Raw genomic sequence first — 57,671 nt, forward strand, 5'->3', positions numbered from 1 at the left:
ACCGTATATTGGATCAATATGATTATCGTTGGCATAGTTCTTTTGATAAAGAAGAGAGTTTAAGTCGATTAAATGAATTACAGGAGGTGGGGACTATCGAGATAGACAAAGGTATAGGGATGGGGATATATGAAGAATAAGATTTTGCTGTTGATTTAAAATAAAGTTTGATAATTTGTAAAAAAATTCGATTAAAACCCAGTATTTGAAACATTTAACTTATAACTTAAATATTATTGTTGATTTTGAATTGGAGGTGGGATTGATGATAAAAGCTAATATTCTTATACTTGGAAGTATAATTTTGGCTACCATATTAGGAATATTTGGTCAGGGAATTTCTTATTTTATGAATGAAAATATTGCGAAAATATACCCTATATACTATTTAACTGGCTTAACAATGATAAGTGTTTTCTTGTATTTAGTAACTTATATATCTATTAAAAAGCAAAAAATTGTAAAAGATAAATTTGGTGTATATCCCCTTGCAATTTGTGCCATAGGTCTACCGACTTCTCTTTGGTCATTATTTGTTTTAGCTATGTGGTGGGGTTAATGAAGAATCAGCAGAAGTTTCCTCAAAACAAACAGATACATATAAACTTGTTACTAGAGAGGAACAAGATCGTAGAGAAGGTATGGTAGCTGAAGGAAAAGTGTTACCACAGTTATAACAGCAGAAGAGCAAAATATGGTAGAAAATAGTTCAGCTCGACAAGGGTTTGTTCCACAAGAAAATGGGACAGGTTTCTATTTCGTAAAAGAGAAAAAAATTAAGTTTAGTTGTTAAATTAACAGGTGCTTTACTTCAATAAGGAAGGTTGCTGAGGCAGCCTTTTTCTTATGGCACTAACGGGGCAGGTTAGTTAAAGAACAGTAACAGAAAAAGTAGGGTAAGTTGTAGGAGGTGCTAGTATTCGAGTTTTCTTATGTTTTTTTTATTTGTTTCTTTTAAGTGGCCTAGTAATGGGTTCAATGGAAAGTGTTTTTTTTACTGATATTTTTGGTAAGGCAGGTAAAGGTATTCCAACACTTTTTGCAATACCTTTACTTTATTTGATACGGGATTATTTTAAAGAGATAAAAGATCTGGATTTTGGAATGATGTTGTTTTTAAGTATTGCTTCATTAACAGGACTTGCAGTCATCTTTGTTGTTTAGAGATGTTAAAAGGTGATTTTAAAATTTTCTTCTTGAACTAACGGGTGCGTTAGTTCTATAAGGATCACTAAAAGGATCACTAAAAATAATCAAACTATTTAATAAAAACTGTATACTAAATCACGAGTTTTGGAACAAATAAAATGTGTGCTTTTTAATTTTGTTCAGCAATCGGACCAGATTGTACAATCAAACTAGATTTTTAGACGACGTATCCTTTATAAAAAAATTTAACAACTCATTTACACCCATCTAAAAAAGGACGGGGGTATGATGTTTGAAGTATTAAAATTAAATAACTTATTGTAATCTTGACATTTCCATATTGCGGGTACTACCAGCGAAGCTGTCACTACCCGCAATATAGGAAGTATGAATATGGGAGGGGAGTAATTTAGAAAATGTACCTCAACCGATAGATGAAGAATTCCCGATATAATTGAAACAGGGTCATAAATAATTCACAACATACCGCAAAGTGAATCCCCTGAATCTTTTAGGTTTTCCCTAAACATCCAGACAGATTATTTGATTTTATTTAAATATCTATAAATAGTGGCTTCGGATACGTCTAAATATTTGGCTACCTCGCTTACGCCGCCTTTAAGTAAAAAAGCTCCCCTTTCATTCAGTGTTTTGACCACTTCTATTTTTTCTTGCGGTGACATCCGTTCAGGTGGAATGTCATACTCTGCTAAAACCCCTTTAATAAGAGATAAAAGAAGTTCCTCAATATTTTCTTCAAAATTCTCAAAATGATGTGTATCAAAGGTAGGCTTTGATGACTCGACAGGATCATTTTGGGGTTTGTCAATCATGATGAATTGATCCAAAATGTTGCGAGCGTTTATAACATCGGAAATATCCATGTTAACACAAATCATGCCAATGATTTTGTTCGTTTCATCTTTAATAAAATAGCTCGAAGAACGAAGCGTCTTATTCTTTTTTGATCTACTTTTATAATTGCAGATATAATCTCGATCTTTATAACTTTCATCTTTTAATATTTTCAAAGCAAGATCCGTAATGGGACCATTAATCTTTCTTTCATTAACATGTCCATTCACTATTTCAATAATGGAATGATCAGGGTTGGTTACATCGTGTAAAACAACCTCACAATTTTCCCCCATTATGTTAGCAATAAAGTGCACCATAGGAATATACTGTTTCAGCTTTTCGACATTTGTCACTACCATCACTCATCGCACCTTCAATTTCCATTTGTCAATTTTAGTTTAACAAATATTATTTAAATTTCAACTTTTCTGATTTTTTTGTTGTTGTAATAATAATTATACATTATAATAAAAAAAAATCATCATGATAATTTTTTATTATAGGAGGCAATTACGATGAAAAACGCTATTTCAACGAACAATGCACCAGGTGCCATTGGACCTTATTCTCAAGCCGTAAAAATGGGAGACTTTCTTTTTGTTTCTGGACAACTTCCGATTAACCCAAGTACAAATGAAATGCCGGAATCCGTTGCAGAACAAACGAAGCAATCATTAGAAAATGTAAAAGCCATTCTAGAAGCTGCTGGAAGCGATTTACAACATGTCGTAAAAACAACTGTATTTTTAAAAGATATGAATACGTTTACGAAAATGAATGAAGTATATCAATCGTACTTTACTGAAAATTATCCGGCTAGAAGTGCAGTGGAGGTTGCTCGCTTACCAAAAGAGGCTTTAGTGGAAATCGAAGTCATTGCATGTGTACCAAATAATAAGTAGTACATTTAAATAATCCTATTAAAATATGATCGCGCAAGGGGGTGAAAAACCGTTCAATTTAACCGTTTATGTAAGCCTTTTCATTCTATTTTTCTTCTTAAAGGGGTCTCGCCAAGATTTCGGAAATTTTGTACGCTAAGCGAATTTCAGCAATGATTTTGCTATTTTTATGTACGTTAAGCCCTTCCCAAAAACGGTATCAGTCCAGATTATTGAAACTTTGTTTTGGTATTGAGTTTTGGGTCTGAAAACCAGCTATTTTCAAAGAAAAAGTAGCTTTGCTAGATCCAGCATCAAAATGAACGTTAGGGTGCTTCACTTTTATATCAAGGTTTGTAGCCTTAACGTACATTTTTTCCGAAATGTTGTCTGTACCTCTTAAAGCATCTATATTTAGGAGGGACATGCTATTGACTAATCAAAATAACAACAAAAAAAAATGGTTTACGCTTGCCGTATTAATTCTGGGTGGAGGAACGGTCTTTAAACTCCCTTGGTTAAAAGATGCTTTTTATATCCCTATGATGGATTATTTCCATTTGACACACACACAAATTGGTTTTACCCTGTCTGTTTACGCTTTTATCCAGACCTTTGGTTACCTCATATCTATGTATGTAGCAGATCGATTTTCCAAGAAAAAGTTGATGCCGGTTGCTTTAATTGGGATTGGAGGAACGGGATTTTACTTGACATCATTTCCAAGTTATTACGAAATATTAGTCATTTGGGGACTTTTCGCTTTATTTGCAGAAATTGCTTTTTGGCCCGTCTTGATCAAATCTGTAAGATTACTAGGGGATTCAAATGAACAGGGGAGAATGTTTGGATACCTAGAAGCAGGAAGAGGAATCGTAGATACTGTTATAGCGTTTGCTGCCCTTGGAATCTTTAAATGGTTAGGAGAAGGGGCGGCAGGTTTCAGAGGTGCCATCCTCTTCTTTTCGATCACCATGATTGTGATTGCTATTATTTTGTATTTCCTCCTTGAAGAGGATGAAATTAAAGAGGTAGATGAGCAAGGCGAAAAAGTTAACAAAAATAAGGTAGCATTAAAAGGTGCTTTAAAAGCGTTAAAAATGCCAGAAATATGGGTAGTTGCATTCACTATATTTTCAGTATATTCCGTTTATATTGGTTTGACGTACTTTGTTCCATTCTTAAAAGACATCTATGGAGTACCTGTTGCTTTAATAGGGGTATATGGGATCATTAACGCATACGGTTTAAAAATGTTAGGCGGACCTATAGGGGGATTCCTGGCTGACAAAAAGTTTAAATCTCCATCAAAATATTTGCGGGTGGCTTTTGCAGCATCTATCATTGGAATGATTATCTTTATTCTGTTGCCACATCAACATCTGAATGTTTATGTTGGCGTAACCTTTACACTCGCTTACGGTGCCATTATCTTTTCGCAAAGAGCGGTATTCTTTGCTCCTATTGAAGAAGTAGGAATCCCAAGAGAAATAAGTGGTGCCGCAGTTTCTATTGCCTGCTTAGTAGGATATGCTCCTTCCATGTTTGCCTTTACTCTATATGGAAGCATGTTAGATCGATCACCAGGAATGGAAGGATATCGACATGTCTTTTTGACCATGATTGCATTTGCAGTTATCGGTTTGCTTATTAGTAGCTATTTAGTAAAAATCGTAAACAAGAAAAAAGAACTCCAACAAAATCTGGAGGGCAACCAAATCAATGCTTAATTTTATATCAAAAGATAAATTGACATAAGGGAGTGTAAGACATGAAAATTGGATTAGAGACAGAAAGCTTTCACTTGCAGTTTATTACAGGTCGAATGGATATTTTCGGTTTTATCAGAAAAACAGCCGAATTGGGATTAGATGGAGTCATGATCAATATTGTTCCATGGCCAGAGTTACGAGGAATTGGTACATTAGAATCATTTGAACCGGAATACTTAGACAAGGTGAATAAAGAAATTCAAAAGTATGGATTTTTCGCTGAAATCGATACAAATGGAACCGATCCGAAACATCTAACTGAGGTCATTGAGGCCGCGCATAGAATTGGAGCGGATGTCATTCGTACGTATACCTGCATGGGAGAATATGATCCAGACAGATTGAGAAGAGCTCCTGAAGATATTAAACAAATTGTACCATTATTAAAGAAATATAGAATCAAGCTTGCAGTTGAAAATCACGAGGAAGAGTTAACGGATGAAGTGATTCAAATCATTAAGGAAGTCAACAGCCCTTGGGTTGGTGCTCATTGTGATTTCGGGAATGCAATGATGGCATGGGAGGACCCGGTTGAAGCTGTAAGAAAATTAGCACCATATGCCTTTACAACTCATTTTAAGGATCATATTATCGTCCATGATGGCGAAGATTACAGGGTATGTGGCGTACCTGCTGGGACTGGTAATATCGATTTGGAAGAATCTTTTAAAATATTGATTGAGAATTCAATGTTGACTAGAATCAACGTTGAAATGTGCTTCCCATATGCCATCCATTTTAAGAGAGAGCCTGGTACAGGCGGAGTCTTTGCAGTAGGCGAAGGAGCATTTAAGGTGGAACAACCTCCTTATGATTTAAATGTAATTAAACCATTGGATTACTATTATCCGCCAGCAGAACTTCTAGAACAAATGATTGAGGATCAAGAAAAAGGTGCAGAGCAATCGGTTAGATATGCACTTGCATTAAGGGATAAATACTGCCGTTAAATAAAAAATGGGGAGAGGTTCTTTCGGGAATAATCTCCCTATTTATTTTGCAGAAGGGTGCTTGAGTTTAACAATAGGTTTGCTACGCAACACTTTCTTATGGAACTAAAGGGGCAGGATAGTTTAAGAAGGATAAAATAATTTTCTAAAAGCCGTCTTAAAAAAAATAAGAACACGAATGTGTCCTTTTTACGGTTCTTTGTGTTCATATTTCACCAATTTGATTGGAGGGTAATCTTTCGGTAAGTCTTTCATCAATTGGCGACTAGGTTCAACTGCAAAATAAAGAGTATCTGTACCTAACACTTTTTCATCTGTTGTAGGTGACAATGACACTTTTAGCATATATGTGAATTTCTCACTAAAATCATTACCAAAATAGATAGATACCATTCCATAATCTGGGTCTTCACTTGACGGATTGAAGCCAGTTGGTTTTAATCCCTTGCTCTTATAATAACTTTGAAAAGCTTCCATTATTTCCTCTCGGTATAAATCAGTTATAAAATAGCTGAAGTATCTGTTATTTAAGCTATTTGCTTCGGGAAAATTAGGTATTTTATTTTCCTTATTATTGTTTGATGCAGCAACGTTAGTACTTATTGTGAAACTAGAAACTAAAAGCATAATCATAATAAATCGTTTTATTTTCATATAGGACCTCCCATTTTAAAGTTAATATGCCCTATGTAATTTATTTCAATTATAAGGCTTTTTTCTGTTAGCCGAAAATTGCCAACTGATGTGTTTTTTCTTAGTTAAGTAACAGTGGGAGCTTAGCAAGATTGTGAAGGTTTGTACTTAAACTAACGGGTGCTTTACTTCATTAGGGAGGGTTGCTGCGGCAATCCTTTTTCTTATGGAACTAACGGGGCAGTATAGTTCTATAAAAAGAGATGAATAAGCTATGATTTTTCCATAAAATTGAAAATAAATCAAGCTAATTACGTCATTAATATTAATCCTAAATTTGAAAGGAGTAATAATGAAAATACACTATGTTGTTTTAATATTATCCTTGGTTTTATTAATAGTGTGTTCTTCGAAGCAAAAGAATGACCATGTTGCGAAAGCAGAAGTATAAGATGTCATAAAGGAACAAAGTATTAAACCAAATTCTAGTTCTGAAATTATTTCATCTAACAACAATTCAAAACAAACACCAACATTCAAAGTATATGAAATAAGGGGGGGAAATCGAAAATTTGGTTTTTTCGATAAACCTTTGATAATGGATAAAGAAATTAAGTTGGAATGGCTTTTTTGGACAATTAATGACAAGCTTCCTTTAGGTGAGTTAGAGCTAAAAGCCGTTCAAGATGAAAGTGAAAAGAGTATAACAGCAAAAGGAGAGATAGTTAAGAAAGGGACACCTATAAAAGAATTGCCTAAAGATTATAACCCAAAGCCAGTTAGTATTAATAAAAGTATAGAAGAAGATACAGAAGAAGATATAAAAATTAATTTTTATTTCCCTGTATCTATAGCATCCACTTCAATTAAATTCAAAGAATCTGGTATTGCAGTTTGTTTAGAGCAACTTATGAAACAAGATTTATGACCTTGAAATACTACCCAAGTAAACTATAAAATCGTATTTATTCTTATATTTTGATAGTTTTATTAAGAAAAGAATCCTTTAAGCGCAAACACTACATTTTGTGGTCTCTCTGCCAATTGACGCATAAAATACCCAAACCAATCATTGCCGAAAGGAATATAAACACGCATTTTGTACCCTTCTTGAACCAAACTTAGTTGCATATCTGTTCTAAATCCATATAACTTTTGAAATTCAAATTGGTCACGTGGAAAATGATGATTTTGGGCAAAGTCTTTTACTCTAGCAATATATAATGCTCATGAGATGCAATGGCCGTATAACTTCCACTCAACAAATGTTCTTCAATGATCTTCATATAATTTTTATCTACCTCTTTTTTCTCTTAATAAGCAACTTCAGGAGATTCTTTATAAGCTCCTTTAACTAAACGAAGAGAAATTCCTTTTAAATCTTTCACGTCCTGCTCAGCACGGTATAAGTAGGCTTGAATCACTGTTCCTACATTATCATAGGTTTGGCGCAGTTCTCTCAGGATATCTAACGTGATTTGACAATGCGCATGATCTTTCATATCAATTCGGACAAAATTGTTGTGTTTGATGGCTGTCTCAAGAATTCGACGCATATTTCCAACGCAAAAATTCCGGTCAATATCCAACCCCAATTGGGTCATTTTAACAGATAAATTACTGATTACTCAGGCTTTGGCGATGGCTTCTAACGTTTTTACGTTATGTTCTGTTGCTTCTAGTGCTTCTTCTCTACTTGAAACGAATTCTCCTAAATGATCCATTGTACAAACTAAGCCTTTTTTATTTAATTCTTGAGCTTTTTTAACGGCACTCTCGGCCTTCCTGCCTTCGAGTCTGTTTCTGACAAGTTAAACCCACCAAACGGATGGTATCCAACGATTGCTCCTGTACAACAGCGATTGAGATAAAGATTCCCTACATTAAATTCTTCCTTTTTAGGATAATTAAATTTTTATGACTTAAAAGTTAATACTAGTTCCTACTTTATTTTTAATAGCTTTTTCGTAAAAATACTTCGCAACTATAATATCTACAACTGCTAGCCCTACAGATTTAAATAGAGTAATTTCATCGTTACTTTCTCTTCCATTTCGTTCTCCATTTACAATTTGCCCGAGCTCTCCATAGATATCACTTGCTTTAAAAACACCTTCTTTTATTGGAACTTGCAAATCACCAGTTTCTTCTAGAGCTGCTTCACTTGATTCAACTACTACTTTGTGAGCTGAAGAAACGGTATGAGACGGCAACTCTTGCATCGTAGGTCTGAATGAACCAACTGCATTCACATGAGCACCAGGTTTTAACGATTCAGAAAATACCGGTGTTGAAGAGTTTGTTGTCGTTACAATAATGTCAGCTTCACGTACTGCTTCATTTGAATCTGAATATACTTGTACACGTTTATCAAATTTATTTCTAATATACTCAGCAAATTCATGTGCCTTCTGTTCTGTTCTGTTATAAAGAAGAACCTCTTCAATGTCTCGAACAGCTAGTATAGCTTCAACTAGACCTTTTGCTTGTTCTCCTGTACCGATAATACATAACTTTTTTGAATCTTGACGGGATAAATATTTCGTTGCTACACCTGATAAAGCCCCCGTTCTAATCAATGTTAAAAAAGAGCCTTCCAAAAGAGCTAGTGGTTCTCCTGTTTCGAAGTCCGAAAGCATTACAACTCCAGTTATCGTTTTTTTACCTAATTTATGATTATTCGAAGCGACATTTACTATCTTTACCCCGACACTATCAAGCTCTTCAGCTACAGATGGCATGATTAAAGAAGTATTTTGTTCATTATTAAAAGGAAGAGCAGCACGGATAGGTGTGATAGTTCTTTCTGCTGAGAATTCCTTCAAGGCAACAGCAACGCATTCAATAACTTCATTCATGTTTACTAAACTTCTTTGTTCATCAGTATTAATAATTAACATATTCACTCATCCTAATCTATCTTAAAGTATGATATTGATCCCCGTCCCTTGCTTTGAGGTTAGCAGAATCACCTAATGCATGAATTTATTGAGGATTCCTTGATCAATCGAAAACAGTAATTGGTACTAAAACAATTCTTTGTTCATCAGGATATTTCTTCATCTCTTTCGGCTAATGTCATAGTCTCATATTCACCAGCTGATAAACTGGAATTTCTTTGATGAACGATCTGTGTTCCTGCTAAATCACCTGTAATATTGACAACTGTATTACCCATATCAACTAGTGGAGACACAGCAGCAATGATTGGTATTAATGTAAGAGGAAGACCTAATGTAGAAATTAATAGGGACGCAGCTACAACATCTGCTCCTTTTACTCCTGCGCAACCTATTGCAAGAACAACACCTAAAAAAGCAACTTGTAAAATCATATTTAACGTAATAGGAATACCATATAGGTTTGCTGCAAATACAGCTATAACGCCTAGAGTTGATGCTAATCCATTCATATTTATAGTAGCTCCGAGAGGAAGCGTGAAACCATAAATGGTCTCCGGTATTTTTAGCCCCTTTTTTGAAACCTCCATCGAAGCAGGAAGTGTCGCACTGCTTGATGTTGTACTACAGGCAACTAGCATAGCAGGGCTTATTTGCTTGTAAAAGAAGAGTGGGTTTGTTTTCCCTAGCCCTTTTAATAAAATTGGATAGATAAATAGAAGAATAATGATAAACCCTATAAAAGTTGATAAAACATATCTACCGACTTCGATAAGCATTTCCACTCCAAGAGTTCCGACAATGTTTGCGATTAAAGCCATAATTCCATAAGGAGCAAAGCCAATAATGATTTCAGCAAGTTTAATCATTAAATCTGCTCCTTCATGGACTAATTCTCGTATCTTTTTGACTTTGTCTCCAAGAAGAACCATTGTAACTCCAATAAATACAGCAAAGATAATAATTTGAAGCATATTTGTTTCTGACATAGACTGAAAAACATTTGACGGGAACCACTGAACGATATTATCTATAAAACTAAATTTTTCTTGCTCTACTGCCTCCCCATTATCAAGGAGGCCTTTCTCCCCTTTACCCGGATTAATCAGGAGTGCGGTAACAACGCCAGTAATTGTTGCAAGTAATGTGGAAAATACATAGAAAAGCAATATTTTTCCGCCAATGGACCCTAACATTTTAATATCTTTAAGCTTGGCAATACCCGAAGCAATACTTAAAAATGTCAGTGGAACGATGAGCATCTGTAACAAACGGATAAAAATATCACCAATTGGCTTTAAAAAGGCGACTTTGGGTCCAAAAGCAAAACCTAGAATAACTCCAACAATTACACCAATGAAAATCTTTAAGTATAGCTTTTGATTCTTCCACCATTTCATGCAAATCCCCCCGCCTTATACTCATTCCCCTTTATAAAAAAGTACCAATTACATATTTAAAATATCCTTTTAACGGAACATTACTTCAATAAAAATCCTTTATTTAAAGGATCCTTTGAATCAACAACAAATTGATGAAAGCCTGTGATATATGCATCTCCTGTAACTTTTGGAATAACGGCTTTATATTCTCCGACTTTTGTTAAAGAAAAAACTTGACCAATAAATTGCCCATCAGTTATACTCTCATGAACAAAATTTTCACCTTCCTTTAGTACGCCACGTTCATAAAGAGTAGCTACCCTTGCGGCAGTACCTGAACCGCACGGTGAACGATCAACCTGTTTATCAGCAAAAATTGTTACATTTCGTAAGGCAGCACTAGTGTTATTTGGTTCGTCAGAAAAAATGACCCCATAGATCCCTGAAATATCCTCGGACGGGTGCTTTACTTCCATCAGACTTTCAATGTAATGTTTAATTTTGTCACCGCATACTTGCAATTTCCAAAGATCTTCGGTGTTTACTTTTAGACCAACCTCCTTACTGTTAACAACAGCATAAAAAGCACCACCATATGAAATATCAACACTAAATTCATAACCATCAATTTTAACTGGAATATCTTTTCTGTATACAAAAGAAGGTACATTTTCAAAGGAGACCGATTCCACCTCATCTCCATTACATTTCGCATATGCTATTACTGGGCCACATGGACAATCTATTATAAATTTAGGATTTTCATCGTTAATCTCAATCATTCCTGTCTCAATTGCCATTGTGACTACCGCAATAACACCATGACCGCACATCGTACTCCAACCTTCATTATGCATAAACAAGACACCAAGATCTGCATTGGGACTTGCAGGTGGAGTAATAATGCAACCGTACATACCATCATGGCCCCTTGGCTCGTACATTAACACTTCTCGTACATGATCCAAATTTTCCATACAATATGCGCGTCTTTCTAGTTGTGTTTCTCCTTTAATTTCTGGTAGGCCTCCAGTAATAATACGCAACGGTTCTCCTGCCACATGAATATCAATGGTAGTAAATAGTTTGTTGAATTTCATAATTTCCCCTCCAAAATTCGTTTTAACTTTAATAATTAAGATTAAATATTAATTTTAAATTAATGAATTTTCCGGCAAAAAGATTTATTACTTTCACATAAGCACACCTCTTTCTCAGATGACTGGATGTTTCACTTTTATATAATGCAAATTCTATGCCAACTATAGAAAAGTTAATTTTATTACTATTCTCTTAAAACATTTACAATATTTGATACTTAGTGTATTTTTTATTAACAAAAATGTTTACATTATGTATATATATTAAACACTTTTGATTTATTAAATTTGCGAGGTGATTTTATGAATATTCCTGATGCTTTTGCTGTGCATACCTTAAACACATTGCTAGCAAATTTAGAAGAATCAATTTCTATTGTGAATAAAAGAGGAGAAATGGTTTATTGGAATGAAGTCGCAGAGGATACTTTTCATATTAAAAAAGAAGAGATTATTGGAAAACATGTAACGGATTTTTTTCGGGAAGAAGATGTTATGAACTTGAAAGTACTTAAGTCTAAACAACCCGTCAGAGAAATCTATCATCAACCCCTTCCGAATCACCATGTATTAATTAGCTCCATCCCTATCTTTGATGAACATAATCAACTTATTGGTTCGATGTCAGTGGAAAAAGATATCACAACTACCATTAGATTAAATGAAAAGTTATCAGCCACATCACAAGAGTTGCAACAATTAAAACAAAAAATCTCTGGCAATGATTTTAATGATCCATTTAACAAAATAAAGGGGACAAGCAAATCGCTTCATTTGATCATAAATGATGCGAAAAAAGCAGCAAGGTCAGATGCAACAGTGCTGATTACTGGTGAAAGTGGTGCTGGAAAAGAACTTTTTGCACAAGCGATCCACCAAGAAAGCTCGCGAAGCAAGAAAGCATTTATTCCTATTAATTGTGGTGCTATCCCGGAATCTTTGTTTGAAAGTGAACTATTTGGATATGAAGCAGGAGCGTATACTGGAGCCTCGACTAAAGGAAAACTCGGAAAAATGGAACTAGCTGAAGGAGGTACCTTATTTTTAGATGAGGTGGGAGAACTTCCATTGGATATGCAAGTTAAATTATTAAGAGCCTTACAAGAAAAAGAAATTTATCGAATAGGTGGACAAGCTCCAGTAAAAGTTAATGTAAGAATTATCGCAGCGACAAATCGTATTTTGGAGAATATGGTAGACGAGGGAACATTCAGATCCGATTTATTTTATCGCCTAAATGTATTCTCTGCTCGAGTTCCTCCTCTCCGAGAACGTATGGAGGATATTCCTATTCTATTTTATGATTTCTTGAAAGAATTTTCTTCCATATACAAAAAATCAATTCCTACCATTCATCAGGAAGCATTTAATCGGTTATATGAATACCATTGGCCAGGTAATATAAGAGAATTACGTAATCTCATTGAAAGAATGATCGTTCTTCACGAGGGTAGTGAAATTTTCGAACGAGACATTAATCAGCTATTGCCAAACGAAAAAATATTCTCAAAACCTTTTAATCCAATTACTCGTTCACTTATTGATGAAAAAGAAAACTTAGAAAGAGAACGTATTCTCCAAACTCTTGAAAAAACATATAGAAACAAAAGTATCACTGCAAAGGAATTAGGAATGTCTCGAGCTACTCTTTATAAAAAAATGAAGAAATATGGGATTAGTTATAGGAAATAAGGGGTTTTGGTGCAAAGAAACCTTGTTAAAGCTATCCTTTAAGTACCAATAAGAGTGATTATGTAAAAGAGATAGACAAAATAATGTGCTTTTCCTCTTGAACTACCATGAAAATAAGTTTCTTTAAGAATGAAAAATGACAATACTTAAGAAGACCCTGCCCAATCGTTTTAAAAAAAGAGGAGAGCGTTAATTAATTAGTCTATGGATTAGGGTTGACTGGATTAAGGTCAGTATCAGTATTGACACTTCCTAACCATTTTCATTCTTTGTGGTGAATCGCCGATTTTTGCGATTCATGGATGGCTAACGGGTGCGTTAGTTCTATAAGGGTCACTAAAAATAATCAAACTATTTTATAAAAACCGTATACTAAATCACTAGAAAAGAATCCATTTTGATCATTTTTTCCAAAAAGGATTCTTTTCATTTACGCTAATATGGGGGTTCAGGAGGACCTTTTGATCAACCCCTACAGTTGATTCTTTTACGTGCAAATTATCACCTAAAGTGACAACTGACCTTACTCCTCTTTCAATTTCTCCCAGCGCCCATCACTAGAGCTACAGCCGGAAACAATAGTTGCAGATGAGGGCGCAGGGGACAGAAGCGAGCTTAGGCTTATTTGGAGTATTTACGTGAAGAGATTCTCGAATTTACTGAGAAAAACTCCAATGATTCTTCTTTTAGATCCCAATTTTCACTAGAATTATTTAACCGGAATAGCTATTCCTAATTTTTCTATCTTTCGATATAAGGTTCTAACACTAAGCCCTAAATCTTTAGCTGCTTGCATCTTCCCTACATAATCATAACCATATTGAGCTAGCTTTTGCTTAATAACATCTTTTTCTGATTCCTTTAAAACAGCTTGTTCTCTTTGAATAGGTTGAATATTTGCATTTAAATCACATAAAAAATCAGGCAATGATGATGCAGTCAGTTCCATGCTCCTCTCCATATTCATGCTATATTCAATAACGTTTTCTAACTCGCGTATATTTCCAGGCCAATGATATTGTTTTAGTCTCTTCAAAAAGTCCTTATTGTACGTTTGAATGAATTTCCCGGTTCGCATTTGTAATTTGTCCATTAAGATTTCAAGTAAATCCTCTAAATCCTCTTTTCGTTCCCGTAATGGTGGTAAATGGAATGGAATAACATTGAGCCTATAATAAAGATCTGAACGGAACTGTTTAGAATCTATTAATTTATCTAACGGCTGATTCGTTGCTGCAATGATTCGTACATTGACTTTCTTCGAATGAGTTCCACCAATTCTGCGTACCATTCCATCTTGCAGCACTTTTAAAAGCTTTGGTTGCAGATGAATTGGAAGGTCTCCCATTTCGTCTAAAAAAAGAGTGCCTCTATCAGCCAACTCAAAAAATCCTGGCTTGCCTTTTTTTCTTGCCCCTGTAAACGCTCCTTCTTCATAACCAAACAATTCACTTTCAAATAATGTTTCAGGAATGCTAGAACAATTTATTTCAACAAAATCACCTTTTCGAAACATACTCTGCTCATGAATAAGCTTTGCTAATAAGCTTTTTCCTGTTCCCGTTTCCCCTGTTATAAAAATGGAAGAAGAACTATTTTTGATATTTTTAATATTTTCCTTTAATTTTTCCAACTTATAGCTACTACCAAGTATGTACTCTGTTTTTTCTTTTTTTGGCGGGAATATGCTCTCGAAATTATCTATGACTTGTAGAATCCCCACAATAATATCGCTTAATTGTGACATCCAATAGCTATACTCCTTTTGTCGATCTATCAGTTTCTCTTGACCATCTTGAGAAAAACTCACAAAAGATAGATAGCCGTAATGCTTGCCATGCCGCACTATGCTAAGCACAATTTCAGCTGTTGAAGGGCACTTTTTCTGAAAATGACAACCAAGACAAATACTCATATGGCCTGGTTTTTTTACAAAGTTATCGGGATACTCAAATTGTTTTTGAAAAAAAGGTAAATGAACACGATTTCCTTTTTTAAGCTTATACTCTTCTGTTGATACCGTTAATACACCATTCGGATCAAAGTAAGCGATTTCAATTTGTAAAAGGTCTGCAAAAGTTTGTATCGTTTTACTGACCACAGTGATTGAAGACAATAGAAAATCCTCCCTTTTATCAAAAATATAGTAGTTTACTAAAGTTCAAGTTATAAAAAGAGAAGTCGCCTGATAGCTACTTGTATTTTTACAAGTATAAGTAAATAAAATTTATAAGTAAATAAAATACTTTTTGTCAATTTTTTTATATTTTTGACAAAAATGTCAAATTTAATCACTTTAATTACTAAAGTTTGTTGATTTATCAATTCTATTAAGTTGGCATATTAATTGCATTATAAAATATCAACACACCTTAAGGAGGTTATTATATGGAAAAAGACTATATTCAATTAAAAGATAAAGTCTCAATAGTTACTGGGGCAGCATCTGGGATAGGCTATGCCACAGCAGAGCTTTTAGCCGAAGTAGGATCTAACGTTATTCTTTTAGATATTGATAAAGAGAAGGGGAACCTAGCTTCACAAAATCTGAGAGACAAAGGCTTTAACGTAAACTTTTTAAAATGTGATGTAACAAACGCTTTAGATTGTCAGCATGTAAGTGAACAAATTAATCGTGAATACGGGAACGTTAACGTACTTTTTAATAATGCTGGCATCATAAAACGCAAAACCGTAGTTGATTTAGAAGAAAATGAATGGGATGCAGTTCTAAATGTTTCATTAAAAGGTGTGTATCTCTTATCTAAATATATTATTCCTATTATGGCTTGTCATGATGGTGGAAGTATTATCAATACAGGTTCAGGTTGGGGATTAAAAGGTGGAGATAAAGCCGCAGCATATTGTGCTGCAAAAGCTGGTGTAGTTAATCTGACAAAAGCAATGGCAATCGATCATGGTCCACAAAATATTCGTGTCAATTGTATATGCCCAGGAGATACAGATACACCGTTATTACGAGATGAGGCAAAACAATTACAAGTAGAGGAAAGCGTATTTCTTAAAGGTTCGGCAATAGATCGCCCACTTGCAAGACTAGGAACTCCTCGTGATATTGCAAAAGGCGTCTTGTTCTTGGCAAGCGATTTATCCAGTTGGATGACAGGTACAGAGCTAGTTATTGATGGTGGCGGTTTAGCTTAATTATTTAAATTTACTAGGAGGTATTACTATGGCAAAGAAAGTACATCCTTACATACCTAATATGGTGCCAGAGGTAAAAGAGGAAATGTTAAAAGAGATTGGCGTTGAGTCAACAATGGAGTTGTATTCATGTATTCCTGAAGAACTTCTCTTCCAAGGAGAAATGAATATACCGAAAGCCTTAACAGAACATGAACTTCGCCGACATATTGATCGGTTATTAAATAAAAATGTCAGTGCTAATGAGTATTTAAACTTCTTAGGAGCTGGCTGCTGGCAGCATTTTGTACCTGCTGTATGTGATGAAATCAATCAAAGATCAGAATTTTTAACGGCATATGCTGGAGAACCGTATGAAGACCATGGTCGATATCAAGCATTATTTGAATATCAAAGTTTATTAGCAGAACTTGTAGATATGGATGTTGTAAATGTTCCTACATTTGACTGGGGGCAAGCTGCAGCTACCTCTCTAAGAATGGCGGGGCGTATAACAGGCAGAAAGAAAGTTCTTTTAGCAAAAACAGTCTCTCCTGAAAGAGAGAAAATTATCATCAATTATGGTACGCCTGAACTTGAATTTGGTGTGATTGGTAATGACAAAGATACAGGTCTTCTAAATCTAGACGATTTAAAGAACCAAATTTCCGATGACATAGCAGCCATCTATTTTGAGAACCCTTCCTATTTAGGCTTTATTGAATCGCAAGGGACTGAAATTTCCGAGATTGCTAGAGAACATGGCGTACTTATAGTAGTTGGCGTTGATCCCATTTCTCTAGGGGTGCTCACTCCTCCAAGTCGTTATGGAGCAGATATCGTTTGTGGTGATCTTCAGCCACTTGGCATGCACATGAACTACAGTGGTGGTCAGGCTGGATTCATCGCAACGAGAAACGAAGAAAAATTCGTTAATGAATTTCCTTCACGTCTATTTGGTATCGTACCTACAGTGAAAAAAGGGGAATATGGATTCGGTGATGTAGCATATGACCGAACATCTTTCGCTTTAAGGGAAAAAGGCAAGGAATCGGTTGGTACGCAAACAGCTTTATGGGGTATTACAGCAGGTGTTTATTTATCTTTATTAGGCCCAAATGGAATGTATGACCTAGGGCAAACCATTATGCAAAATAGCCAATATGCCGTCAAAAAGCTGAATAAAATTCCTGGCGTAAAAGGGTCAAGATTAAATTCACCTTTCTTTAAAGAATTTATCGTTGATTTTAATGAGACGAATCTTTCTGTGGAAACCATTAATGAAAGATTGCAAGAGAGAAAGATTTTCGGAGGCAAGGATCTTTCTACAGAATTTCCTGAGTACGGTCAAGCCGCACTCTACTGTGTGACAGAAATTCATAGTCAAGAAGACATTGATCAACTAATTACTGCTCTAGAGGAAATAGTGAAAAACTAAAACGCATATTGAGGAGAGGAGATTCTAACGCATGAAAATAATACAGAGAAACAATAAAGTTCGTGACTTTCATCAAGCGAAATGGAATGAACCAATTATTTTCGAACTTCATCAACCAGGAGAAGTAGGTGTTGAAGTTCCATCAGCTAACCAAACGATTGTTTCAGAAGTTGGAAATGGTGTTTCGTCCATTCCAGCCACAATGTATAGAACAGAAAAGCCTAATCTTCCTGAAATAAGCCAAGCACGTGTATTGAGACATTATGTGCGACTTTCGCAAGAAACATTAGGTTCGGATTTCAATGTAGAAATCGGTCAAGGTACTTGTACGATGAAATATATCCCGAAAATTAACGAGCTTTTAATACGGAATCCTAAAATGATGGCATTGCATCCTCTGCAAAATGAAAGCACGGTTCAAGGTATGCTAGAAATCATTTATAAGCTGGATGTATGTATGAGAGAAATATCTGGAATGGACAATTTCTCTTTTCAGCCAAGTTCTGGAACCCAAGCCTTGTTCGCAATGGCGTCCATTGTTCGAAAATATCATGAATCTAGAGGAGAAGATCAGCAACGTGATGAAATCATCACAACGATTTTCTCCCATCCTTCACAAGCTGCCACAGCAGCCGTAAAAGGATATAAGATCATTACACTCCATCCCGATGAAGATGGATTCCCTGATATTGAAAAATTAAAAGCTGTTGTGTCCGAGAGAACAGCTGGTTTTGTTGTTGCGAATCCAGAAGACACAGGCATCTTCAATCCTAAAATTAAAGAATTCACCAAAATTGTTCGTGAAGCAGGTGGCATTTGTTATTACGATCAAGCGAATGCCAATGGTCTCCTAGGTATTACTCGAGCTAAAGAAGCCGGATTTGATATGTGCTTCTTTAATCTTCACAAAACCTTCGCTGCTCCACATATGTGCGGTGGGCCTGCAACTGGGGCACTTGGAGTAGTTGGTAGGCTCAAAGAATTCTTGCCTGGACCAATTGTTGAGTTTGATGGAGAGCAATATCATTTGAATGAAAATCTTACACATTCCATTGGAAAAGTACGTGCATTTCACGGTGTAGCTCAAACGATTCTACGTTCCTATGCTTGGATTCGAGCATTAGGATCAGAAGGTTTAAAAGAAGTGGCTCAAACGGCGGTTCTTAATAATAACTATCTATACCACAAGATTCAAAAGGTTCGTGGCGCCAGTGCACCATACGTAAAGGGTCAGCGTCTTGAACAGGTTCGCTATAGTTGGGAACAGATGACACAGGAAACAGGAGTCACAACAGAAGATGTCCAAAGACGAATGACAGACTTCGGTCTTCATTATTGGACCAGCCATCACCCGTACATTGTACCTCAGCCGTTTACTCTTGAACCAACGGAATCCTATTCAAAGGCAGATTTAGACGAATATATTGCAGCACTTGAACAAATATCAAATGAAGCCTATGAAAATCCTGAAATCGTTCAAAATGCTCCATATAACAGCACCATTCACAAATTAGATGAACATGATTATCTAGATAATCCAGAAAAATGGTGTATTACGTGGCGATCTTATCTAAAAAAATCGATGGTATCTGAATTGATTTAGAAAGTGAGTAAGGCAAGCAAACTTCGGTTTACTTGCCTCCTTCTCTTACTTTCTAATGAGAGATTCATTCTACGTTTTGATTTCAAAATGAAATAGATAAGGGGGTTAATGAGTTGAATAATGGGAGATATTCAGACAGTCTACGCGAAAAACGAGTAGTCATTACTGGCGGAGCAAGTGGCATTGGATTAGCTACTGCCATGCGATTTGTTCAAGAGGGCTCAATCGTTACCATTTTAGACCGTAATGAAGAACAACTTTCTAACACGCTTCGGGAATATCCATCGATTGCACATGGTGTCATCGCTGATGTAAGTAACCCGATTGAAGTTAAACAAGCATTTGAAGAGATAGATTCATTGACCAACGGAGTAGATATTTTGATTGCTAACGCTGGTATCAGTGTCAGAGCTAATTTTATCGATATTACACCAGAGCAATGGAGAAAAGTACTTGGTATTAATCTAGATGGTATTTTTTATACGGCTCAAGAAGCTGCGAAACGAATGCTAGCTCAAGGAGAAGGCGTCATTCTTATGACAGCTTCAACAAATGGGCTGGTAGGTCATCCCTATTACGCTGACTACAATGCCTCTAAAGCAGGCGTTAATCTATTGGCTCGAACAATGGCACTGGAACTTGCTCCAACGATTCGTGTGAACACTATTTGCCCAGGTTATGTACTTACACCTATGCAAATGGCGGAATATACACCTGAAATGCTGAAACAAACAGATGAAAAAATACCATTAAAACGGCATGCACAGCCTGAAGAAATAGCTAACTTATATGTCTTTCTCGCATCTCAAGAAGCAGCCTACATAACGGGTCAGCATATTCCAATTGATGGCGGAGAACTAGCTTAATAGCTTGGAATTTAATAAAAGAAAAAACCTTTACAAAGATGAATTTTTTTAAAGGGGTGCTGGGAAATGATTTCGTCATTTGCATGTCGTGAAGAAGTATTAAAGTTTACAAATGAATTAGTAGCCGTTGAAAGTATTGTTAACACTACTGGGGAAATTGCCATTTCAAACTTTTTATATAACAAAATTGCTTCTTTTCCTTATTTCAAACAAAATCCTTCTTATCTACTGCTTTCTCAAACAGAAAATGATGAGATAGAACGTTATAATGTGTTGGCATTTGTAAAAGGAACAAAAACGAAAAACGATAAAACAGTCATTCTCATGGGTCATACAGATACGGTTGGTATCGATGACTTCAGTCATTTAAAAGATAAGGCTTGTTTCCCTGAAGAATTAATGAAAGCCTTACACGATGAACCTTTACCAGACTTGGTAAGGAATCAACTAGAATCGGGTGACTGGCATTTTGGTCGTGGTACCGTCGATATGAAAGCTGGTGTAGCAAGCCATCTTTATTTACTAAAATACTACTCTGAACATCCAGAAGAACTATCTGGAAATCTATTATTATTTGCTGAATGTGACGAAGAAGATAGCTCGCACGGCGTTTTATCAGGATTAAAAGATTTAAAGAAGTTACGTGAAGAACATCAATTTGATTACGTTGCACTTATTAATTCCGATTTTGTTGCTCCTCGCTATGAAGGAGATGAAAATCGTTATATTTATAAAGGTTCCATCGGAAAACTCCTCCCTGCTTTTTTCATTACAGGCGCAGAAACACACGCTGGTTCTTCCTTTGAAGGGCTCGATCCGAACTATATTGCGGCTGAGTTAACCCGACAAATCAGCTATAATCCCGATTTAGTGGATGACTCACTAGGTGAATTTCCGGCACCACCCGTCTCATTAAAGCAAATGGATTTGAAACCGACCTATACTATCCAAACGGCTCTTTCAGCGTATGCTTATTATAATTTCTTCATTCAATCATGGTCTCCAAAAGATGTCATGATTAAACTGAAAGAACAAGCAGAAATCGCTTTTGATAGAGCATTACAAACGCTAACAGAAAGGTACCAAACGTTTAGTACCCGAAGTGGTGAAACGTATAACGAATTACCATGGAAGACAAGAGTAATTGTATACGAAGAAATGAAGCAATTACTTGAAAAAGAGCATGGCGACCGATTTATCCAACATATGAAAGCTTTTAAAGAACAACTAATGCTAGATAAGAGCTTAGACACTCGAATGTTTGCAGCACGTGTAGTTGAAGAAGAGTGGAACTGGATGACAGACAAAAGCCCAGCTATTATTATTTTCTATTCGTCGCTTTATTCTCCACGCGTAGATGTTACAGGGAAAAATGAAAAAGAACAGCACCTACTTGATGCATTACAGCAAGCCATTGAGCAAGTCCAACCAACCTATTCTCATCCGATTGCAACGAGAAACTTCTTCCCTTATGTCTGTGATATGAGCTGTGTCGCACTAAGTGATGATGAAGAAGGGATACAGGCGGTTTGTGATAACAATCCAGGTTGGGGTACGAAACATTTTGTTAATTATCAAGATATCCGAGATATTAACGTCCCTGCTATTAACATTGGACCATACGGATATGATGCACATAAGAAATATGAAAGAATGGAGCTTACTTTCTCTACAGAGGTTGTTCCGAAAATAACAAACGAAGTGATTCTCCGTTTATTAAAATAGAAGATTACAAGCAATAAAGTCATGTGAGGGTGGCTGAAATAGACTTTCAGCCACCCTGTAAAAAAACTGAATATTGAATCATTTATATCCGAAAGAAGGGAACGACCAATGAAGTACTTATTAAATAAAAGAGTAAGACAAATACAATTTTCTGGGATAAGGAAAATTGCAAATTTAGTAGCTCAATACCCAGACGTTATCAACCTTACAATTGGTCAACCGGATTTTTCAACTCCTAAACATATAAAAACTGTTGGAAAAACAGCGATTGAAGAGAATCGAACAACGTATACTCATAACGCCGGATTAATGGAACTTCGAGAAGCTGCATGTGATTATATGTTCCAAAAGTATAAGCTACTTTATCAGCCCGTTGACGAAGTCATCGTTACGGTGGGTGCAAGTGAAGCACTTGACATCACTTTCAGAACTATTCTAGAAGAAGGAGATGAAGTGATCCTACCCTCACCTATTTACCCTGGTTATGCACCGATTATAGAATTATGTGGCGCTATTCCAGTGTATGTAGATACATCAACAAATAATTTTAAGTTAAGCGCTGAATTGCTTCATAAAAAGTTGTCTGACAAAACAAAGTGTATCATTCTACCATATCCATCCAATCCAATAGGAAGTACGTTAGATCAAAAAGAACTAGATGAAATTTCTAAATTACTGTTAGATAAAGAAATTTTTATCGTTTCTGATGAAATTTACAGTGAATTAACCTATGAAAAAAAACATACGTCTATGGCCTCTATTCCCGAAATGAGAAACAAAACTATTGTTATAAATGGGCTTTCTAAATCCCATTCGATGACAGGTTGGAGAATCGGTTTCGTCTTTGCACCCTCATATATTGTCGAAGAAATGCTAAAAATTCACCTTTATAATGCAACATGTGCAAGCTCCATTAGCCAATATGCAGCGATTGAGGCGCTTATCCATGGAAAAGATGATCCGATATCCATGAAAGATGAATACCTAAAAAGAAGAGATTTCATCTATAAACGTTTACTTTCTATAGGTATGGAAGTTAGCAAACCACAAGGAGCATTTTATATATTTCCATCAATAAAACACACGAATAAAATGTCAGCTGAATTTGCCTTAGAACTACTTGAAAGTGCTGGAGTAGCAGTCGTGCCGGGAGACGTTTTCTCAAAAGCTGGTGAAGGATATATACGAATCTCCTATGCAAATGATATGAAATTATTAGAAGAAGGGATGAACCGGATTGAACAGTATGTTAATTCCATAAATCCCAAAGGGGAGAAGTAGTATGCAAATTATAAAGACAATAGAAAAAGTACCAGGTGGCATGATGCTCGTACCTCTTTTGTTAGGAGTCACTCTTCATACCTTTCTACCTTCAATGGGAGATTTCTTTGGTTCTTATACAGGTGCACTCTTTAATGGAGTACTACCAATGCTTGCTATCTTTTTCGTCTGTGTGGGATCAACAATTGATGTAAAAGCAACTCCTACAATCTTAAAAAGAGGAGGATCCCTTCTTATCGGAAAAGTTGGAGCTTCAGTTATTGTTGCGTGGATCGCTTTCCAAATTATTGGTGAAGGATCCGTTCTTGGAGGACTTTCTGTTTTAGCGATTGTCGCTTCTATGAATGATACCAATGGAGGATTATTCTTAGCCTTAATGCATCAGTATGGAAAAAAAGAAGAAATTGCTGCCTATCCTATTATGACAATAGAAGGAGGACCATTCATAACGATGGTAACGCTTGGCATCGTAGGTCTTTCTGCAATCCCATGGCAAACACTAATTGGTGCGATTTTACCTCTAGTGATTGGCATGATTCTTGGAAATCTAGATAAAGACTTACGTGCATTATTAAGCAAAGCTGTACCTGCCTTAGTTCCTTTCTTTGCATTTGCACTAGGGTCTGGTCTTAATTTTAAAGATGTGATTGATGCAGGATGGATTGGATTAATAGTTGGACTATCTGTCATTCTTTTTACAGGAACTATTCTGTTTATTATGGACCGATTAGCTGGAGGAAATGGGGTAGCAGGATTAGCTGCTGCATCAACTGCAGGAAGCGCAGCCAGTGTTCCAACTATTGTGGCTGCAGCCAATCCAGTCTATGCACCAGTTGCTGCTTCCGCGACAATTATCATTGCAGCAAGTGCTATCATTACGGCTATCTTAGTACCAATTATTACGGCATGGTGGGCGAAGCGTGTCAATTCAAAAATAGATCAAACGTTAAGTGTGTAAGAAACCTACTGAAGATTGTTGCATCACATACACATTTAAACTTGGAAAATGATTAAGAGGTTCTTCAAGCTGTGCATAATTGTTATCACACTTGAAATGGAGGTAAAGAGATGAGCAAGATGGAGTTAAATTCGCAGGTCATAACAGACGCTGCCAAGAGTGGTAAGTTAAATCGCGGGTTGCGGTCTCGTCATATAACGATGATTGCAGTTGGAGGCGCAATTGGTACAGGGTTATTTGTTGCGAGTGGAGCAACCGTAAGTCAAGCCGGACCAGGAGGAGCACTTGTAGCCTATCTTGCTATTGGCTGTATGGTGTATTTCCTCATGACAAGCCTTGGGGAGATGGCAACCTTGCTTCCAACGTCAGGTTCTTTTGAAACATATGGAACACGCTTTGTCGACCCTGCCTTCGGTTTTACGCTTGGATGGAATTATTGGCTAAGCTGGTCTACAACTATTCCAGCAGAATTAGCTGCCGGAGCATTGGTCATGAAATACTGGTTTCCTTATTCTTCAGATATTTTATGGGGTGCTATCTTCTTAGCTCTCATGCTTATTTTAAATGTACTTTCTGTAAAAAGCTTTGGTGAAGCAGAATTTTGGTTTGCAGGAATTAAAGTCATTACAATTATCATCTTTTTAGTGATCGGATTGTTAATGATTTTGGGGATATTTTTTACTCCTGCAGCAGGATTTCATAACTTTACAACTGGTGAAGCTCCGTTTAAAGGAGGGTTCTTTGCCATATTAGGCATTTTCATGATAGCTGGTTTCTCATTTCAAGGAACGGAAATGGTGGGGATTGCTGCTGGTGAAAGTGAAAATCCTGAAAAACATGTGCCAAGAGCCATCCGTAGTGTATTCTGGCGCATACTGATTTTCTATGTACTAGCAATTGCAGTTATAGGACTCATTATTCCCTACACAGATCCAAGTCTTCTCAAATCAGATGTAGATAATATATCAGTCAGTCCCTTTACATTAGTGTTCCAAAAAGCAGGTCTTGCTTTTGCAGCTTCACTGATGAATGCCGTTATTTTAACTTCCGTACTCTCTGCTGGTAACTCGGCAACATATGCTTCAACTCGAATGCTTTGGTCTCTTGCAAAAAGTGGAAAAGCTCCAAAATTGTTTGCGAATGTAAATGCAAAAGGAGTTCCTGCTATAGCTCTTTATACAAATATCATTTTTGGCTTTCTTGTTTTCCTCTCTTCTTTTGTTGGAAATGGAGTGGTCTATATTTGGCTTCTTAATATGACGGGTTTAACTGGATTTTTGACATGGGTTGGTATTGCAATCTGTCATTACAGATTTCGCAAGGCTTATGTTAGACAAGGAAGAGATTTAAATCAATTACCGTATAAAGCAAAATGGTATCCATTTGGTCCTTTATTTGCTTTAGCGTTATGTATTGTTGTAATCATAGGTCAGGGTAGCCAAGCCGTTTCTGAAGGGTCCATCAACTGGTATGGTATGCTCGTTTCTTATATTAGTTTACCTATATTTATTATTTTATGGCTTGGTTATAAGTTCATAAAAAAGACGAAGGTAGTGCCTCTTGAGGAATGCAACTTTAATAGGGATGATTTGTAGGCGATTACATTTCTATTACCCTATCAACCATCCGATTCAAAGAAAAATTATATTAATGAGAGGTGTATTTTATGATGAGAAAAGTAGCATCTTTAACTGTCGTTTTAGGTTTATTCTTACTTCTTGTATTAAGTGGTTGCAGTTCTAATGATTCAAAAGCGTCTGGGAAACAAAAGGGCAATGGAGAAAAAATGGAGCTAGTAATCGAAGGTAAATTAACGTTTGCGATGAGTGGTTTACTTAAACCTCTCAATTATAAAGAGAAAAATAAACTAGTAGGTTTTGATGTTGAAATTGGTGAAGAAATATCTAAGCGTATTGGCTTAGAATCCAATCCTGTAACGAACCCATGGGAAACGATTATACAAGGGTTAAAAGGTAAAAAATATGATGCCATCATTGGAAGTATGACGGCTACAGAAGAGCGTTCAAAACAAGTAGATTTTTCCGATCCTTACTATATTTCTGGTGCGCAAGTCTTTGTAGCAGCATCCAACAATACTATAACAAAGAAAGAAGATTTAACGGATAAAAGAATAGGCGTTATGCAAGCAAGTACGTATCAACAAGATGCTGAAAAATATACAAAAGATATTAAAAACTATCCAAGCGATATTTATGCACTTCAAGATCTTGAGCCAGGACGTGTTGATGCTGTCATTACTGATAAAATTGTTGGTATATCAGCTATGAAAGAAGCTAATTTGAAAATCAAGGACGTAGACAATGTACTCAAAAATGAAAACATAGCCATCGCCGTTAATAAAGATAATCCTGCACTCTTGAAAGCAATAAATAAAGCCATTAAATCCATGGTTGAAGATGGTACTTACGAAAAAATCAGTAAGAAATGGTTTGGAGTAAATCTACTAGAAAAATAAAGACCTAGCCTTTTTATTGAACTGAGGAGCTGAAGTGTTTATGGATTTTATAAATAGCATATATTCTATTTTCCAAACACATGGTATTGAATTCCTAAAAGCAACCTTAATTACGATACAATTAACCGTTGTTTCTTTATTGATTGCTGTAGTAATTGGCTTGATTTTTGCTTTTTTTAAAGTCTCTAACATTACCATTTTACAAAAAATTGCAGATCTCTATATTTTCCTAGTACGTGGCATGCCTTTGATTGTACAGCTTATGTTTTTGTATTATGGTATATCAAGTGTATTGGTATTATCGGATTTCACAGCCGGTGCACTTGCCTTAGGAATTCACTCTGGTGCTTATATAGCAGAAATTTTTCGAGGGTCCATTCAATCCATTGACCGTGGACAAATGGAGGCAGCTCGCTCCTTAGGAATGCCATATGCCCTTTCGATGCGCCGTATTATTCTACCTCAAGCTTTCAAAAGAGCCATTCCATCGTTAAGTAATCAGTTTATTATTGGATTAAAAGATTCTTCCCTTGTCGCATACATTGCTGTTACAGAGCTATTCAACCACGCGCTTTCTGCACAAGCTGAGAATTATATGCCATTCGAGACGTATTTTGTTGTTGGAATGTATTATTTAATCCTTGTTCTGATTTTCACTCTAATCTTTAACAAGTTGGAAAAGAAATTAGATGTTAGTAAGAGTAGAGGAGGTAACGGATTTGATCAAGGTAAAAAACTTATGCAAAACGTTTGATAAATTAGAAGTGTTACGAGATATTTCTATTAAAATTAAGAAATCAGAAGTTGTAGTGCTAATCGGAGCGAGTGGTTCGGGAAAAAGTACTTTGCTGAGATGTTTAAATTTCTTAGAAATTAAAGATAGTGGAGAAATTGAAATTAATCAAAAAGTAATAGACATTACTAAATCCGATTTAAACAAGGTAAGAGAAGATATGGGGATGGTATTTCAGCACTTTAATCTTTTTCCACATATGACGGTACTGGCTAACGTGATTGAAGCACCCGTTCATATAAAAAAGAAAAGTAAACAAGAAGCAAGCGAGAAGGCGATGGAGCTATTGAATAAAGTTGGTTTAGCTGACAAAGCCCATCATTATCCTGAACAACTTTCTGGGGGACAAAAGCAACGGGTTGCGATTGCTAGAGCACTAGCCATGGAGCCAAGCGTCATGCTATTTGATGAACCTACATCTGCGTTAGATCCGGAGCTTGTAGGTGAAGTGCTTGAAACAATGAAGAATCTTGCAAAAGATGGTATGACAATGGTGATTGTCACACATGAAATGGGCTTTGCAAGGGAAGTAGCAGACCGTGTAATTATGCTGGCAGATGGAAAAATTATCGAAGAAGGTCCCCCAACAATATTCTTTACAGAACCTAAGGAAGAAAGAACACGTCGATTTTTACAACAAGTCTTGTAATTACTTTTGGTTTTATATAAAAATAGTCCCAATTAAAACGGTGGCCACTGCAAAGGTCCGCAGCTTAACTAACAGGAGTCCTTAATCTTATATATTGTAGTTTAATAGGTTCATGTATTCGTTATTAATGTATTTTAAATCGATTTTAGAGCGTTAACCAAAAGAGTTAACGCTCTTTTTGTTTACAAAATTAGCTGGATAGTGAAGTAAGTGGATTTTTCCTTCTTTTTTAACTAACGGATGCGTTAGTTGAAGATCGGAGCTGTCTTTAAGGCAGCTTTATCTTTATGCAACTATCGGGGCAGTTTAGTAATACTACGTGCTAAAATATGGATATAGCCAATGGGTGGGAAGAAATAAATTGTAGAGGTGGTCTTTAGCATTGAATGATTTTTTTCAGAAAGATATTTATTTAGAGAACAAAAAAATATCACTGGTTCCTTTTACTTTAGAATACAAAGATTCTCTAAAAGATATTATTTATGATGATTCTATTTGGATTTATATGGGGGTAACTATTCGTACTAAAGACGAGTTAGATGAATATATACATTCAACTTTAAATGAAAGAACAGAAGGTAAGTCTTACCCATTTATTATTATTGATAAAGAAAGTGAAAGTGTTGTAGGTAGTACAAGACTTGGAAATATAAATTTCCATAATAAGAGGTTGGAAATAGGCTGGACTTGGTATGGAACTAGCTTTCAAGGAGTTGGCTTAAATAAAGCTTGTAAATATGAATTGTTAAACTATGTTTTCGAGAATATGAAATTTAACAGAATTCAGTTAAGTGCAGATATAGATAATATTAGATCTCAGAAAGCTATTTTAAAACTTGGTGCTAAACAGGAGGGAATCTTCCGTAGTAATTATATAGATCAATATGGAAATAAAAGAGACGATGTTTATTTTAGTATTATTTCGGATGAATGGCTTGATATTAAAAAGAAATTTTTTAGTGAATATCTATTTGTGTAAAATACAAAAATTAAAAATGGAATATTCTTATGCAACAAACAGGTGCGTTAGTACGGCCGTATAAACCGGGAGACTGTAATACTCACATCCATACAGTCATATTTTCAAGAAAACAGGGCAGGTTAGCATTCATGTAATGAATGAAAATGGGTTTTGCGCATCTTTCTTATTAAACAAAACCAGCTAAGTTTGTGATTTAATACACTTAAACTAACGGGTACGTTAGCTGAAGTTCAGAGCTGTCTTTAAGGCAGCTCACTTTTCTTATGGCACTGAAGTGGCAGGATAGTTGCATAAGAACTGGTACAATTTAGAGAAAAGTAGAGTATAGAGGTGAATTATGGCTTTCCTTATATTAGCAATCTTATTAATATTTTTATTTGACTTCACAAAAATGAGAAATCAAAATCAAACAATAATTAAGCAGAATGAAAGGGTTATCTCTCTGTTGGAAGAGATTAAAAATAAAAAAGCATAGTTCTTAACCTAACAGGTGCGATTCTTATTTAAGAAGGATCGCTTTTTCTTATTGCCGTCAATCTTAGTTGGCGTACGTTATGCATTAGGTATCATGTGGATGTCATTAATTGTGGCTGAAACAATTGCATCAGATACAGGAATTGGTTATATGGCAACATCGGCACGTGAGTTTATGCAGATGGATATCGTTATTTTAAGTATCATTTTATATGCGTTATTAGGAAAGTTATCAGATGTGCTAGCGTTAATTTTAGAAAAAAAATGGCTTCAGTGGCATCCGAATTTTTATAAGAAAAAAGCATAATGTGGGGGTTTCACATGTCAGGAATCAAAATTCAACTAAACAATGTAGACAAAAAATTTGGAGATTTGAAGGTATTAAAGGACATTAAATTAACCATTAAGCCTGGTCAATTTGTAGCGATTGTTGGAAAAAGTGGTTGTGGGAAAAGTACACTGCTTCGTCTTATTGCTGGATTAGAAACACCATCAAATGGAACGATCTTATTTAACGAAAAGCAAGTGAAAGGGTTACATTCAGATACAAGAATTATGTTTCAAGATTCGCGTTTGCTTCCGTGGAAAAGCGTTTTAGAAAATGTTGAAATTGGTGTCACCGATAAAAATAAAAAAAATGCAGAAACATCTTTATCACTTGTTGGGTTAGTAGATAAACAAAAAGAATGGCCAGCAGTATTGTCTGGAGGACAAAAGCAACGTGTATCTTTAGCAAGAGCTCTTGCTGGAAAACCTAAATTGTTACTTTTTGATGAGCCACTAGGTGCGTTAGATGCACTTACTCGTTTAGAGATGCAAGGTTTAATTGAAAAGCTATGGAATGAAGAAAAATTCACAGCCATTCTCGTGACACATGACGTTAGTGAAGCGATACGCTTAGCTGATCGAGTCATTGTCATTAAAGATGGGGGAATTGAATCAGACATATCGGTTCCGTTAGCAAGACCAAGACATGTGGATAATGAATTTATACATTATCAAAATATTATATTGAATCAATTAATGCATGAACAAAGATAACTAGGAGGATATTACATGAGAATAAAAGCAAAGTGGATATATGGATTGATTACGGTTTTATTAGTAGGATTGCTGGCTGCGTGTGGGGCAGAGGAAAGTAGTTCTAAGTCAAGCGATGCTAAGGAAACAGTAGTTAAAATTGGTTATCAAAAAGGAAATACGTTAAATATTTTAAAAGCACGAGGTACGTTGGAAAAGCGGTTAGAGAAAGAAAATATAAAAGTCGAATGGTCTGAGTTTCCGATTGGGACAGCTTTATTAGAAGGATTAAATACTGGAGCTATCGATTTTGGACATGCATCAGATGCCAACGGTGTTTTTTCACAAGCAAGTGGTAAAACCAGTGTATATGTAGCATCTGATACACCTTACCCAAAAGGAGTTGCTTTAGTAGTTAAAGATAATTCTCCAATTAAAACCGTAAAAGATTTTAAAGGTAAGAAAATTGGGGTAACTAAGGGCGGTAATATGCATTACCTTCTTGTTAAAGCCCTAGAAAAAGAAGGGCTAAGTATTGATGATGTAAAACCTATTTACTATAAAGATGCAGCAGAAGGGCGCGTTGCATTTGAATCTGGGGAAATTGATGTAATCGGTACCTGGGATCCATTTTTGGCTGTATTAGAAAGTAGTACAAGCACAAGAACGATTGTAAATGGTGAAAACTTAACACAAAACCGTACTTTTTATTTTGTTTCTGAAAAGTTCGTAAATAACAATCCTAATACAATTAAAATTATCTTAGATGAATTACAAAAGTCAGATGAATGGGCGAATACGCACACTAAAGAAGTAGCTACAATTTTATCAAAAGAACTTAAACTTGACGCTAAGCCTCTTGAAGTTGCGAATGGTAGACGAGAATTTGGTGTACTATCTATTGATGAGGAAGCTGTAAAAGCTCAACAAAATTTAGCTGATACGTTTTACGATTTAAAATTATTTCCAGATCCAATAGATATTAAAAAAGTGACAAAGAAAAATCCAGACTGGTATCCAGAATCGGTAGTAATAAAGTAATAATGTTCAAGCCACATCTTTTAATTATGTTGTGAAGGTCACTCCCCCGTTCGTAAAAGTACACTTTTACGAACTTTTTTGATTGTTACTTCTTTAAAATAGACTCTGTTAAACAATGCTTTTGATTTTTCTTCTTCAACTTGTAGCTTTGAAATAAAGTTTTTTACGTTAAATAAAAAGAATCCATTTTGAAAAAAGATTGATCAAAATGAAAGCTAGAAGAGAGGACTATTGGATTGATCATATGCGTTCCTACTAATATCGTAGGTGTTCCATAAATGAAATAAAAGAGCTCTTTCAACAAAGAATGTACTTCTACAGCAAGACAAGTACTCAGTCATCCCAACGCTTGTTACATAAAATAGAGAGAATAATATTATCTTTTCTAAATATTCCCGGTGTAATGTAAAAGTCGATATAGATTAATCGTCCGTCGTTTTGGGGGTTAAAACTATCTGATCATTTTGACTTTATTAAGTATTTTATATTACTAAGGGAATTGATAGTTTCCATACCAAACTATCATTATCTCAAATATTCTAAATTAGAAATAAAGATTGTTGAAAATACAGTTTTAAAAAAATAATAAAAGGAGGTTTTAAGATTGGCTTGTCCATCTTTTCAATCTGCGATCAATTTTGCGGTAGGGGATGCTCCCATAGGGGTCACCCAGGCTGACTTTAATGGGGATGGGATTTTAGATCTGGCAGTTTCAAATAATGGGGATGATAATGTCTCAATCCTGTTAGGTAACGGAGACGGCACTTTCCAGGCACAGGTGACCTTTGCGGTAGGAGATGCTCCGACAGGGATTACCCAAGCTGACTTTAATGGAGATGGGATTTTAGATCTGGCAGTTTCAAATAATGGGGATGATAATGTCTCGATCCTGTTAGGTAACGGAGACGGCACTTTTCAGGCACAGGTGACCTTTGCGGTAGGAGATGCTCCTGAGACAATTATTGCAGCTGATTTTAACAACGATGGGATTTTAGATCTGGCAGTTTCAAATAATGGGGATGATAATGTCTCAATCCTGTTAGGTAACGGAGACGGCACTTTCCAGGCACAGGTGACCTTTGCGGTAGGAGATGCTCCGACAGGGATCACCCAAGCTGACTTTAATGGAGATGGGATTTTAGATCTGGCAGTTTCAAATAATGGGGATGATAATGTCTCGATCCTGTTAGGTAACGGAGACGGCACTTTTCAGGCACAGGTGACCTTTGCGGTAGGAGATGCTCCTGAGACAATTATTGCAGCTGATTTTAACAACGATGGGATTTTAGATCTGGCAGTTTCAAATAATGGGACTGATAATGTCTCGATCCTGCTAGGTAACGGAGACGGCACTTTTCAGGCACAGGTGACCTTTGCGGTAGGAGATGCTCCGACAGGGATCACCCAGGCTGACTTTAATGGGGATGGGATTTTAGATCTGGCAGTTTCAAATAATGGGGATGATAATGTCTCGATCCTGTTAGGTAACGGAGACGGCACTTTTCAGGCACAGGTGACCTTTGCGGTAGGAGATGCTCCTGAGACAATTGTTGCAGCTGATTTTAACAACGATGGGAGAATTGATCTGGCAGTTTCAAATAACGGGACTGATAATGTCTCGATCTTACTAAATAGCTGTGTATCCTCAATAAATTCTGTTACCATAGAGCGGACGATTCCATTGCTTTTAAGCTCCATTGCCCTAGAAGAATTAGCTTTGGCTCACATTATCAATGCTGAGGCAGAGAAGATTCAATTTGTTTTAGGAACATTAGAGGGAGGAAGAACGCTTTCTCCTCCGGAGGTTACGATATCTAATCTTCTTGCTATCGACTCTAGTGTTCAAAGAACTCTTCGTGATGTGATCAAGAAGGAAATGCTGCTTGAATTCAAATTTGAAAATGTTCTCGATCTATTAACAACATTAGAGTAGAGATACGCTTTCAGCATTTGAACCTCCTATAAAGGAATAAATTTCTTAAAAAAGACAGCATTTTTTGCTGTCTTTTCTTGTCTTACTAAAGGTTATTTAATCTATTTTTTTCGTGTAATACCCTTTTCAGAATTATGCACAAATAATAGTAATAATTGTCCAGGTTGATGATACGCTAGTACCTATCTAGTACTGTACCTGTAATTGTAATTGTCCAGGTCCATCGATTGGTATCCTTGTCTATGGTTAAATGCATATTTTAATTACAAAATTAGAGCATCTATCTTGAACTAACCTGCCAGTTACTTTAAGTGCATTTCTTCACAATCTCTTATCTATCTTAACATAAATATCCAATTGATTTTCTGAAAAAATAAGCACCAAAAACGGACGTTTACGGTACTAATCATCACTTTACCAGAAAACAACCTGTAACGAGGGCGGTATAGCATTGTTGCTATCGTTCGTAAAAGTAGACTTTCTCGAACGGTGGAATTCCTCCCCAAAACAACCCTTATTCACGTTCATCAAAGTACAAAAACAATTTACGAACGCCCTTAAACTCACATAGACTTTTACGAACGTCCCGAACGATTTACCCTTTGTTAAAAATCTATATAAATCTTAACTATGTAAAGGGATTACTGAAAACCCCATTCCTATAGATCGTGACAATGAAAGTGCGCGAAAACGTAAGTTGTGCGTCATATATGGTATAGGGCGCGTCCGGAAATGGTAACTCGCGCGAAAGTTGAAAGGGGTGAAGGCGAAAGGATAGTTACAACTATCCTTTTATTATAGATCTTTTGCCCTGAGGTTCAAGGGTGATGAAATCCTGCGATTAAACGAGTATTTGTACCGCTACTACTTCTGTATTCATTTATAAGGACCTCTTTCGGTTTTCACGTAGTGAATAGGGTGCAATTGAATTTGAACATCGAAAGGATATAAGTTTTGATTGGGATATTTTTGAATCATTACATGAGCGGACTCTAAACGGTTTTGCTCGTTTTGTGTGATTGAAATAATGTTGTCTGCTGTCTGTACGGGATGTCTTAATGCTAGTTAGCGATGTGCTACATCCAGGTGAGGCGTATAAAATTTGGAGGCAAGAGTAAGCTAACATACGTATATAAGCTGCCACGGGAGGTGAATAAATATGAGTAATGATGCAAGAGGTTCTAAAAAAAATAAACCAAATGATGCAAACCATGTGAATGCTGAGACGAAAGCCAATCAAAGACGAATTTCAGAAAAGAATAACCAAGAGAATAATGATAAGAAAGAATAATGGGAAGGTTCAGTAGGGACTGATTTTTTTTGATTCCACTATAAATTTCTTCTCATATAACAAATAAAGAATATAGAATTTTTTTTTTACTAGAGAACTGATATATCGACATCAGTTCTCTTTATTGATTTATTACTCGAAAAAGAAGGTCATATTCAAGACCATGCGCCTCGTTAGAATATATAATATTAAAAGTGATCTCTATAAATATAAGATCGTTTCCTTTTGTCCTAGAGTTACTGCCTAATTAAAACCATCTTTTACATAAGCTCTAGTTTATGATGAGGAGGAGAGTGTGGCAAATTATATTATTAATCTTTGCGTAAAATATCTATTTTACGAATAAATAGACATAGGAATGAATGTTTGGTATACTATTCGTATTATCATGAGGGAGCGTGTCTTATGAAAACAGGAATGTTTCAAAGTATCCAAGAGTTCCTAATAGGCAAAATTGATCCTTCCTTTATCATCGTGTTTGGTTCTTACGCGAAGAACACTACACATAAGGATAGTGACATTGATGTGGCGTTCTACAGTCAAGATTCTTCACATTTTACATATGAGTTATTTTTATTGGCCCAGGAACTGGCCGATATCCTTAAAATAGATGTGGACCTGATTAATCTAAGATCAGCATCAACCGTTTTTCAGGCACAGATTTATACGACCGGAACTGTGATTTATTCAAAAGATGACAAACTACTTAAAAACCAACAAATGACTGCTCTTAGCATGTACGCTAAATTGAATGAGGAACGCGAAAATATCTTAAAAAAAATAGAAGAAAGTGGGACCATTTATAAAGAATGATGTCATTTTGAACAAAATTAGGTTTATGCCAACGATGCTGGAAGTCTAAAAGACAAGACTCGATCATACCTCAATATTCAAAGGGCATGTGAAGCGTCAATTGACTTGGCTATGCATATTGTAGCTGAACAGAAATTGGGATTGCCTCAAACCAGCAGAGATGTGTTTGATATGCTTCTTAATTATTGACGAAAATACGGTCAAACGATTAAAGGCTATGGTGGGTTTCAGGAACATGGCTGTTCATGATTCAGACGGTGAATATAGACATTTTACAGCAAATTGTTGAAAACCATCTAGGAGATTTTATCGACTATACATAACAAATCCTTAAATTATGATAAAGGGGTTTTATGATGAAATACATAATACGAGTTTTTGATCTCCATACAAAAAAAGAAACAATCAAGTTAGATGAAGTTTTTGAAACGAAAGATGCTGCTGAAGCTGCTATCGAAAAGCTTAAACTTCAATATCCAGAAAAATATGAATATGTGAAAGTTCCTGTAAAATGTTAATTCAATTCAGTCATATCCCTACATGGACTTTTACGTTAGGTATTTAACAACACATAATATTATTATGTAAACAACTATGCGTAAAAATTGAATTTTACGCAAAAATCAACTTAAAAGGAGTCGACCAATGGCTAACACCAGACAACATCAAGTTCATGAGCAGAAGTTGGAACAGCTGGTTAAGTCCATGCCTTTCTATATCGTTGAATATGTTGACAATAAATTGGATACCCGGTCCCCTTCCACCCTCTTGAATTACGTTCTTGATTATAAATTATTTTTGGAGTGGCTGATATCTGAAGGCATTGCTGAGCAGGAGCATATTAAGGATATCCCTCTGACAGTGCTGGAAAAGTTGAAGTTGATTGAAGCCCAATCCTTTATAAAATTTTTGGAACGGAGAAATATCCCTATCAATAAGAAGGAAACAAAAAAAGCGGAAAAAGTATCCGTCAATCGGAAAATTTCAGCATTACGTTCCCTTTTCAAGTATTTAACGACACAGACAGAAAATGACGACGGCGAACCTTACTTCTACCGAAATGTCATGTTGAAAATTGAAGTGAATAAAGTGAAAGAGACTTTGGGGGCGCGGGCTTCCAGAATATCGACAAAGATTTTCCACAATGATGAGGATGCTCGGTTTCTTGAATTCGTGAAGCATAACTATGAAAAGGAACTACCTGAAAAGTCCAGGAAACTCATTTATTTTAAAAGGGACAAGGAACGTGATTTTGCGATCTTATCCCTCTTCTTAGGAAGCGGAATTCGGGTGAACGAGTTATCCAACTTAAGGCTACGAGACTTGGATTTCGAGGAAAAACAAATACATGTTTTACGTAAGGGTGGAAAAAAGGATGTTGTGGCAGTCTCTCCTCCGTCTATGCAGGACATAAAAGACTACCTAGCTATACGAACGGAGCGTTATAGCGGATCAAACGATGATACTGCTTATGTATTCTTGACTAGGGTGAATGATGGAGCGACCCCTCTCTCCAACCGTGCCATCGAGGCCCTAGTTAAGAAATATACGAAGGCATTTAAGACCAATAAATCGATGTCCCCACACAAACTTAGACATACTTATGGGACGAACTTAATGGAGCAGTCAGGAGACATCCATTTACTGATGACTCAACTTGGTCATACTTCAACCACCACGGCTGCCCTATACACAAACCCTGAGCAGGAGAAGGCTAAAAAGGCTGCAAAACAGCTGGGAGAGCGAAGAACCAATTATCGTGAAAAGGATTAAATGAAAAAGGAGAAGATTTCTTTATTATTTTAATTAGAATGTATAGCCAATAAGGTTAGACCTATAATTCAGGACGACTTGCTTTATAAAAATGCCCCTCTCGATTATGAGAAGGGCATTCTTTACGAAGTTTGACCATGACAATAAAAAATTCACCCAAAATCAATCAAGGACCAACTGAACGAAAGCAAGGAGTAAATTGGGAGATACAACATACAACTCGTGAAAGCAAAAAATAAAAACGTGCCTATTTAGACACGTTTTTCATATGTTAGGGCCATCCTGTATTTTAATTCGCATACAAGCGATATTGGTCGCTTAATGTATCTCCATTACCGTAAATATAGGCTTTAGAGCCGGATGTATAGGAAGAATTGTCGTACTTCCATTTGATTCTGAGACCCATGTTTCCGCCTGCTCCATATGTTTCATTGCCAGTCTTCTTAATGTATTGTGAGAAGCTATCCCACGTCCGAGGGCCAACCACACCATCCACTTTCAGGTTGTTTTCTTTTTGATATTTCTTTACACCCGCTTCGGTTTTCGGCCCAAAAATCCCATCAACATCAACCACTGCTGAATCCGTATAAAAACCCATGACATTCAGGATATACTGCATATTTCTGACCTCTACCCCATGAGTGTCCTTCCGCAAAATAGAGTTTTTATCCCAGCTTTCTGGGTGGTGAAAACCTCCAGCAGATGCTGAAGCGGTGGAAAAAGATATCCCTAGGGCCATTACTAATACTACCAAACTAGTTAGTAATTTCTTCATACCGCCATCTCCCTCTTTTTTTGTGATCCACACTACCTTACTATTTCCCCTCCTATTTTATATTCCCCTTCCTACCAATGTCCTGTTTTGAACTAAACAAACAGTGTCACCTGAAGGACCACAGAAATAGGTTCAATTATAGATTTGTAGTTATTTAAAAATTACACCTAATAAAAAACCCATTCAGTTTCTTTACTGAATGGGTTTCATATTCACAATAATCAAGGATAGGTAGTCCTTATTAGGGGTTAGTTATTGCCTATCCCGTTATTAAATGGCGAATTTTTTTTCAGTACTAACTCTGCAGTAATTGGTAAATGATCAGATGCATTAGTGTATATAACTTCCCCAGTCCTAATCTTGACATCTTCAGAAGTAAAAATATAGTCGATGCGACGATCTGGTTTATCTACTGGTATGGTAAAGTCTTCATTTTGACCGAGTTCAGCAAATACGTCTTTATATTGTGCAGACATCTTTAGAATTTCTGAGCTTTCAGGTGTAGCATTGAAGTCTCCTACAAAGATACTTGTTCCTTCTTTTTGTTTTGCAATGTCAAGTATCTCCCTGATTTGTAAATCCCTCTGTTGGGCTCTTTTATTGTCAAGATGCGTATTGTAAAAGTGAATATGATTTCCTCTCACGTTAATCACAGTATCCAATAGACCGCGCTGCTCAGTAGGGTTTACTGGATATGGAATATTGGTGAGCATATGATTTTCGGCAGAAAGGATAGGATATTTACTTAACACGGCCGTTCCGTATTGGCGACGGTGTTCTCCTTCTTGTAAAGGTTCATAGTCAAGATTTGCACCATATGCATAATGCATTCCTAAGTAAGTTGCCAACCATTTCGCTTGATCTTCGAAATTACTTCGCTCGGAAAAATGATTATCTACTTCTTGCAAACCAATGATATCAGCACCCGATGTTTTAATAATGTCTGCAATTCTTTTCAAATCCAAAATGGCATCTGTTCCCTCTCCATGATGAATATTATAAGCCATAACTTTAATGTCAGTCTCATTACCCCTTTCAAACATTGGTAGTTCTGTGGCATGAGTTTCACTACTGTACGAGAACATTGGAATCATGGACAGCAATAAAATAAATAATTTTTTAAACAAGGCTAACACCTCTCAAAGTTTTCTATTAACTATTTTTAGAGTATAAAATTTTTATTGTCGAAATATTAAAACTTGGTGGCTTACTTTATTAAATAAATAGATTTTCTCTAAAACTGATTTCATTGAATTATTTAATCTTTAATATTTAATAACTTTTCGGTGCCTTATACCCCTTAGGCAGTTCGAATCCACGCTCTTCCATGACCTCACGCAGACGGTCTGGGTAGTCGGTGATGATTCCGTCGACTCCGTCGTCAATAAGCTTATTCATCGTTGGCATATCGTTGATTGACCACGGGATGACCTTCATGCCAGACTTGTGCGCAGCCTCCACCATGCCCTTTGTTACATAAGGTACGTAGTTCTCGTCAGTAATTTTTCCGTTTTGTGGGAATCCGTGAACAGGAGAGATTGCATCCGCGCCAAACGATTTGGCTGCCGCCACAAGGTCTCCACCGAAGTCATCGATGTCGATTCCACCCAGCCACGGAGAAGCCCCCGGTTGGCCTGGCTGTAAGAATTGCGGACCATTGGTCAGTGCAACGACAGGTAAGCTTGGCTCTACCTCTTTCATACGCATAAGCGCGCCCCAGTCAAAGCTTTGAATTGAAACGCGGTCAAGCAATCCTGCCTCGCGAACGTGTTGAGCGACGATTTGTACGAACTCTTCACGTGGAGCTGTCTCCCAAGATGCACCAGCCTCTACCTTTGTCTCAATGTTCATCCACACCTTCTTGGCTTTGTAGTGCTTCACAAGGTCGATAACCTCGCTTAGCAACGGCATTTTAGCGCCTGGGCTCGGTTGTTGATCTGGGTATTCAGGCTTGGTATTTGTACCACAGTCCATCGTACGGATCTGAGCAAGAGTTAGGTCCTTTATATACTTGCCTACGTATGGGAACTCTTGGTCACCAGCGAAAGCGGGGGTTGTATCCTTACAATTTCTTCCTGATATTTTGCGATCATGCGTGACAACAGCCTGGTGGTCCTCTGTGATTTGCACGTCAAGCTCAAGTGTATTCACACCCATTTCTAGTGCATGGGAGAACGATGCAATAGTCGACTCGACAGTAAGCCCCATTCCCCCGCGGTGTGCCTGAAGGTCAAAGGTCTTTGGACCGAAGCTCCTACTATCAGAACGGTCTGACTCAATATCAGCCAAAGCAGGCTGTGCTGAAAACATCATAAGTGCAGCAATCACTGCGGCTAAGGTCTTTTTTTTTCCCATTTACTCCACTCCTTATTTATCCGGTACATTTTTAAGAATAGATGGAAAGTGTAAATCCTCATATACGTAGATGTTAAGATAGAATAAAGAAAGGTAAAATTAAAGAGAATAATAGGAATCCGTTTATAGGTAGAGGTTTTATTGTAAGCTTTGAACAAATAATTTAATCGTCATAATTAATAGAAACGTAAAATAATAGTAGTAAATACATTTTTTTCGGGAGATTTCCTAAACTAACTTCCCCGTTTGTTCTATAGAAAAAGCGATTCTTACTAAAAAATCGCGCCCAATTGTTGAAGATCTTCCCAGAACATCAGTAAATCCGTTTCTCTCTCGTAGTAATGAGCATTTTCAGCATTCTGATCTATTTTGAAAAATAAATTAATGTTGGTGTTTAAGAGAGGATAAAGAAAAAAACGGGGTTGAATAATCATTACATTTTCAAACAATTCCTATAATGATTTTTTGAGGTTCATATGCTATTAACACCGAAGATCTGTCTTATGAGTACTGCTGGATTACAAAAAAGTGCTTATGACACTTCAAAGTGCGTACTTCTCAAGTGTGGTTCCTTGATGCAAAATAATAGTGAACTAAGCACAGTATAGAAGGAGCTGGAACACTATGAATAATGCACCTCAAACACGCACACGCAAAGTCGCCTTGGTCGTAGGCGCAAATGGTGTCATCGGTCGTAACCTCATTAATCACCTAATTACCCTCCCTGATTGGGACGTGATTGGCGTATCACGTCGAGGCGGAGATTCTGACGCCCGTGTACGGTATGTGGCTGCGGATTTACTCAATATTGACGACACCCGCGAGAAGCTAGGGTGTTTAACTGAGGTAACACATATCTTCTATGCCGCCTATCAGGACCGTCCAACTTGGGCCGAACTTGTTCCTCCCAACCTCGCCATGCTAGTGAACACCGTAGAGGCGATCGAACCAATCGCCTCTGGATTAAAACATGTCAGTTTGATGCAGGGTTACAAGGTATACGGAGCACATCTCGGCCCATTCAAGACGCCTGCCCGTGAGACAGATGCTAAACATATGCCGCCCGAGTTCAATGTTGATCAGCAAGATTTCTTAGAACAAAGGCAAAAAGGTAAGGCTTGGACTTGGACGGCGCTCCGTCCTTCTGTAGTCTGTGGCTTTTCGCTTGGAAATCCGATGAACCTCGCCATGGTTATTGCGATCTACGCCTCAATTTCGAAGGAGCTTGGACTTCCGCTGCGGTTTCCCGGCAAGCCTGGTGCTTACGACAGTCTCTTGGAGATGACGGATGCGGGGCTTCTCGCGAAGGCAACAGTATGGGCGGCGACTGAAGAACGTTGTGCCAATCAGGCATTCAACATCACGAACGGTGATCTGTTCCGGTGGAATGAATTATGGCCGAAGATAGCGCACTATTTCGGCTTGGAGACGGCGCCTCCGCTGCAGATGTCACTGGACGTTGTCATGGCGGACAAGGAGCCACTTTGGAACAAAATGGTCGATAATCATGGGCTTGCTGGTCATTCCTATAAAGACCTATCATCCTGGAAATTCGGTGATTTTGTGTTCTCTTGGGATTACGATTTTTTCGCCGACGGAACTAAGGCCCGTCGCTTTGGTTTTCACGAATACGTCGATACCGAAGCGATGTTTATGAACATCTTCGACGACTTTCGGAAACGCAAAGTCATCCCATAAACGCAAAGCGGGCCTTGTATACAAGGCCCGCTTCTTATATGTTCTGTACGTCTTCAAGCTGTGGATTGGCCAGAAGGGTAGCCCTTCCCCTGTACTTTCTCTCTATATGCGAATCCCCCCACCTACACATCAGATGCAGGATCTCCTTTAGACTCCAGCCGTAGTCTGTCAACTCGTACTCGACTTTTGGTGGAACCTGATTATAAGAAATGCGTAAGACGACACCTTCCTCTTTTAGCTCCCGAAGTTGCTGCGTTAACATTTTTTGAGTAATTTCGGGTATCAAGCTTTTCAATTCATTGTTACGTTTCTTGCCAAATGTTAGATGAAAGAGAATCACAGGTTTCCACTTTCCTCCAATTACCTCTAAAGTTGCCTCTACGGCAGTGTTGTAAATCTTATCAGGGTTCTTCATTACACACCTTGGCTCCCTTCTCCTAATATTTTGACACAGGTCACTGGTAAACATCCGATGAATTGGAGACATTAAATGTCCGTCTTTGAACATTATACAAAATATTGCGCTATCCAGACCACGTTAATTGTATAACTAATAGTTCGGTTACTTACGAATAATCCCTTCTCTTATTCAAGAATATCGCCCTTGAACAAAGATCAAACCGCACTCTTCAGTTAACCTGCCCCGTTAGCTAATTAGGGGTACTTTTTCCCTTGAATTTGAATGTATGTTAATGGGAATAATCGCACATTTTAGAGATTTAAGCCTCAGGCCTTACTTTCAGTTAAACCCCAGGTCTGTTTTCTTAAGATGGCATCGCCAGTACACTTAATCATACAAATAAAATTCACTTAAAGGGAGAAAGAATATTGTGGTTTTTGGAAAGAAACTGCCTGAGTTGTGGACGAATTTATTGATGGCTGCGTTTGCAGCCATGTGCGTTTTTGTGTTTTTACCATCGCAGCTGATAATTTATAAAGTTATATTTACAGTCATCTTAACAGGCATTCTGTCTATTAATCTTGTCTTGATAAAAATGAAAAAAGTAAACTATTTAAAACTTACAAGTCTCTCCTTAGTTTACTTGAGCATTTTTTTGATTATTGTCTGTATGATTTTTTATTCTACAAAGTTTTTGGTTCTGGCAGATGCGAACGGTATTGAGAGCATTTTGGGAGAAAATACCCTCTTAGGCAAACTCCTTTTCCTCCTTATTTGTTTCCTCCAGCCAATCATATTACCCTTGCCCGAAGCAGTAACTATTCCTGCAGGCAGTGCAGTTTTCGGCTCATTTACCGCAACTTATCTAGGTTTTTCCGGAACTATTTCCGGCATAGCAGTCATGTTCCTTATAGCTAGGGTTGGCGGACAAAAGCTTGCATTAAAATTAGTAAAAGAAAAGCACTTGCAAAGCTACCAAAAGTATGTAGAAAAAAATGAAACGACCATTCTTTTCCTTCTGCTTATTATCCCGATTCTCCCAGATGAAATCATTTGCCTTGGATCGGGGATAGGCGGAGTTTCTTTTTGCAGATTTATTCTGATCGCCTCACTCTCAAAACTAATGACAGCCTTATCCCTATCATATTCAGTCGAATTGGCAAAAGCCCTCACCCTGACAGGACAGGAAGTAATCTCGGCTGTGTCACTTGCTGCTGGTGTATTGTTTATTTTATCGATAGGAGTAAAACGGGTTTTAAACAAAAGAAAAATACAATAGCAGCATGTATTATGAGAAAAACGCTGGAAAGTATAGCATTTTTTGTGACCGAAAAAATTCTAGATATCAAATCCATTCATTCTTAACACTGTTGCTTACGTTTATGGAACTAACCTGCCCCGTTAGCCATCCATGAATCGCAAAGAATGAAAATGGTTAGGAAGTGTCAATACTGATACTGACCTTAATCCAGTCAACCCTAATCTATAGACTAATTAATTAACGCTCTCCTCTTTTTTTTAAAACGATTGAGCAGGGTCTTCTTAAGTATTGTCATTTTTCATTTTTAAAGAAACTTATTTTCATGGTAGTTCCATTAGGGGTACCGCCAGTAAAACGCGGATTTACAACGTAAAGGATATTCCAGTATTAAAAATCCCAATCTCTCATTTATATCACTGAGAGATTGGGAGGTTAGGTTAGCGCAGTACTTAGGCAAAAGTTCGATTGAATTTTGCCGTCAAGTACTACGTTCCTTCTATTTTTTCATAGCCTTATCGACTTTTTGATTGACCGATTCTTGATAGAGATCAGCGTAAGTTTTTGAATCTTCAATCAGTGCATCGCAGAAAGCAGCAACGTCTGTTCCTGTGACTTCAAGCACACCTTTCCCAGCAGCTGCGCCTTCTTCAAAGAAGCTGAGAATTTCCGAGAGCAGTCCGATACCTTCGTTTAGCTCAACAGGACCGACTTTGAAGAGATATTTTTGGATCTCTTTATAGACAATTTGGTAATCTTGTGGAAGCGCTTTAACACGCGAAACATGTGCTCTCCATTCTTTTTTGCCTTCGATGATTTTTTTGATACTCATTTCAGTCCTCCTAATTTTCTTGCTACGTTCTTGTTGAGTTGGTCACGCCATTTATCTCTATAAGTTTTTGCGCCTTCGTCACCAACAAGCGCTGTGCAGAAGCCTTTGATATCATCTCCTAGTACTTCTTCGACGCTCTGGCCGTCTGCTGATGTAACTTCAAGCAGTTCAAGAGCACTGTCAAGAATCGGCATCAGATTACGACCGGTGAAATCTCCGTGAATCCAGAGATTACTTATAATTTCTTTCCAAGCAGTTTGATATTCAGCTGGCAAGACTTTTGCTCGTGCTTCAAAACCTTTCATTTCTTTAGTCATATCGCTGCCGGTTATTTTTTCTAAAAAGTTCATTGTAGTCTCCTTTAAGATACTAAGCTGTTCAGCAAAGTTCTATTATTTAATCGTATCGTTCAGTTTATGACGTTGCTTATTAACCCACGAGTTTGCATCAATGACGAGAGCATCACAGAAGGCTGCTACGTCGTTGCCAGTAACTTTTAACGCGCTTGCCATCGGCTGCGGCTTCTTCAAGAAGGTCGATGATGTGATTAAAGACGAATATCGTTTCTTGCCAATCCATCACGCCGCCAGAGTTCCAAAGATATTTTTGCATCGCGTTGTAGGCGTTGTAGTAGTCTTCAGGTAAGGCTTTTGCATGGTTTTCCATTTCACTCCCTGCTTGCTAAAATCCCCAAGGATTTTAGCGAAAATACTCATGTTTATTCTCCTTTATTTTGCTTTTAATTCGTTTAGTTTGATTGAGATAAAGTTCCATTTGACCCAGTAATTTTCCAGTTCTTGCTGGCCAGCTTCATTGAGCCGATAAAATTTGCGCGGTGGGCCCATCGTGGATGACTTTTTCTCAATATCCACGAGTTTATTTTTTTCGAGCCGCATTGTGATGGTGTAAACTGTTCCCTACACAATGTCACTAAAGCCCAGTGCTCGCAGCTGCTGCGTGATTTCATAGCCGTAGGTTTCGCCACGGCTGATAATTTCTAGCACGCAGCCCTCAAGCACACCTTTAAGCATTTCTGTGATTTTATTCATATTTTTTACTTCTTTCTTATTAGTACTTTGTGATGACAATAATCTGTATTACAGAATAGTGAGTTAAAATTTTTGAATTACTCTTTTGTGAATCAGCTATTTTGTGTAACAGATATTCAGTATTACTTACTACCACTATATAATAACAAAGAGTACTATCTTTGTCAATTTTTCTATCCCCCTCCCTAAAATGTTTACTCCCTTACAAATTTTGAGGTGCTTATACTCTCCTATAAGCTTTCATTCCATATAAATATGAAATCATAATGATTAGCCAATAGACACCCACAAATCGTTTCCAACAGCATGTGAATTAAATAGATTTCTGATTGTTTGAATAATTGGTGTCATAGGTTGATTTTCTGCGAATAGGCGTACTACCTTGGGCATTCCATCTACAGGAACAAATGCGGAACTGACAAAAAGCATCATCAACAAGATGTAAGAGAAGGAACTGGCTCACTTAGTAATTTCATAACCATAGGTTTCTCCTGTTTGAATCTTTTGGAGCACCACACCTTCAAGAACTCCCTTAAGCATTTCCGTTAAATGTTTCATATATCCTCCTTACAAACTAATCAGTATTACTTAGTAATAGTATATAGTATTACTAAGTATAAGGAAATGTGTCAATTAATTTTTTCATATCATTTATTTGGGCAGCTTTAAACTTGCTAAGTCTAAGCATTTAAGGCAGTTTTTATGTAAAATAAAAAACCGATTTCTCAATACGGGAGAAATCAGTTTTGATACAAATTTTCAGACGCATTATCTAGTTGCATTAGTCAAGATGTTTAAAGCACTTGCACGAAGGAAAATAATTTTACAGGGGATGTGCTTTATACTGAATTTTGTGTATGGAATACAGTTTATCTAGGCAAAGCTACCGAATTACTTCAAAGTAAAGGAATGTTACGGGAGGATTTATTAAAGCAAATATCTCCATTAGGATGGGAACATATCAACTTCCTTGGAGAGTATCGCTTCAATCCAAAAGGAATTACCAACTTAGAATCATTGCAGTCCTTAAATCAAGAATAGTCCTAAAGCCGTTTACATCCTTAACGTGGTGAAAATCGGCTATTTTTGTATCCAGATCCCCTTAACGTTGTAAATTCGCGTTTTGTTGACGGTACCCCATTGTATAAAAATGTCCATTATCAGCTGAAAACCATAATGTGTTTTTTGCCAAAAATCTGTTTGCTTGTCAGTTTTAATAATTAAATTCTAGCCTTTGTAATTAAGTTTCCACTCTTTAGGTGGGGATAAGCATCCTGAATTTTTGGCACTGTTGAACTCGTCTATCAGTATATGCAATCACTTTACTTGTAATTAATTCTTTCTGCTTGAAAATCATTGTGCAATTTTATCCTTCAATTTGTTTAAGTATTTTCGCAGGGTTACCCCCAACTACAACGTTGTCTGTTACATCTTTAGTTACTACTGCACCTGACGCAATAACAACATTGTCTCCTATCGTTACTCCTGGGTTTATTACTGCACTACCACCAATCCAAACATTATTGCCGATGGTAACTGGCTTGCCATATTCCAACCCTGTTATTCTTGTTTCTGCATCTAAAGGGTGGGTTGCAGTATATATGGATACTCTTGGTCCGATCATACAATTCTCTCCGATAGTAACTTTGCAAACATCTAATATGATACAATCGTAATTTGCAAAAAAATTCTCTCCAACATAGATGTTGTAACCATAGTCACAACGGAAAGTTGGTTTTACACAAAAATTTTCTCCAGTTTTTCCAAATGAATTTTTTAAAAGGTCGCTTTTGTTTTCCACTAAGGATACATTAAATTCTGCAAGTATTTCCTGTGCTTTTATATGATCCTTACTAAGCTCTTCATCCATTGCTGTATATAATTCTCCAGCTAACATTTTCTCTTTTTCAGTTTTCATACTAAATCACTCCTAATACTTTTTTTCCTTGATATAAAATAAGCAACTTTGTTATCTATTGAATTCCTACCTGATTAAAATGCTTTTGAGCTTTTATCTTTCCTCTTTAATAAATCCTTCTTTGTCAGTAAGGTATTTAATTTTTCTGAACTTAGGAGCATTGCTGCAACAAAAACAGCAATACAAAATGGGAAGATTCCTATTGTTGAATGAGATGCAATGAAACCAAGAAGAGGTGGAATGAAAGTACTACCTGTATAGGCAACAGCCATTTGATAGCCCATAATTGTCTGGGAATGCTTCTTCCCAAAACGTGTTGGAGTTTCATGCAACATACACGGAAATATCGGTGCTAATCCTAGTCCAACCATAATAAAACCTACAAGCGAAAAAGTGGAAGGCAATGGTAGGAATAGAAGTATGGCACCAGATAATGCTAATATTTGCCCCATCCGAATGAGAGTGCGGTTACTCATTTTAAAGGTAATAAAGCCTGTAATAAATCTACCCACTGTTATTCCTGCGTAATATAAGGAAACCCATTGTGCAGCGACCGCTACCGGTAACTCCTTGACATTTACCAAAAAGCTACTTCCCCAAAGACCTACTGTTGATTCAACCCCACAATAAAACAAGAAGGAGATCAGAGCCAGTTTAACTCCTTTAATTTGTAAAGGTTTTACATGTTTACCATCTACATTGTAAAATACACCTTTTGAATCTTCCGGCTCTTCATTTAAGGTGATGTTGCTGTTTTTTTTCACTCTATTCCATAAGGGCAAAGTGAAGAGAAGTATTACAGTTAAAGTGAACTGAATTCCAGAGATTGCAAAATAACCATTTCTCCAAGAATGTTGTTCTGAAATAAACTGAGCCATAATTATAGGACCAAAAGTAGCACCGACGCCCCAAAAACAATGTAACCAACTCATATGGTGTGCCTTATAATGTGTAGCAACATAATCGTTTAATCCTGCATCAACAGATCCTGCACCTAATCCAAGTGGTATGGCACATACAATTAACCAAACTAGCGATGGAGCAAAATGAAAGCCTAGCAATGCTCCAGCAGTCATTAAGCAACTTACAAATGTTACATTACCAGTTCCGAACCGTTTAAGTACCGTTCCGCTGGCTAAACTGGAAATAATTGTACCACCTGCAATCGTCATAAAAAGTAATCCAGCAGTCTCAAGTTGGGCTCCATAGTCAGATTGCATCACAGGCCATGCTACCCCCAACAATGAATCAGGTAAACCTAAGCTAATAAAAGCCAAATAAATGATGACTAAAAGGAATGTTGTCATATTCAAACCTCGCTTTTAATTATTCGGTGCTCAATTGTACTTTCCATTTGTTTTACGTTCGTGTTCCATTCATCATGAGATCAAGTCTAAGACTTGGTGATCCATATAAATAATGTAGCTTCCATCTTGAGTTACCTCCTATGTAAACAAACTTATTAAAAACATTTAAAAAGTATAGAAACAAATACTTTTTAAATGTTTTTAATAAGTCACTAATAATGAAAATGTTTCAGCAACCTTTACCATTTTACCCCTAGTATCATACAGTCAACTCCAAAATATTTCCTTCAGGGTCTTCTACAACACTCTCATAATACCCGTCTCCAGTGATACGGGGACCACTAATATGAGGGTAACCATTATTTTTTAATCTGGCTGTCATTTGATTAACGGATTCCTGGCTTCCTAAGGAGATGGCAATATGAGCCCAACCAATTTTATCTCCCCGATTTTGCTTATTAATTTCTGCCTTACGCATAATCTCCAATCGTGTACCCGAGTCAAAAGTTAGAAAATAAGATTCAAATTTCTTTTCACTATTATGATATTTAATGTTTGATTTACAATTAAAATAAGTTTCATAAAACTCCCTCATGCCTTCCAAATCATTGACCCAGATAGCCACATGTTCAATTTTCAATTCTTTTTCACTCCTTTAAATTATAGAGGTTATTGCTAGATCTTGATATTATAGGGGACTCACCACCTTATATGACATTATTTCAAATATTTTTTTACAAAAATTAATTTCTACCTTTGTTTTAGTTGCATTATCAAAAGGAAAATTTTAAAATCCATTAATTTTATAATTTGTAAGAGATAATGTAGCCTAGAATAAATGTGATTTTACTTTTCATGTAGACTGTTTGTTCCATTCATCATGAGATCACGACCAAGACTTTGTAATCCATATAAATAATCCTGTTTCCAATCACTCATTGTAAGCGATGGAAGATGTTCTGACGGGATATATTTTGAGCTACCTACGGCAATTTTGTCTAATATAACTTTTTCAACTTCATCGTTACTAAAAATGATGGTATGAGGGTTAATGATAGCTACAAACGAGGCTACTAACCTGCTAATTGCATCAATCTCATAATCCTCACAAATAGTTACTTTTTTAGGTCCATTTCCATTTTCCAAAGCTTGTCGAAAATTTCGGTCATTATACTGAGGGACGAATGAAACCTCTCCTGAGAAAAAAGTACTTCCTCGCACCACATCGCCATTTATCATAATTCCTGCACCTGGGCCATTTTGACCAGAATACAAATATATAAGGGATTGCTTGTCCTTAATTCCCCTATTATTGTGATATCCGAGAACAGCAGCATTCATATCGTTCTCTACTACGACAGGTATAGAAAATTGCTCCTCATAATATCCTTTTAAATCAAAATTTTGAAACTGCTCGTATCCTGGTATATAAAAAATCCGGCCACTATCAACCGAACCAGGAACGCCTATTGCCATAGAACTGATTTTCGAATATTTAGTCATTATGTTTTCAATGCACGTAGTTAATAAATTTAAACCATCATCCATTAATACACTCGGCGCTTTTCCTTGTTCCTTTACTTCTCCCACACAATTAAAAATTGTATAATTCGTCTCTGTTTTCTCTAGAAATATTGCCAGACCTAACATATGCTCGGGATTGTATCTATATCTTTTTGCTCTTCTCCCACCACTAGAACCGTCTAAACCGACTAAAATAATTTCCCCATCCTTCTCCATCTGTGCTAGGAACTTACTTATTGTCGGGAAACTAATTCCTAATGTATGGCTGAGTTCAACTTTTGTTGCACTTCCAAGTTCTAAAAGAGTTGTACGAATACCACGAAGGATTATCTTCTTAATAGATTTTGGAGTAGCTACTAACTCATTCACTAGATTCACCACCTAAAAATATAAACTTATTAAAGAATTTTAATAAGTTACGGTGTTAATATACCATATACAAATTTGTTTTTGTATTATCCTGCCCCGTTAGTTTAAATACATTTCTTCACAATCTTAATAGTGACCTTAACATAAATATCCAATAAAAAAATCATCTCACCTATAAGAAATCTATAGAGGAGAGATGATTTTGATCGAACTGTATTATAAATTATCAATCTTTATTATAAATAATCAAACTTTTTTACAAAGCTACAGATCGTAGTTTTTTTTATTTTTTCTTGCTTAATAGCTAAATGTTTCCAAAAAGTAAGTTGGGTCTTTTGAACCAAAAAGGTATATTTTTAACTATAAAAACTATGACAAAATTTTTCCTTTTTTCCTTTTTGCCTACTTGCTAAATTCAGCCAGTAAAATATTTTTAAAAGGATTAGGACTGTTATCTCTACCCAAACTGTTCAAACTGACGGCCAACGTATGCTTGCCTCCAAGTGTACCTCCAGCAATAGTAGAAAACCCTAGAATGCCACCTGTGTGTCCCCATATCGAGACACCGTTTGGAAGCTTAGTTTCAAATATTCCAAGACCATATCCATCAATTCCTGCTCTTCCTGTAGGAACTGTAGTAAGCATTTGTTTTAGTTGCTGTTCCTTCAGTAATTTGCCACCGAGTAAGGAAGAGAAGAATTTATTTAAGTCGTCAGCAGTAGAAATCATATCTCCAGCCGAGCTACCTGCACTTGGGTTATAATAAGTAACGTCTTTTATCTCACTTGCTTCGTCTGGTTGGGAATATCCCCGAGCATGCTTGGTGCCTGGAATAACGCTTGAATTGCCAGGTAGGAATGTATCCGACAATTCAAGCGGTTCAATAATCCGATTTTCAATCTCTTCCGCGTAGCTGTTTCCGGTTACTTTTTCAATAAGAATACCCAGTAATACGTATCCTGTGTTTGAATAAGACCAGCCCTTTCCTGGGACAAAGTCTGGGGGCAGAGAAATACCCATCTTCACTATTTCTTCAGCCGTATACGATTTTTTTGTATCCATAAAATCAGCGTCTTTTGACCTTGAGTATTCAGCGATACCACTTGTATGATTCAATATCTGCCGGATGGTAATCTGATTACCATTATATCCGTTTCCTTGAATGACACCAGGCAACCATTTTTCGATGGAGTCGTCTAGATTCAAGCGGTTCTCTCCAGCTAATTGAAGTAGAACCGTTGCGGTGAACGTCTTTGTCACGCTGCCAATGCGAAAGCGAAAACCTGTTTTCATTGGTTTCTTGGTGCTCAGATTCGCTATTCCAGCGGCATAACCCCACGTTTTTCCATCCTCAGAAGTTTTAGCAAGTATCCCCGGGAATCCAAGTTGCAATGTATCCCGCATTGCTTGCTTGACGGAATTATGATCTCGTTGAGTGCTTGTTTGTAACGAACTAGATACATTTAGAGTGGGCTCTGTTTTTACAATTGAGGTTGGCGATGTGTATAGCAGGGAACTTCCAGTTATTAATAGAGCCAGACTTGTAAATGTAATTTGACTACGTATTTTCATAAGGTATTCCTCTTCTCTATTAATATTGTATAGGTGGTTGCTTGTTGTTCCATATTAATCTCACAGCTATATTTTACATAAAATGACTATCCTCGTCTTCGTCTGCTTCGTCTTGATACTCATCATTCTCATATTGATTTTCATGGTTTTTTTATAAGGAAATGTTTCATTTCTTATACATAGGATCTAAATGTAGATTTGAAACAAAGTTTGATTACATTAATACAACCAACCTTGATAAATGAATAAATAGAAAGGGAATGTTTTGAAAAAAGATTAACTAAAACTTGCCCTTTTAATATTTATTTGGATTATTTTTAAATTGATCATTTTTGTGTTCCTTAAACAACTAACGCACCCGTTAGCCATCCATGAATCGCCAAAATCGGCGATTCACCACAAAGAATGAAAATGGTTAGGAAGTGTCAATACTGATACTGACCTTAATCCAGTCAACCCTAATCTATAGACTAATTAATTAACGCTCTCCTCTTTTTTTAAAACGATTGAGCAGGGTCTTCTTAAGAAATAAAAAAGACCTTATTCAGGTCCCGAAGATTGCGATTTATTTAAGAATTCTCTAATTTCATCAATAGATATACCTAACTCTCGGGCATATAATATCAATTCTGCCCATTCCTTATCTAAGCCTTTTTCGATAAATAAAGAATTTGACATGTTCACTCTCCTGATTTTAGATGTCCCAATCTTCTGATAGGATTATCTGGAGTTAATACCTGATTTTAAAATTACTATACTTTTTAAGTATGTTAAACAAAATCTATTAGACTTTTTGTACCTTTCAACATTAATTCGACTCGAAAAAAGCCAAAGTCCTTAGCGTACAGGTATATGGCTTTTTTTATAGATTAATTTCAATATTTACAAAACTCACTATCAACCACCCAATTTGGGATATTATGTACAATATAAACCATAAATCAGGATTTGTAAATAATTGGTTGTACCCAGTATAGGAAAGTGGACAGATGCACTGTACCCAACCCTCTTGGCCTTGAACAGAATCACATTACGTAAAAAGATGGTCAGTTTTGTACCAAGAAGCAACTTATATTACCATTTTATTTAATGAACTAAACTCCCTCAATAAACTAAACACAATCTCACGATTTCTCTAAATTCTTAGGATTTCATAGTCATATCATTAACCGTTATCTATGTAAGCTCGGCATTACTCCACAAGGATAGGGATTTATCGAAAAATGTGTATGCTAAACTAGCCGATTATAGGAGAAAATTGGTTTAAGCATTGTTATGATCTCACTTTAGGATATCCACATGTCTCATGGAGGTCTACCCTCCCATGTCTCACAGAGTCGATGCTCCTACATTCCTTCGTTCAACCTTTCCATGAGGTGGATGTCGGTCATGCTGCCCCTTTAGTTCATTAAGCAAAAAGCCACCAAATGGCAGCCTCGGATTTCAAATAACGTACCTATTCAGTTTAGAATTTTCTATTTCGAATTTATGTAATAAACCAGATTATCAGTCCATCACCAAATTTATATTATTTAATTTTTAACTGGAACTCCTGTGCTTTTACAATATTCCTTTACATACATTCAGTTTGTTTTACGTTCATTATATAGCTTATTTGTAATTTAACGGAGCGGAAAAAATGGCTGTTTCAGGAAAAAAACCGCCACTGTTCTTGCACGTGTATTTTTACGAACTACGCTAATAAATTTAACATAATTAAAAACTCAGTTCCTTTCTTACTTTGGAACTGAGTTTTTATCTCGCATTATACATTTTTATTGTAGATTCTATGATTAGCAACTTAATTTATTTGTATTTAGTTCTTCACTCTTATATGTTGTAGAGTTATGATTGGATACTTATCTCTAAGCACTGTGCATAGTGATTTCTTGTTCCTTTTTTCTTAAAATTTGTTTTCTTAAGAATGGGATTATCCAATGATCTAAACCTATTCTCCCTGCATTAAAGCCTGCGACAAGGATAAATATTTCAATTAAAACCATCTGTGGGTTTGTACTCGTTGCTCCTGAGAACATGTAGGAGAAGTTCATTAGTACTCCCATTAATACAGCAAAAGTTGTAAAAGTGCCTAAAAGTAGTCCAAGTCCGACTAAAAATTCACCCCAGGGAACTAGAATATTGAATATTCCTACATTTGGTAATGCAAACATACCTAGAAAGTCTGCCCACCAAGATTGAACAGATGGGTGTTCACCAGTTACTTTCCCTATTGCATCTGTAATGAATCCAGATGCATCAAATTTCCCACTAGTTATTTTACTCCACCCTGCATTCAACCACTGCCACCCTATAAAAATACGAAGTATTGTTAGCATAAATGACGCGTAAACATTTTCTCTTATAAACTTAACAAACATTATAAAATCCTCCTTTTAAATAAATAGTTATCACTGGTAAACAAAATTTCACAACTGACTTTTATTGTCTTTGGTCCCGTCTATTCCAACAAAAGGATCATCTAGAAAAATCACTGCTCAATTTGGACCTATGCCCCCAACCAATTTACCTTGGGCAATTGAAAGCTTACGTTTTTTACCGCTTCATTACCATGGTAGGATACAAACAAACTCTTACCCGGAAGTGCGGGCATCATTATAAACCTCTCCTTCGCAAATAATATTTTTCCATAAACTAATAATGTTTACCAAGGGCAACATTAAAAATAAAAAAAATAAAGTGATTATTTACCACACTTCACTCTAACCACATAATATGCACTGATATAAAAAACTTTCCTCAAGGAAACATTTTAGTCTAAAGGTAAAAGCTTGTCAATTAAAATGGAGCGATTTCCCACCTTTATATTTAAGGGCATAATTTAAAGGAAGAACTGAGGTCTCAAAAACCTCCAGTGTGACTCCTACTGTCCTTGTCCATATTGTGGAACACCTTCAGAACGATACTGAACGCAAAAAAGCGTATTATATACGCTTTCTTTGGCTCTGGTTCCCCTTATTTTAGGCTTTGCAGCAATTGCATAAAGAAATTTTATAGTCTTTTTCAATTATATTAGTAAGTTTTTTTAATTCCTTGCTATATTTTGATATCTTTCTTCATCCTTTTTTTCATCACAACATTGTATACACTTCGAAATATTAAGTAAATCAATGTTAAACTGGTTGTATTTCCCGAATTTTTTGTCAATATTAGATGATTAATTACCAGATCAGGGTTCATTTAAAACAAATCCTATCCGGTGTATTTACGGCGACAATATGCTCGATTTAGGTATTATTCTTCCAAGTTCCTTGACTCCAAATACCGCTCTAACTTCCTTTTAACCCGTTGAAGTGCATTATCGACCGTCTTTATTTGAACATTAAGTTTCTTTGATATTTCATAATAAGTTTGTCCTTCCAGGTATAAGTCCACAACTCTACTTTCCAACTCACTAAGGACTTCCGCTAAATTTAGTTCAATATCAGAAATTTCTTCTGATTTTATTAGGATTGTGACAGGGTCGATTTGTCTCTGTTCAGGGATTATTTCAATTAGGGATTGTTCCGACTCTCCTTGATAGATAGGCCTATACAATGAAACATAATTATTTAATGGAGAATGCTTTTGGCGAATAGCGGCTTTAACAGCCGTTATGATTTGTCTGGTAATGCACAGCTCCGCAAATGACCTAAAAGACGATTTTTTGCAGTCCTTATAGTCGCGAATGGCCTTAAATAGTCCAATCATACCCTCTTGAAAGACGTCTTCCTTATCTCCACCCGTTAAAAAATAATTCATAGCTTTGGATTGGACAACACATCTGTATTTTTTGATTAAATAGTTCAGTGCATCTTCATCACCATTTTGTATTTTCCCAACCAACATTACATCTTCCATATGAGTATAGTTTTCCACTCGGTTCTTCTCGATGATTACACTCATTTAATTTCCCCCACTCACTAAGTTGAGCACCGACATAAAGGTTGCATTATCACTTCAATGTATTAAAGACCATACAATATAATAATATCTCAGAAATGACGATAAAGATATTCGCAAATATCGACATTTTCCTACAAAAAAACTTATAGTTATTCCTATTAAAAAGTACTGCTCTAAAACTAATTCCATGTAACGTATAATCAATTGATAGCATTTACATCTATAAAAAGGATTATCAGAGGTAAGAAAAGGAGATAAAGAACAATTAGAGTATAATAGTAGGGAGATTAAAAGTTATTGCAATTAGGTTTTCATTGGGAAAAAGGCATTTTTCTTAGCAGAGTTAGATTCATAAGAAAGCTTGATGAGATCAAAAAAAATCCAGATCTATGATAATCTGGATTCGTTTATTCAGATTGGTTTTTTTTGATTACGCTTTATAACGGCTATCTATTTCTTTACCTTACTTATGTTGATTAATTAATGCTTACTTTTGGAAGATTCATCTTAATTTATTTTTATTATATTTATCTGGAAACAATAGAGAGAAAACAATTCCAAAGATTGTTTATAGAGCTATACCTTATCCAGATTATTCTACTAATTAATCCATCACTATTATAGCCACAACACCTAATTAAAGATCGCTCGCGATGCAAGGCAATTTTTTAACATCTTACATTTTTGCGTTTGAACCCAAGCTGCCCTTTATCTACTGCCTTTTGAATACTTTCGGAAGCGAGTAGGAAACTGCTTTTTTTCTTGTCCCGTTTGACCTCTACTGGGCCTACTGCCTTTGCGGTCTCGACCGCCTTTTCATGTAGCGGCAAATATGAAATCCCCACTGTGTATATAAAATTATTCATAGCGTGTTTAGTTCGTTCTGGAGAATCGTGAATCATATTTTCTACATTTTCAAGCATATTAGCAATTTTGCTTTCGGAAAATTCACTGTCCGGGAGATTGCCCAAAAGCCAGCAGTAGCAACTCCATCCCGCTGACATTCTCAGCTCTTCACCGCTTGTGATCCATTTATCGGCAACGTCTTGTGCAATATTTGTTTCAGCTAAAGTTACTGCAACTACATAATCGGACAGCATATAAAAATACGCCGCATCCATCCAACGCTCAAAA

At 36.4% G+C, this 57,671-nt stretch carries 51 protein-coding genes and 8 pseudogenes (2 of these 59 cut by a window edge); 33 read left to right on the plus strand and 26 right to left on the minus strand.

The window, feature by feature from the left end; genetic code table 11:
* From QUF86_RS27030 to QUF86_RS27040, 3 genes are all read left to right on the plus strand, one after another.
* A protein-coding gene (locus tag QUF86_RS27030; protein ID WP_289318908.1) for a helix-turn-helix domain-containing protein crosses the window boundary here: on the plus strand, positions 1 to 140 show its 3' portion. 361 nt of this gene lie to the left of the window's left edge; 140 of the gene's 501 nt are visible here — the last part of the coding sequence; its start codon lies off the left edge, out of view; its stop codon occupies positions 138 to 140.
* Between the two features lie 125 nt (positions 141 to 265).
* Positions 266 to 559, plus strand: a complete 294-nt coding sequence (locus QUF86_RS27035; protein ID WP_289318907.1) for a hypothetical protein — start codon at positions 266 to 268, stop codon at positions 557 to 559.
* Positions 560 to 969: 410 nt separating this feature from the next.
* A complete protein-coding gene (locus QUF86_RS27040; RefSeq protein WP_289336338.1) occupies positions 970 to 1,164 on the plus strand; it encodes a hypothetical protein in 195 nt (64 codons plus the stop codon).
* Positions 1,165 to 1,688: 524 nt separating this feature from the next.
* Here QUF86_RS27040 and QUF86_RS27045 read toward each other — a convergent pair.
* A complete protein-coding gene (locus tag QUF86_RS27045; protein ID WP_289336339.1) occupies positions 1,689 to 2,366 on the minus strand; it encodes a helix-turn-helix transcriptional regulator in 678 nt (225 codons plus the stop codon).
* 156 nt (positions 2,367 to 2,522) lie between these two features.
* Here QUF86_RS27045 and QUF86_RS27050 point away from each other — a divergent pair, with 156 nt between their 5' ends.
* The 3 genes from QUF86_RS27050 (at position 2,523) to QUF86_RS27060 (ending at position 5,610) form a co-directional block, all read left to right on the plus strand.
* Positions 2,523 to 2,909, plus strand: a complete 387-nt coding sequence (locus QUF86_RS27050) for a RidA family protein (RefSeq protein ID WP_289336340.1) — start codon at positions 2,523 to 2,525, stop codon at positions 2,907 to 2,909.
* Positions 2,910 to 3,319: 410 nt separating this feature from the next.
* Complete coding sequence (locus QUF86_RS27055; protein WP_289336341.1) at positions 3,320 to 4,618, plus strand: MFS transporter; 1,299 nt, start codon at positions 3,320 to 3,322, stop codon at positions 4,616 to 4,618.
* Between the two features lie 41 nt (positions 4,619 to 4,659).
* Positions 4,660 to 5,610 carry a sugar phosphate isomerase/epimerase family protein gene (locus tag QUF86_RS27060; protein WP_289336342.1) on the plus strand — a complete coding sequence of 317 codons (951 nt, stop codon included), beginning with the start codon at positions 4,660 to 4,662 and terminating at the stop codon, positions 5,608 to 5,610.
* Between the two features lie 189 nt (positions 5,611 to 5,799).
* Here the strand turns inward: QUF86_RS27060 and QUF86_RS27065 are convergent, their stop codons facing one another.
* On the minus strand, positions 5,800 to 6,264 hold the full coding sequence (locus QUF86_RS27065) for a hypothetical protein (RefSeq protein WP_289336343.1): 465 nt from the start codon (positions 6,262 to 6,264) through the stop codon (positions 5,800 to 5,802).
* 577 nt (positions 6,265 to 6,841) lie between these two features.
* On the opposite strand from QUF86_RS27065, the gene QUF86_RS27070 reads away from it, so the two are divergent.
* Complete coding sequence (locus QUF86_RS27070) at positions 6,842 to 7,171, plus strand: hypothetical protein (protein ID WP_289336344.1); 330 nt, start codon at positions 6,842 to 6,844, stop codon at positions 7,169 to 7,171.
* 62 nt (positions 7,172 to 7,233) lie between these two features.
* Here the strand turns inward: QUF86_RS27070 and QUF86_RS27075 are convergent.
* From QUF86_RS27075 to QUF86_RS27095, 5 genes and pseudogenes are all read right to left on the minus strand, one after another.
* A pseudogene (locus tag QUF86_RS27075) lies at positions 7,234 to 8,021 on the minus strand (proline dehydrogenase family protein); the annotation flags it as partial.
* Positions 7,991 to 8,140, minus strand: a pseudogene (locus QUF86_RS27080) (hypothetical protein); the annotation flags it as partial. The pseudogenes QUF86_RS27075 and QUF86_RS27080, both read right to left, overlap by 31 nt.
* A 25-nt stretch (positions 8,141 to 8,165) precedes the next feature.
* Positions 8,166 to 9,143: an ornithine cyclodeaminase family protein gene (locus QUF86_RS27085; protein WP_289336345.1), complete on the minus strand. Its 978-nt coding sequence runs from the start codon at positions 9,141 to 9,143 to the stop codon at positions 8,166 to 8,168.
* Between the two features lie 146 nt (positions 9,144 to 9,289).
* Positions 9,290 to 10,543 carry a dicarboxylate/amino acid:cation symporter gene (locus QUF86_RS27090; protein ID WP_289336346.1) on the minus strand — a complete coding sequence of 418 codons (1,254 nt, stop codon included), beginning with the start codon at positions 10,541 to 10,543 and terminating at the stop codon, positions 9,290 to 9,292.
* A gap of 80 nt (positions 10,544 to 10,623) precedes the next feature.
* On the minus strand, positions 10,624 to 11,625 hold the full coding sequence (locus tag QUF86_RS27095) for a proline racemase family protein (RefSeq protein WP_289336347.1): 1,002 nt from the start codon (positions 11,623 to 11,625) through the stop codon (positions 10,624 to 10,626).
* Positions 11,626 to 11,928: 303 nt separating this feature from the next.
* Here QUF86_RS27095 and QUF86_RS27100 point away from each other — a divergent pair, with 303 nt between their 5' ends.
* Complete coding sequence (locus QUF86_RS27100) at positions 11,929 to 13,317, plus strand: sigma-54 interaction domain-containing protein (protein ID WP_289336348.1); 1,389 nt, start codon at positions 11,929 to 11,931, stop codon at positions 13,315 to 13,317.
* Between the two features lie 709 nt (positions 13,318 to 14,026).
* On the opposite strand, the gene QUF86_RS27105 is transcribed toward QUF86_RS27100, so the two are convergent.
* Positions 14,027 to 15,433: a sigma-54 interaction domain-containing protein gene (locus QUF86_RS27105; RefSeq protein ID WP_289336349.1), complete on the minus strand. Its 1,407-nt coding sequence runs from the start codon at positions 15,431 to 15,433 to the stop codon at positions 14,027 to 14,029.
* Positions 15,434 to 15,705: 272 nt separating this feature from the next.
* On the opposite strand from QUF86_RS27105, the gene QUF86_RS27110 reads away from it, so the two are divergent.
* The 22 genes and pseudogenes from QUF86_RS27110 to xerS all read left to right on the plus strand — a co-directional run bounded on the left by QUF86_RS27110 (position 15,706) and on the right by xerS (position 37,577).
* The gene (locus QUF86_RS27110; RefSeq protein ID WP_289336350.1) at positions 15,706 to 16,482 is read left to right on the plus strand and encodes an SDR family NAD(P)-dependent oxidoreductase; all 777 of its coding nucleotides are present in this window, start codon (positions 15,706 to 15,708) and stop codon (positions 16,480 to 16,482) included.
* Between the two features lie 28 nt (positions 16,483 to 16,510).
* Positions 16,511 to 17,899, plus strand: coding sequence for an aminomethyl-transferring glycine dehydrogenase subunit GcvPA (gcvPA, locus tag QUF86_RS27115; protein ID WP_289336351.1), 1,389 nt, complete (start codon positions 16,511 to 16,513; stop codon positions 17,897 to 17,899).
* A gap of 31 nt (positions 17,900 to 17,930) precedes the next feature.
* The gene (gene gcvPB, locus QUF86_RS27120; protein WP_289336352.1) at positions 17,931 to 19,502 is read left to right on the plus strand and encodes an aminomethyl-transferring glycine dehydrogenase subunit GcvPB; all 1,572 of its coding nucleotides are present in this window, start codon (positions 17,931 to 17,933) and stop codon (positions 19,500 to 19,502) included.
* Positions 19,503 to 19,615: 113 nt separating this feature from the next.
* Positions 19,616 to 20,368: an SDR family NAD(P)-dependent oxidoreductase gene (locus tag QUF86_RS27125; protein WP_289336353.1), complete on the plus strand. Its 753-nt coding sequence runs from the start codon at positions 19,616 to 19,618 to the stop codon at positions 20,366 to 20,368.
* Between the two features lie 66 nt (positions 20,369 to 20,434).
* Positions 20,435 to 22,093 carry a M20/M25/M40 family metallo-hydrolase gene (locus tag QUF86_RS27130; protein ID WP_289336354.1) on the plus strand — a complete coding sequence of 553 codons (1,659 nt, stop codon included), beginning with the start codon at positions 20,435 to 20,437 and terminating at the stop codon, positions 22,091 to 22,093.
* Positions 22,094 to 22,201: 108 nt separating this feature from the next.
* Complete coding sequence (locus QUF86_RS27135) at positions 22,202 to 23,374, plus strand: aminotransferase A (protein WP_289336355.1); 1,173 nt, start codon at positions 22,202 to 22,204, stop codon at positions 23,372 to 23,374.
* Between the two features lies 1 nt (position 23,375).
* Positions 23,376 to 24,332 carry a 2-keto-3-deoxygluconate permease gene (locus QUF86_RS27140; RefSeq protein WP_289336356.1) on the plus strand — a complete coding sequence of 319 codons (957 nt, stop codon included), beginning with the start codon at positions 23,376 to 23,378 and terminating at the stop codon, positions 24,330 to 24,332.
* 110 nt (positions 24,333 to 24,442) lie between these two features.
* Entirely contained in the window at positions 24,443 to 25,927 is a 1,485-nt protein-coding gene (locus QUF86_RS27145) for an amino acid permease (RefSeq protein WP_483313963.1), read from the plus strand.
* Positions 25,928 to 25,998: 71 nt separating this feature from the next.
* Positions 25,999 to 26,808: an ABC transporter substrate-binding protein gene (locus QUF86_RS27150; protein WP_483313964.1), complete on the plus strand. Its 810-nt coding sequence runs from the start codon at positions 25,999 to 26,001 to the stop codon at positions 26,806 to 26,808.
* 58 nt (positions 26,809 to 26,866) lie between these two features.
* A complete protein-coding gene (locus QUF86_RS27155; protein WP_377443855.1) occupies positions 26,867 to 27,562 on the plus strand; it encodes an amino acid ABC transporter permease in 696 nt (231 codons plus the stop codon).
* The gene (locus QUF86_RS27160; RefSeq protein WP_289336359.1) at positions 27,528 to 28,250 is read left to right on the plus strand and encodes an amino acid ABC transporter ATP-binding protein; all 723 of its coding nucleotides are present in this window, start codon (positions 27,528 to 27,530) and stop codon (positions 28,248 to 28,250) included. Before QUF86_RS27155 ends, QUF86_RS27160 begins: the two co-directional genes overlap by 35 nt.
* 382 nt (positions 28,251 to 28,632) lie before the next feature.
* A complete protein-coding gene (locus QUF86_RS27165) occupies positions 28,633 to 29,229 on the plus strand; it encodes a GNAT family N-acetyltransferase (RefSeq protein WP_289336360.1) in 597 nt (198 codons plus the stop codon).
* A 529-nt stretch (positions 29,230 to 29,758) separates the two neighbouring features.
* Positions 29,759 to 30,013: pseudogene (locus QUF86_RS27170) on the plus strand (ABC transporter permease subunit); the annotation flags it as partial.
* A gap of 14 nt (positions 30,014 to 30,027) precedes the next feature.
* Positions 30,028 to 30,747, plus strand: a complete 720-nt coding sequence (locus QUF86_RS27175) for an ABC transporter ATP-binding protein (protein WP_289336361.1) — start codon at positions 30,028 to 30,030, stop codon at positions 30,745 to 30,747.
* A 15-nt stretch (positions 30,748 to 30,762) separates the two neighbouring features.
* Positions 30,763 to 31,767, plus strand: a complete 1,005-nt coding sequence (locus QUF86_RS27180; RefSeq protein ID WP_289336362.1) for a sulfonate ABC transporter substrate-binding protein — start codon at positions 30,763 to 30,765, stop codon at positions 31,765 to 31,767.
* Between the two features lie 604 nt (positions 31,768 to 32,371).
* A pseudogene (locus QUF86_RS27185) lies at positions 32,372 to 33,349 on the plus strand (FG-GAP repeat domain-containing protein); the annotation flags it as partial.
* 39 nt (positions 33,350 to 33,388) lie between these two features.
* On the plus strand, positions 33,389 to 33,700 hold the full coding sequence (locus QUF86_RS27190; protein WP_289336443.1) for an alpha-helical endospore appendage domain-containing protein: 312 nt from the start codon (positions 33,389 to 33,391) through the stop codon (positions 33,698 to 33,700).
* Between the two features lie 1,159 nt (positions 33,701 to 34,859).
* Positions 34,860 to 34,991 (plus strand): hypothetical protein, encoded by a 132-nt coding sequence (locus QUF86_RS27195; protein ID WP_094246567.1) that lies wholly within the window; start codon positions 34,860 to 34,862, stop codon positions 34,989 to 34,991.
* A 405-nt stretch (positions 34,992 to 35,396) separates the two neighbouring features.
* Positions 35,397 to 35,804, plus strand: a complete 408-nt coding sequence (mntA, locus tag QUF86_RS27200; RefSeq protein WP_289336363.1) for a type VII toxin-antitoxin system MntA family adenylyltransferase antitoxin — start codon at positions 35,397 to 35,399, stop codon at positions 35,802 to 35,804.
* Positions 35,794 to 36,127, plus strand: a pseudogene (gene hepT, locus QUF86_RS27205) (type VII toxin-antitoxin system HepT family RNase toxin). Before mntA ends, hepT begins: the two are co-directional and overlap by 11 nt.
* Positions 36,128 to 36,160: 33 nt before the next feature.
* Positions 36,161 to 36,322: a hypothetical protein gene (locus QUF86_RS27210; protein WP_289318884.1), complete on the plus strand. Its 162-nt coding sequence runs from the start codon at positions 36,161 to 36,163 to the stop codon at positions 36,320 to 36,322.
* Positions 36,323 to 36,449: 127 nt separating this feature from the next.
* On the plus strand, positions 36,450 to 37,577 hold the full coding sequence (xerS, locus tag QUF86_RS27215; protein ID WP_289318885.1) for a tyrosine recombinase XerS: 1,128 nt from the start codon (positions 36,450 to 36,452) through the stop codon (positions 37,575 to 37,577).
* Positions 37,578 to 37,866: 289 nt separating this feature from the next.
* On the opposite strand, the gene QUF86_RS27220 is transcribed toward xerS, so the two are convergent.
* From QUF86_RS27220 to QUF86_RS27230, 3 genes are all read right to left on the minus strand, one after another.
* Positions 37,867 to 38,352 carry a peptidoglycan-binding domain-containing protein gene (locus tag QUF86_RS27220; RefSeq protein ID WP_289336364.1) on the minus strand — a complete coding sequence of 162 codons (486 nt, stop codon included), beginning with the start codon at positions 38,350 to 38,352 and terminating at the stop codon, positions 37,867 to 37,869.
* 248 nt (positions 38,353 to 38,600) lie between these two features.
* Positions 38,601 to 39,479, minus strand: a complete 879-nt coding sequence (locus tag QUF86_RS27225) for an endonuclease/exonuclease/phosphatase family protein (RefSeq protein WP_289336365.1) — start codon at positions 39,477 to 39,479, stop codon at positions 38,601 to 38,603.
* Between the two features lie 145 nt (positions 39,480 to 39,624).
* Positions 39,625 to 40,707 carry a glycerophosphodiester phosphodiesterase gene (locus QUF86_RS27230; RefSeq protein ID WP_289336366.1) on the minus strand — a complete coding sequence of 361 codons (1,083 nt, stop codon included), beginning with the start codon at positions 40,705 to 40,707 and terminating at the stop codon, positions 39,625 to 39,627.
* A gap of 624 nt (positions 40,708 to 41,331) precedes the next feature.
* Between QUF86_RS27230 and QUF86_RS27235 the strand changes: the two genes are divergently transcribed.
* Entirely contained in the window at positions 41,332 to 42,405 is a 1,074-nt protein-coding gene (locus QUF86_RS27235; protein WP_289336367.1) for an SDR family oxidoreductase, read from the plus strand.
* Positions 42,406 to 42,439: 34 nt separating this feature from the next.
* Here QUF86_RS27235 and QUF86_RS27240 read toward each other — a convergent pair whose 3' ends face one another.
* Positions 42,440 to 42,820, minus strand: a complete 381-nt coding sequence (locus tag QUF86_RS27240) for a winged helix-turn-helix transcriptional regulator (RefSeq protein WP_289323220.1) — start codon at positions 42,818 to 42,820, stop codon at positions 42,440 to 42,442.
* Between the two features lie 415 nt (positions 42,821 to 43,235).
* On the opposite strand from QUF86_RS27240, the gene QUF86_RS27245 reads away from it, so the two are divergent.
* The gene (locus QUF86_RS27245; protein ID WP_289336368.1) at positions 43,236 to 44,084 is read left to right on the plus strand and encodes a VTT domain-containing protein; all 849 of its coding nucleotides are present in this window, start codon (positions 43,236 to 43,238) and stop codon (positions 44,082 to 44,084) included.
* A gap of 478 nt (positions 44,085 to 44,562) precedes the next feature.
* Here the strand turns inward: QUF86_RS27245 and QUF86_RS27250 are convergent, their stop codons facing one another.
* The 5 genes and pseudogenes from QUF86_RS27250 to QUF86_RS27270 form a co-directional block, all read right to left on the minus strand.
* Positions 44,563 to 44,895, minus strand: coding sequence for a DUF1048 domain-containing protein (locus QUF86_RS27250; RefSeq protein WP_289318891.1), 333 nt, complete (start codon positions 44,893 to 44,895; stop codon positions 44,563 to 44,565).
* Positions 44,892 to 45,245: a DUF1048 domain-containing protein gene (locus QUF86_RS27255; RefSeq protein ID WP_289336369.1), complete on the minus strand. Its 354-nt coding sequence runs from the start codon at positions 45,243 to 45,245 to the stop codon at positions 44,892 to 44,894. The genes QUF86_RS27250 and QUF86_RS27255 overlap by 4 nt, the downstream gene beginning before the upstream one ends.
* Positions 45,246 to 45,287: 42 nt before the next feature.
* Positions 45,288 to 45,561, minus strand: a pseudogene (locus QUF86_RS27260) (DUF1048 domain-containing protein).
* A gap of 62 nt (positions 45,562 to 45,623) precedes the next feature.
* Positions 45,624 to 45,944: pseudogene (locus QUF86_RS27265) on the minus strand (PadR family transcriptional regulator).
* Positions 45,945 to 46,406: 462 nt separating this feature from the next.
* A pseudogene (locus tag QUF86_RS27270) lies at positions 46,407 to 46,502 on the minus strand (PadR family transcriptional regulator); the annotation flags it as partial.
* Between the two features lie 276 nt (positions 46,503 to 46,778).
* On the opposite strand from QUF86_RS27270, the gene QUF86_RS27275 reads away from it, so the two are divergent.
* On the plus strand, positions 46,779 to 46,985 hold the full coding sequence (locus tag QUF86_RS27275; RefSeq protein ID WP_483313965.1) for a Tn3 family transposase: 207 nt from the start codon (positions 46,779 to 46,781) through the stop codon (positions 46,983 to 46,985).
* A 325-nt stretch (positions 46,986 to 47,310) separates the two neighbouring features.
* Here the strand turns inward: QUF86_RS27275 and QUF86_RS27280 are convergent, their stop codons facing one another.
* From QUF86_RS27280 to QUF86_RS27320, 9 genes are all read right to left on the minus strand, one after another.
* Complete coding sequence (locus QUF86_RS27280) at positions 47,311 to 47,862, minus strand: DapH/DapD/GlmU-related protein (protein ID WP_289318893.1); 552 nt, start codon at positions 47,860 to 47,862, stop codon at positions 47,311 to 47,313.
* Between the two features lie 74 nt (positions 47,863 to 47,936).
* Entirely contained in the window at positions 47,937 to 49,169 is a 1,233-nt protein-coding gene (locus QUF86_RS27285; protein WP_289336370.1) for an MFS transporter, read from the minus strand.
* 259 nt (positions 49,170 to 49,428) lie between these two features.
* On the minus strand, positions 49,429 to 49,809 hold the full coding sequence (locus QUF86_RS27290) for a VOC family protein (RefSeq protein WP_289336371.1): 381 nt from the start codon (positions 49,807 to 49,809) through the stop codon (positions 49,429 to 49,431).
* 206 nt (positions 49,810 to 50,015) lie between these two features.
* On the minus strand, positions 50,016 to 51,074 hold the full coding sequence (locus QUF86_RS27295) for an ROK family transcriptional regulator (protein WP_289336372.1): 1,059 nt from the start codon (positions 51,072 to 51,074) through the stop codon (positions 50,016 to 50,018).
* A gap of 390 nt (positions 51,075 to 51,464) precedes the next feature.
* Complete coding sequence (locus QUF86_RS27300; RefSeq protein WP_289318897.1) at positions 51,465 to 52,634, minus strand: serine hydrolase domain-containing protein; 1,170 nt, start codon at positions 52,632 to 52,634, stop codon at positions 51,465 to 51,467.
* A gap of 540 nt (positions 52,635 to 53,174) precedes the next feature.
* Positions 53,175 to 53,312 carry an anti-repressor SinI family protein gene (locus tag QUF86_RS27305; RefSeq protein WP_289318898.1) on the minus strand — a complete coding sequence of 46 codons (138 nt, stop codon included), beginning with the start codon at positions 53,310 to 53,312 and terminating at the stop codon, positions 53,175 to 53,177.
* A 1,187-nt stretch (positions 53,313 to 54,499) separates the two neighbouring features.
* Positions 54,500 to 55,012, minus strand: a complete 513-nt coding sequence (locus tag QUF86_RS27310; protein ID WP_289318899.1) for a DoxX family membrane protein — start codon at positions 55,010 to 55,012, stop codon at positions 54,500 to 54,502.
* Between the two features lie 874 nt (positions 55,013 to 55,886).
* Positions 55,887 to 56,537, minus strand: a complete 651-nt coding sequence (gene sigH, locus QUF86_RS27315; RefSeq protein WP_289318900.1) for an RNA polymerase sporulation sigma factor SigH — start codon at positions 56,535 to 56,537, stop codon at positions 55,887 to 55,889.
* 668 nt (positions 56,538 to 57,205) lie between these two features.
* Positions 57,206 to 57,671, minus strand: partial view of a DNA alkylation repair protein gene (locus tag QUF86_RS27320; protein ID WP_289318901.1) — the 3' portion only. It continues 242 nt past the right edge of the window; the window shows 466 of its 708 coding nt (coding positions 243-708); its start codon lies beyond the right edge, outside the window; its stop codon occupies positions 57,206 to 57,208.

Source organism: Peribacillus sp. NJ11 (assembly GCF_030348405.1).
Classification (GTDB): domain Bacteria; phylum Bacillota; class Bacilli; order Bacillales; family DSM-1321; genus Peribacillus.

Coding starts and splice junctions, on each gene's coding strand:
- QUF86_RS27035 (WP_289318907.1), top strand. CDS start 266: ATGATAAAAGCTAATATTCTTATACTTGGAAGTATAATTTTGGCTACC.
- QUF86_RS27040 (WP_289336338.1), top strand. CDS start 970: ATGGGTTCAATGGAAAGTGTTTTTTTTACTGATATTTTTGGTAAGGCA.
- QUF86_RS27045 (WP_289336339.1), bottom strand. CDS start 2,366: ATGGTAGTGACAAATGTCGAAAAGCTGAAACAGTATATTCCTATGGTG.
- QUF86_RS27050 (WP_289336340.1), top strand. CDS start 2,523: ATGAAAAACGCTATTTCAACGAACAATGCACCAGGTGCCATTGGACCT.
- QUF86_RS27060 (WP_289336342.1), top strand. CDS start 4,660: ATGAAAATTGGATTAGAGACAGAAAGCTTTCACTTGCAGTTTATTACA.
- QUF86_RS27065 (WP_289336343.1), bottom strand. CDS start 6,264: ATGAAAATAAAACGATTTATTATGATTATGCTTTTAGTTTCTAGTTTC.
- QUF86_RS27070 (WP_289336344.1), top strand. CDS start 6,842: ATGGATAAAGAAATTAAGTTGGAATGGCTTTTTTGGACAATTAATGAC.
- QUF86_RS27085 (WP_289336345.1), bottom strand. CDS start 9,143: ATGTTAATTATTAATACTGATGAACAAAGAAGTTTAGTAAACATGAAT.
- QUF86_RS27090 (WP_289336346.1), bottom strand. CDS start 10,543: ATGAAATGGTGGAAGAATCAAAAGCTATACTTAAAGATTTTCATTGGT.
- QUF86_RS27095 (WP_289336347.1), bottom strand. CDS start 11,625: ATGAAATTCAACAAACTATTTACTACCATTGATATTCATGTGGCAGGA.
- QUF86_RS27100 (WP_289336348.1), top strand. CDS start 11,929: ATGAATATTCCTGATGCTTTTGCTGTGCATACCTTAAACACATTGCTA.
- QUF86_RS27110 (WP_289336350.1), top strand. CDS start 15,706: ATGGAAAAAGACTATATTCAATTAAAAGATAAAGTCTCAATAGTTACT.
- gcvPA (WP_289336351.1), top strand. CDS start 16,511: ATGGCAAAGAAAGTACATCCTTACATACCTAATATGGTGCCAGAGGTA.
- gcvPB (WP_289336352.1), top strand. CDS start 17,931: ATGAAAATAATACAGAGAAACAATAAAGTTCGTGACTTTCATCAAGCG.
- QUF86_RS27130 (WP_289336354.1), top strand. CDS start 20,435: ATGATTTCGTCATTTGCATGTCGTGAAGAAGTATTAAAGTTTACAAAT.
- QUF86_RS27135 (WP_289336355.1), top strand. CDS start 22,202: ATGAAGTACTTATTAAATAAAAGAGTAAGACAAATACAATTTTCTGGG.
- QUF86_RS27140 (WP_289336356.1), top strand. CDS start 23,376: ATGCAAATTATAAAGACAATAGAAAAAGTACCAGGTGGCATGATGCTC.
- QUF86_RS27145 (WP_483313963.1), top strand. CDS start 24,443: ATGAGCAAGATGGAGTTAAATTCGCAGGTCATAACAGACGCTGCCAAG.
- QUF86_RS27150 (WP_483313964.1), top strand. CDS start 25,999: ATGATGAGAAAAGTAGCATCTTTAACTGTCGTTTTAGGTTTATTCTTA.
- QUF86_RS27175 (WP_289336361.1), top strand. CDS start 30,028: ATGTCAGGAATCAAAATTCAACTAAACAATGTAGACAAAAAATTTGGA.
- QUF86_RS27180 (WP_289336362.1), top strand. CDS start 30,763: ATGAGAATAAAAGCAAAGTGGATATATGGATTGATTACGGTTTTATTA.
- QUF86_RS27195 (WP_094246567.1), top strand. CDS start 34,860: ATGAGTAATGATGCAAGAGGTTCTAAAAAAAATAAACCAAATGATGCA.
- mntA (WP_289336363.1), top strand. CDS start 35,397: ATGAAAACAGGAATGTTTCAAAGTATCCAAGAGTTCCTAATAGGCAAA.
- QUF86_RS27210 (WP_289318884.1), top strand. CDS start 36,161: ATGAAATACATAATACGAGTTTTTGATCTCCATACAAAAAAAGAAACA.
- xerS (WP_289318885.1), top strand. CDS start 36,450: ATGGCTAACACCAGACAACATCAAGTTCATGAGCAGAAGTTGGAACAG.
- QUF86_RS27220 (WP_289336364.1), bottom strand. CDS start 38,352: ATGAAGAAATTACTAACTAGTTTGGTAGTATTAGTAATGGCCCTAGGG.
- QUF86_RS27230 (WP_289336366.1), bottom strand. CDS start 40,707: ATGGGAAAAAAAAAGACCTTAGCCGCAGTGATTGCTGCACTTATGATG.
- QUF86_RS27235 (WP_289336367.1), top strand. CDS start 41,332: ATGAATAATGCACCTCAAACACGCACACGCAAAGTCGCCTTGGTCGTA.
- QUF86_RS27240 (WP_289323220.1), bottom strand. CDS start 42,820: ATGAAGAACCCTGATAAGATTTACAACACTGCCGTAGAGGCAACTTTA.
- QUF86_RS27250 (WP_289318891.1), bottom strand. CDS start 44,895: ATGAGTATCAAAAAAATCATCGAAGGCAAAAAAGAATGGAGAGCACAT.
- QUF86_RS27255 (WP_289336369.1), bottom strand. CDS start 45,245: ATGAACTTTTTAGAAAAAATAACCGGCAGCGATATGACTAAAGAAATG.
- QUF86_RS27280 (WP_289318893.1), bottom strand. CDS start 47,862: ATGAAAACTGAAAAAGAGAAAATGTTAGCTGGAGAATTATATACAGCA.
- QUF86_RS27285 (WP_289336370.1), bottom strand. CDS start 49,169: ATGACAACATTCCTTTTAGTCATCATTTATTTGGCTTTTATTAGCTTA.
- QUF86_RS27300 (WP_289318897.1), bottom strand. CDS start 52,634: ATGAAAATACGTAGTCAAATTACATTTACAAGTCTGGCTCTATTAATA.
- QUF86_RS27305 (WP_289318898.1), bottom strand. CDS start 53,312: ATGTCAAATTCTTTATTTATCGAAAAAGGCTTAGATAAGGAATGGGCA.
- QUF86_RS27310 (WP_289318899.1), bottom strand. CDS start 55,012: ATGTTTGTTAAGTTTATAAGAGAAAATGTTTACGCGTCATTTATGCTA.
- sigH (WP_289318900.1), bottom strand. CDS start 56,537: ATGAGTGTAATCATCGAGAAGAACCGAGTGGAAAACTATACTCATATG.